Annotated in this window: 54 protein-coding genes and 3 pseudogenes (1 of these 57 running past the window's edge); 30 read left to right on the top strand and 27 right to left on the bottom strand. The window is 42.5% G+C overall.

Annotated features, from left to right (window positions below):
- On the top strand, positions 1 to 554 hold the end of the coding sequence (locus KUA49_RS17505; protein WP_218413113.1) for an ATP-binding protein. It extends 616 nt beyond the left edge of the window; the window shows 554 of its 1,170 coding nt (coding positions 617-1,170); its start codon lies off the left edge, out of view; the stop codon is at positions 552 to 554.
- 526 nt (positions 555 to 1,080) lie between these two features.
- On the opposite strand, the gene KUA49_RS17500 is transcribed toward KUA49_RS17505, so the two are convergent.
- Both KUA49_RS17500 and KUA49_RS17495 read right to left on the bottom strand, forming a co-directional pair.
- Positions 1,081 to 1,332: a hypothetical protein gene (locus KUA49_RS17500; RefSeq protein ID WP_256624883.1), complete on the bottom strand. Its 252-nt coding sequence runs from the start codon at positions 1,330 to 1,332 to the stop codon at positions 1,081 to 1,083.
- The gene (locus KUA49_RS17495; protein ID WP_256624882.1) at positions 1,310 to 1,888 is read right to left on the bottom strand and encodes an ATP-binding protein; all 579 of its coding nucleotides are present in this window, start codon (positions 1,886 to 1,888) and stop codon (positions 1,310 to 1,312) included. The genes KUA49_RS17500 and KUA49_RS17495 overlap by 23 nt, the downstream gene beginning before the upstream one ends.
- Positions 1,889 to 2,159: 271 nt before the next feature.
- Here KUA49_RS17495 and KUA49_RS17490 point away from each other — a divergent pair, with 271 nt between their 5' ends.
- Complete coding sequence (locus KUA49_RS17490) at positions 2,160 to 3,536, top strand: ATP-binding protein (RefSeq protein WP_218413112.1); 1,377 nt, start codon at positions 2,160 to 2,162, stop codon at positions 3,534 to 3,536.
- 444 nt (positions 3,537 to 3,980) lie between these two features.
- Here KUA49_RS17490 and KUA49_RS17485 read toward each other — a convergent pair whose 3' ends face one another.
- The gene (locus KUA49_RS17485) at positions 3,981 to 5,411 is read right to left on the bottom strand and encodes an undecaprenyl-phosphate glucose phosphotransferase (protein WP_218413125.1); all 1,431 of its coding nucleotides are present in this window, start codon (positions 5,409 to 5,411) and stop codon (positions 3,981 to 3,983) included.
- Positions 5,412 to 6,794: 1,383 nt separating this feature from the next.
- On the opposite strand from KUA49_RS17485, the gene KUA49_RS17480 reads away from it, so the two are divergent.
- Together KUA49_RS17480 and KUA49_RS17475 are read left to right on the top strand one after the other, a co-directional pair.
- A complete protein-coding gene (locus KUA49_RS17480; RefSeq protein ID WP_218413111.1) occupies positions 6,795 to 7,013 on the top strand; it encodes a hypothetical protein in 219 nt (72 codons plus the stop codon).
- Positions 7,010 to 8,764, top strand: a complete 1,755-nt coding sequence (locus KUA49_RS17475) for a fimbrillin family protein (protein WP_218413110.1) — start codon at positions 7,010 to 7,012, stop codon at positions 8,762 to 8,764. Before KUA49_RS17480 ends, KUA49_RS17475 begins: the two co-directional genes overlap by 4 nt.
- A 211-nt stretch (positions 8,765 to 8,975) precedes the next feature.
- On the opposite strand, the gene KUA49_RS17470 is transcribed toward KUA49_RS17475, so the two are convergent.
- The 3 genes from KUA49_RS17470 to KUA49_RS17460 all read right to left on the bottom strand — a co-directional run bounded on the left by KUA49_RS17470 (position 8,976) and on the right by KUA49_RS17460 (position 12,285).
- Positions 8,976 to 10,664 (bottom strand): IS1182 family transposase, encoded by a 1,689-nt coding sequence (locus KUA49_RS17470; RefSeq protein ID WP_318331612.1) that lies wholly within the window; start codon positions 10,662 to 10,664, stop codon positions 8,976 to 8,978.
- 207 nt (positions 10,665 to 10,871) lie between these two features.
- Positions 10,872 to 11,585 carry a DUF3307 domain-containing protein gene (locus KUA49_RS17465; protein ID WP_218413488.1) on the bottom strand — a complete coding sequence of 238 codons (714 nt, stop codon included), beginning with the start codon at positions 11,583 to 11,585 and terminating at the stop codon, positions 10,872 to 10,874.
- Position 11,586: 1 nt separating this feature from the next.
- The gene (locus KUA49_RS17460) at positions 11,587 to 12,285 is read right to left on the bottom strand and encodes a hypothetical protein (RefSeq protein WP_218413487.1); all 699 of its coding nucleotides are present in this window, start codon (positions 12,283 to 12,285) and stop codon (positions 11,587 to 11,589) included.
- A gap of 393 nt (positions 12,286 to 12,678) precedes the next feature.
- Between KUA49_RS17460 and KUA49_RS17455 the strand changes: the two genes are divergently transcribed.
- Positions 12,679 to 12,987: a helix-turn-helix domain-containing protein gene (locus tag KUA49_RS17455; RefSeq protein ID WP_218413486.1), complete on the top strand. Its 309-nt coding sequence runs from the start codon at positions 12,679 to 12,681 to the stop codon at positions 12,985 to 12,987.
- 80 nt (positions 12,988 to 13,067) lie between these two features.
- On the opposite strand, the gene KUA49_RS17450 is transcribed toward KUA49_RS17455, so the two are convergent.
- Positions 13,068 to 13,253: a hypothetical protein gene (locus KUA49_RS17450; protein WP_256624933.1), complete on the bottom strand. Its 186-nt coding sequence runs from the start codon at positions 13,251 to 13,253 to the stop codon at positions 13,068 to 13,070.
- Positions 13,210 to 14,364 carry an AAA family ATPase gene (locus KUA49_RS17445; protein WP_256624932.1) on the bottom strand — a complete coding sequence of 385 codons (1,155 nt, stop codon included), beginning with the start codon at positions 14,362 to 14,364 and terminating at the stop codon, positions 13,210 to 13,212. The genes KUA49_RS17450 and KUA49_RS17445 overlap by 44 nt, the downstream gene beginning before the upstream one ends.
- Positions 14,365 to 14,731: 367 nt before the next feature.
- Here KUA49_RS17445 and KUA49_RS17440 point away from each other — a divergent pair, with 367 nt between their 5' ends.
- The 3 genes and pseudogenes from KUA49_RS17440 to KUA49_RS17430 all read left to right on the top strand — a co-directional run bounded on the left by KUA49_RS17440 (position 14,732) and on the right by KUA49_RS17430 (position 18,871).
- The gene (locus tag KUA49_RS17440) at positions 14,732 to 16,462 is read left to right on the top strand and encodes a fimbrillin family protein (protein WP_218413485.1); all 1,731 of its coding nucleotides are present in this window, start codon (positions 14,732 to 14,734) and stop codon (positions 16,460 to 16,462) included.
- A gap of 46 nt (positions 16,463 to 16,508) precedes the next feature.
- Positions 16,509 to 17,411: a fimbrillin family protein gene (locus KUA49_RS17435; protein WP_218413484.1), complete on the top strand. Its 903-nt coding sequence runs from the start codon at positions 16,509 to 16,511 to the stop codon at positions 17,409 to 17,411.
- A 174-nt stretch (positions 17,412 to 17,585) separates the two neighbouring features.
- A pseudogene (locus tag KUA49_RS17430) lies at positions 17,586 to 18,871 on the top strand (IS1380-like element ISBaov1 family transposase).
- Between the two features lie 153 nt (positions 18,872 to 19,024).
- On the opposite strand, the gene KUA49_RS17425 reads toward KUA49_RS17430, so the two are convergent.
- The gene (locus KUA49_RS17425; RefSeq protein ID WP_007837439.1) at positions 19,025 to 19,225 is read right to left on the bottom strand and encodes a hypothetical protein; all 201 of its coding nucleotides are present in this window, start codon (positions 19,223 to 19,225) and stop codon (positions 19,025 to 19,027) included.
- A gap of 665 nt (positions 19,226 to 19,890) precedes the next feature.
- Between KUA49_RS17425 and KUA49_RS17420 the strand changes: the two genes are divergently transcribed.
- Together KUA49_RS17420 and KUA49_RS17415 are read left to right on the top strand one after the other, a co-directional pair.
- Positions 19,891 to 20,193, top strand: a complete 303-nt coding sequence (locus KUA49_RS17420; RefSeq protein WP_007664625.1) for a hypothetical protein — start codon at positions 19,891 to 19,893, stop codon at positions 20,191 to 20,193.
- Positions 20,194 to 20,233: 40 nt separating this feature from the next.
- Complete coding sequence (locus KUA49_RS17415) at positions 20,234 to 20,686, top strand: hypothetical protein (protein ID WP_007664626.1); 453 nt, start codon at positions 20,234 to 20,236, stop codon at positions 20,684 to 20,686.
- A 159-nt stretch (positions 20,687 to 20,845) separates the two neighbouring features.
- On the opposite strand, the pseudogene KUA49_RS17410 reads toward KUA49_RS17415, so the two are convergent.
- From KUA49_RS17410 to erm(G), 3 genes and pseudogenes are all read right to left on the bottom strand, one after another.
- Positions 20,846 to 21,339: pseudogene (locus KUA49_RS17410) on the bottom strand (HD domain-containing protein).
- Positions 21,340 to 21,376: 37 nt separating this feature from the next.
- The gene (locus KUA49_RS17405) at positions 21,377 to 22,117 is read right to left on the bottom strand and encodes a class I SAM-dependent methyltransferase (RefSeq protein ID WP_007664628.1); all 741 of its coding nucleotides are present in this window, start codon (positions 22,115 to 22,117) and stop codon (positions 21,377 to 21,379) included.
- Between the two features lie 473 nt (positions 22,118 to 22,590).
- Positions 22,591 to 23,324 (bottom strand): annotated as a pseudogene (gene erm(G) / locus KUA49_RS17400) (23S rRNA (adenine(2058)-N(6))-methyltransferase Erm(G)).
- 140 nt (positions 23,325 to 23,464) lie between these two features.
- On the opposite strand from erm(G), the gene KUA49_RS17395 reads away from it, so the two are divergent.
- From KUA49_RS17395 to KUA49_RS17385, 3 genes are all read left to right on the top strand, one after another.
- Positions 23,465 to 24,751: an IS1380-like element IS942 family transposase gene (locus KUA49_RS17395; protein WP_055235773.1), complete on the top strand. Its 1,287-nt coding sequence runs from the start codon at positions 23,465 to 23,467 to the stop codon at positions 24,749 to 24,751.
- Positions 24,752 to 24,943: 192 nt separating this feature from the next.
- On the top strand, positions 24,944 to 25,969 hold the full coding sequence (locus tag KUA49_RS17390) for a fimbrillin family protein (protein WP_218413476.1): 1,026 nt from the start codon (positions 24,944 to 24,946) through the stop codon (positions 25,967 to 25,969).
- A gap of 27 nt (positions 25,970 to 25,996) precedes the next feature.
- Entirely contained in the window at positions 25,997 to 27,769 is a 1,773-nt protein-coding gene (locus KUA49_RS17385; protein ID WP_218413475.1) for a fimbrillin family protein, read from the top strand.
- Positions 27,770 to 28,419: 650 nt separating this feature from the next.
- Here the strand turns inward: KUA49_RS17385 and KUA49_RS17380 are convergent.
- The gene (locus KUA49_RS17380; protein ID WP_256624931.1) at positions 28,420 to 29,634 is read right to left on the bottom strand and encodes an ABC transporter substrate-binding protein; all 1,215 of its coding nucleotides are present in this window, start codon (positions 29,632 to 29,634) and stop codon (positions 28,420 to 28,422) included.
- 393 nt (positions 29,635 to 30,027) lie between these two features.
- Here KUA49_RS17380 and KUA49_RS17375 point away from each other — a divergent pair, with 393 nt between their 5' ends.
- The 15 genes from KUA49_RS17375 (at position 30,028) to KUA49_RS17305 (ending at position 43,852) form a co-directional block, all read left to right on the top strand.
- The gene (locus tag KUA49_RS17375) at positions 30,028 to 30,786 is read left to right on the top strand and encodes an outer membrane beta-barrel protein (protein WP_218413474.1); all 759 of its coding nucleotides are present in this window, start codon (positions 30,028 to 30,030) and stop codon (positions 30,784 to 30,786) included.
- Positions 30,787 to 30,806: 20 nt separating this feature from the next.
- The gene (locus tag KUA49_RS17370) at positions 30,807 to 31,721 is read left to right on the top strand and encodes a FimB/Mfa2 family fimbrial subunit (RefSeq protein ID WP_218413473.1); all 915 of its coding nucleotides are present in this window, start codon (positions 30,807 to 30,809) and stop codon (positions 31,719 to 31,721) included.
- 481 nt (positions 31,722 to 32,202) lie between these two features.
- Complete coding sequence (locus tag KUA49_RS17365) at positions 32,203 to 33,375, top strand: site-specific integrase (protein ID WP_318331701.1); 1,173 nt, start codon at positions 32,203 to 32,205, stop codon at positions 33,373 to 33,375.
- Between the two features lie 328 nt (positions 33,376 to 33,703).
- Entirely contained in the window at positions 33,704 to 33,913 is a 210-nt protein-coding gene (locus KUA49_RS17360; protein WP_218413472.1) for a helix-turn-helix domain-containing protein, read from the top strand.
- A gap of 30 nt (positions 33,914 to 33,943) precedes the next feature.
- Positions 33,944 to 34,888 carry a hypothetical protein gene (locus KUA49_RS17355; protein WP_218413471.1) on the top strand — a complete coding sequence of 315 codons (945 nt, stop codon included), beginning with the start codon at positions 33,944 to 33,946 and terminating at the stop codon, positions 34,886 to 34,888.
- A 268-nt stretch (positions 34,889 to 35,156) separates the two neighbouring features.
- Complete coding sequence (locus KUA49_RS17350) at positions 35,157 to 36,080, top strand: IS982 family transposase (RefSeq protein WP_218413470.1); 924 nt, start codon at positions 35,157 to 35,159, stop codon at positions 36,078 to 36,080.
- A 417-nt stretch (positions 36,081 to 36,497) separates the two neighbouring features.
- Positions 36,498 to 36,938, top strand: a complete 441-nt coding sequence (locus KUA49_RS17345; protein ID WP_218413469.1) for a hypothetical protein — start codon at positions 36,498 to 36,500, stop codon at positions 36,936 to 36,938.
- Positions 36,939 to 37,176: 238 nt separating this feature from the next.
- Complete coding sequence (locus tag KUA49_RS17340) at positions 37,177 to 37,833, top strand: hypothetical protein (protein WP_218413468.1); 657 nt, start codon at positions 37,177 to 37,179, stop codon at positions 37,831 to 37,833.
- A gap of 10 nt (positions 37,834 to 37,843) precedes the next feature.
- A complete protein-coding gene (locus tag KUA49_RS17335) occupies positions 37,844 to 38,308 on the top strand; it encodes a hypothetical protein (RefSeq protein WP_218413467.1) in 465 nt (154 codons plus the stop codon).
- A 229-nt stretch (positions 38,309 to 38,537) separates the two neighbouring features.
- A complete protein-coding gene (locus KUA49_RS17330) occupies positions 38,538 to 39,647 on the top strand; it encodes a transposase (protein ID WP_237474194.1) in 1,110 nt (369 codons plus the stop codon).
- A gap of 300 nt (positions 39,648 to 39,947) precedes the next feature.
- Entirely contained in the window at positions 39,948 to 40,454 is a 507-nt protein-coding gene (locus tag KUA49_RS17325) for a hypothetical protein (RefSeq protein ID WP_318331700.1), read from the top strand.
- Positions 40,455 to 40,772: 318 nt separating this feature from the next.
- Entirely contained in the window at positions 40,773 to 41,183 is a 411-nt protein-coding gene (locus KUA49_RS17320; protein ID WP_218413591.1) for a hypothetical protein, read from the top strand.
- A gap of 180 nt (positions 41,184 to 41,363) precedes the next feature.
- Complete coding sequence (locus KUA49_RS17315) at positions 41,364 to 42,206, top strand: energy transducer TonB (protein WP_218413590.1); 843 nt, start codon at positions 41,364 to 41,366, stop codon at positions 42,204 to 42,206.
- 19 nt (positions 42,207 to 42,225) lie between these two features.
- The gene (locus tag KUA49_RS17310) at positions 42,226 to 43,230 is read left to right on the top strand and encodes an energy transducer TonB (RefSeq protein WP_218413589.1); all 1,005 of its coding nucleotides are present in this window, start codon (positions 42,226 to 42,228) and stop codon (positions 43,228 to 43,230) included.
- Between the two features lies 1 nt (position 43,231).
- Positions 43,232 to 43,852, top strand: coding sequence for a radical SAM protein (locus KUA49_RS17305; RefSeq protein ID WP_218413588.1), 621 nt, complete (start codon positions 43,232 to 43,234; stop codon positions 43,850 to 43,852).
- A 73-nt stretch (positions 43,853 to 43,925) separates the two neighbouring features.
- Here the strand turns inward: KUA49_RS17305 and KUA49_RS17300 are convergent, their stop codons facing one another.
- From KUA49_RS17300 to KUA49_RS17285, 4 genes are all read right to left on the bottom strand, one after another.
- The gene (locus tag KUA49_RS17300; protein WP_264908586.1) at positions 43,926 to 44,681 is read right to left on the bottom strand and encodes a hypothetical protein; all 756 of its coding nucleotides are present in this window, start codon (positions 44,679 to 44,681) and stop codon (positions 43,926 to 43,928) included.
- A gap of 35 nt (positions 44,682 to 44,716) precedes the next feature.
- Positions 44,717 to 45,667: a relaxase/mobilization nuclease domain-containing protein gene (locus tag KUA49_RS17295; RefSeq protein WP_264908588.1), complete on the bottom strand. Its 951-nt coding sequence runs from the start codon at positions 45,665 to 45,667 to the stop codon at positions 44,717 to 44,719.
- Positions 45,664 to 46,077 (bottom strand): plasmid mobilization protein, encoded by a 414-nt coding sequence (locus KUA49_RS17290; protein ID WP_218413659.1) that lies wholly within the window; start codon positions 46,075 to 46,077, stop codon positions 45,664 to 45,666. The genes KUA49_RS17295 and KUA49_RS17290 overlap by 4 nt, the downstream gene beginning before the upstream one ends.
- 184 nt (positions 46,078 to 46,261) lie before the next feature.
- Complete coding sequence (locus tag KUA49_RS17285; RefSeq protein ID WP_318331699.1) at positions 46,262 to 46,744, bottom strand: DUF3408 domain-containing protein; 483 nt, start codon at positions 46,742 to 46,744, stop codon at positions 46,262 to 46,264.
- Between the two features lie 397 nt (positions 46,745 to 47,141).
- Here KUA49_RS17285 and KUA49_RS17280 point away from each other — a divergent pair, with 397 nt between their 5' ends.
- Both KUA49_RS17280 and KUA49_RS17275 read left to right on the top strand, forming a co-directional pair.
- Positions 47,142 to 47,453 carry a helix-turn-helix domain-containing protein gene (locus tag KUA49_RS17280; RefSeq protein ID WP_008628599.1) on the top strand — a complete coding sequence of 104 codons (312 nt, stop codon included), beginning with the start codon at positions 47,142 to 47,144 and terminating at the stop codon, positions 47,451 to 47,453.
- Positions 47,454 to 47,535: 82 nt separating this feature from the next.
- A complete protein-coding gene (locus KUA49_RS17275; protein ID WP_270242952.1) occupies positions 47,536 to 47,844 on the top strand; it encodes a helix-turn-helix domain-containing protein in 309 nt (102 codons plus the stop codon).
- Positions 47,845 to 48,082: 238 nt separating this feature from the next.
- On the opposite strand, the gene KUA49_RS17270 is transcribed toward KUA49_RS17275, so the two are convergent.
- The 10 genes from KUA49_RS17270 to KUA49_RS17225 all read right to left on the bottom strand — a co-directional run bounded on the left by KUA49_RS17270 (position 48,083) and on the right by KUA49_RS17225 (position 57,671).
- The gene (locus KUA49_RS17270; protein WP_005942354.1) at positions 48,083 to 48,445 is read right to left on the bottom strand and encodes a hypothetical protein; all 363 of its coding nucleotides are present in this window, start codon (positions 48,443 to 48,445) and stop codon (positions 48,083 to 48,085) included.
- Positions 48,442 to 49,653, bottom strand: a complete 1,212-nt coding sequence (locus tag KUA49_RS17265; protein WP_309466607.1) for a site-specific integrase — start codon at positions 49,651 to 49,653, stop codon at positions 48,442 to 48,444. Before KUA49_RS17265 ends, KUA49_RS17270 begins: the two co-directional genes overlap by 4 nt.
- 63 nt (positions 49,654 to 49,716) lie before the next feature.
- Complete coding sequence (locus KUA49_RS17260) at positions 49,717 to 50,949, bottom strand: site-specific integrase (protein WP_318331698.1); 1,233 nt, start codon at positions 50,947 to 50,949, stop codon at positions 49,717 to 49,719.
- Between the two features lie 275 nt (positions 50,950 to 51,224).
- Positions 51,225 to 51,674, bottom strand: a complete 450-nt coding sequence (locus tag KUA49_RS17255; protein ID WP_218413533.1) for a hypothetical protein — start codon at positions 51,672 to 51,674, stop codon at positions 51,225 to 51,227.
- Between the two features lie 62 nt (positions 51,675 to 51,736).
- Positions 51,737 to 53,107 (bottom strand): C10 family peptidase, encoded by a 1,371-nt coding sequence (locus KUA49_RS17250; protein WP_118066923.1) that lies wholly within the window; start codon positions 53,105 to 53,107, stop codon positions 51,737 to 51,739.
- A gap of 51 nt (positions 53,108 to 53,158) precedes the next feature.
- Positions 53,159 to 53,518 (bottom strand): hypothetical protein, encoded by a 360-nt coding sequence (locus KUA49_RS17245; RefSeq protein WP_118066924.1) that lies wholly within the window; start codon positions 53,516 to 53,518, stop codon positions 53,159 to 53,161.
- 179 nt (positions 53,519 to 53,697) lie between these two features.
- Complete coding sequence (locus KUA49_RS17240) at positions 53,698 to 55,284, bottom strand: hypothetical protein (protein ID WP_218413531.1); 1,587 nt, start codon at positions 55,282 to 55,284, stop codon at positions 53,698 to 53,700.
- 308 nt (positions 55,285 to 55,592) lie between these two features.
- On the bottom strand, positions 55,593 to 55,808 hold the full coding sequence (locus KUA49_RS17235; RefSeq protein ID WP_256624940.1) for a hypothetical protein: 216 nt from the start codon (positions 55,806 to 55,808) through the stop codon (positions 55,593 to 55,595).
- 733 nt (positions 55,809 to 56,541) lie between these two features.
- Positions 56,542 to 56,817 carry a hypothetical protein gene (locus KUA49_RS17230; RefSeq protein WP_318331697.1) on the bottom strand — a complete coding sequence of 92 codons (276 nt, stop codon included), beginning with the start codon at positions 56,815 to 56,817 and terminating at the stop codon, positions 56,542 to 56,544.
- 47 nt (positions 56,818 to 56,864) lie between these two features.
- Positions 56,865 to 57,671 (bottom strand): ParA family protein, encoded by an 807-nt coding sequence (locus KUA49_RS17225; RefSeq protein WP_203041424.1) that lies wholly within the window; start codon positions 57,669 to 57,671, stop codon positions 56,865 to 56,867.

Here is a 57,671-nt window from a genome sequence, read left to right as displayed (position 1 = left end):
AGAGAATGCTGCAGGTGATAGACCAGACGGTAGAAGTTGACATTCCGCAATATGCCGATATGAAAGCCTCAACAGCACGCAAGCTAAAGCGTATGCTCGTTATTCTTTCCGGGTTGGCTCCCTACAAGCCAAGCGTAGAGAACCTTGCCACGGAAATCGGGGTGAGCAAGAACAACGTGCCTGATTATCTCGTCTATCTGGAACGTGCCGGAATGATAGGTCTGCTCAGAGATGATACTTCGGGAATGCGCAATCTTGGAAAGGTAGAAAAAGTATATGTTGATAATCCAAGCCTGATGTCTGTGCTCACCCCTAATCCCAATATTGGAAACATAAGGGAAACATTCTTCTACAATCAGATGAGAGAAAAGCAGGATGTTACTTCCTCCAGGGTTTCCGACTTTACCATTGGTGACTATACCTTTGAGATTGGCGGAAGGAAGAAAGGTAAAAAGCAGATTGAGGATGTAAAAAACGGACGTATCGTAAAAGACGATATCGAGATGGGGCATGGAATCATCATCCCTCTCTGGTACTTCGGAATGAATTATTAACTGAGTACACTTCAAAAAAGTACTGATTTTATTCATTTTGTTCATCGTATTGAATAAAATCAGCACTTTTTTATTCAATACGAATGATATATTGAATATTTTCCTGCTTTCCCGTCCTTACCTTACACGTCATACCCAATATGATGTGGATGAACTGTTGGCAAGCACGCAAATCAAGTTGATAACGGGTCCTAGAAGAACAGGCAAATCGACAGAGGTTTTGCCTATATATAAGTTTTAATGAGCTGCAACACGGCTTACGCACGGATTTTAAACGGATTTGGCCTTACGGCCATTGGGCTAGCGCCGTATAGGCTGGCTTGCGATTGTACAGTAATGGCAGACTTTTTCCAGCTTTAGGGGGTATCGCCACGACCGTCAGGTCGAGTTTCCGTATAAAATCCGTGCGTAATCCGATGAATAATGACACACCCTCACCACCACACAGAGTTTTTCTTTTACAGATCTTCAGTCTTTAAAAGAGTCTTCTTTTCGTTTCTTTATCGTTATAGGAGTAAGCAATACACTAAAGATTACTCATTGCATAAAGTGGAATTACATCTACATGACGAATGGCATCCTGGGATTCTTTATCAACATACTCAAACTCTCCGAAATTCTCTAGGGAAGTGCGAACAGCATGATGAAGAGCTTTCTTTCTCATGAATAGCCATAAACTCTGCATGCTGCCTCGGGTAGTGGCTTTCACTTCTATCGGTAAAACCATACCATCTTTGGCTTCCAGATAATCAATCTCAGCATTGGTTCCTCTTGACAAATTCTGCCAATAATACATTTCTGCCTTCTGGAAGCGGAGATGAGGGCGAAGCCTGCTGCTTGTAACTTACCGTGGTATCCAGTCCCTGTGCCATGAGAAATTCATCAAAGGAAAATGGATACATGTAGAGTGAGCGTATTCTCCCAACCCCAAAGGAAGGCAGTTCCTCTAAGGTAAATTCCAACAAAGAGCCAGCAGCGATGACATGCAGTTCCGGATAATCCTCTTTGAAATAACGGAGCGACATGATTGCTTCCTGGCTAACTTGTATTTCGTCTATGAAGAGCAGTGTCTCACCAGGTATTACAGGAATGCCGGTAGTGGCACTTATACCTTCGCACGTTCTATGCACATCAATATCCTTTGAAAAGAGTCCTCTTATGGATGGCTGACTCTCCAGATTGATTTCTACAAAGTACTTAAATTCTTTACCCAAGTGGCGCACAGCAGAAGATTTTCCTACTTGTCTGGCTCCACGTATCAGCAGCGGCTTTCTTCTTTGAGAAGCCTTCCACTCCATGAGTTTTTTATCTATATTTCGCTTGTAATATGTCATTTTATGTAATTTATTGATTTTCAGTGCAAAGATACAACTTTTATCCAAAAGTCAAGGCAAACACCGCTGCAATGGGATAGATTTTGTTACATACGGAGATGGCGTATTACTAATTTGCTGCTCATATTACCAGAGGATAATGCAGATTATTTCTCGGATTTGAGTACTTTAGCGCAGATTATTTCTCGGATTTGAGTATTTTAACGCAATTTATTTCTCGGATTTGAGTATTTTCGCTATTTTTGCACCTGTTATTCAAACAGTTACAATTATGGCAGAATACATACAAAGAAACATAGATTCAGAACTCACCGCATGGAAAGAAGATTCCATGCGGAAACCTCTGTTGCTTCGTGGGGCCAGACAGGTTGGAAAATCTTCTGCAGTGAAAAATTTCGGAAGACAATTCAAGTATTTCGCTGAAGTGAACTTCGAACGCAACAAGGCAATAAAAACATTCTTTCAGGGGGATATAGACGTGCGATTGATTGCTGAAAAAATCAGCAGTTATATCAATGTCCCTATAGAAGCAGGCAAGACGCTCCTCTTCCTCGACGAAATCCAGGAATGCCCGGAAGCTATCATGGCACTACGATTTTTCAAGGAAGATTATCCGGAACTACATGTCATTGCAGCAGGATCTCTTCTGGAATTTACGCTTCAGGAACTCCCTACTTTTGGAGTAGGAAGAATTCATTCTCTCTTCATGTATCCAATGACTTTCGATGAATTCCTGCATGCTAACCACGAAGAAGGTCTCATCCGTATCCGAAATGAAGCATACAGGAATCTTTCTATAGAACAACCCTTCCATGACAAACTCGTGGAATACTTCCGCACCTACCTGCTTGTTGGAGGCATGCCGGAATCTGTACTTGCATGGACCAAGACGCACGATTTCAACCGATGCAGAAACATCCAGGAAGATATCATACTAACATACGAAGACGATTTCAGCAAGTATAAAAAGAGAGTCAACCCAGACTTGCTGCGCACGACGATGCGTGGCATCTGCCACCAGGCTGGAGAGAAGCTGACATACAGGCAAATATCAGCAGACTATCAGAGTTCACAAATCAGAGAAGCTCTGCGCCTACTGACACTTGCAGGAATCGTAACTCCTGTTGTAGCAACCTCGGGCAATGGCATTCCGCTGGATGCGGAAGCCGACGAGAAAAGCATGAAGGTTCTCTTCCTGGACCCAGGATTACTGTTAGCCGTGCTTCAACTGGAAGGTGACTTGTCTCAGCAACTCATAGAGCTTATTTTAGCCGGCACCCCACAGGAACTTGTCAATAAGGGCGGTCTTACAGAAATGGTTGCAGGACTCGAGATGATGCGCTACAAACCATGCATCCAACGCCAGAAGATGTTCTATTGGGAAAAGAAGGGGAAGAGCGTAGCAGAGATAGACTATCTGGAAATCCACAACATGAAGATTACCCCTATCGAAATCAAATCGGGAACACAAGGCGGCATGAAGAGTCTCTGGCTATTCATGAGAGAGAAAAAGCTCACCGAAGCCTTCCGCTGTTCTCTTGAGAATTTCGGCGCATTCGATTACATTGACAATCAAGCCGATGGCGCTGTAAGGCACGTTACCATACTGCCACTCTACGCATTATCCCTATTAAGAAGCCGTTCTTGAAAAATAGATGTAATTTTAGGTTCTATTAATGAAGAGGGAAGTCTGCTGGCAGTGATGCCGGCAGACTTCTGCGCTTTAAACCCTATTTACCATAATTGCCCTTACATAATGAAGGTACTGAAGTTTCGCAAGTAGCATTCTACCGTCCCCGAAGGGGGCGAATGTGAATAACCGCGGGTGGAATGACCGAAGGGAATGGAACCTGCGGATAGTTACAGATACTCTCTTATCGTCCCCGAAGGGGGCGAACAGGAGCAAGGCTGGATGTGGTTCGCCCCCTTTGGGGACGCTTTCTCCCTACTATTGGTTGTCCGCAGGTTCCATGACCTTTGGTCATTCCACCAGCGGTTATTGAAAGTTGGCCCCCTTCGGGGACCGGAGGTTACTTGCGAAACTTGAATTAAGGTATAGTATGACTTGTTTCTATTGGGTATGCATTCTTAACTAGTATGCATTCTTATCCGGGAAGATGATGCTCTTGGCCGTGAGGAAGATAATCTTGATGTCGAGCCAGAACGACCAGTTCTCTATATACCAGATGTCTCGGCGGATACGCTCTTCCATCTGCCACAGCTCCTTGGTCTCGCCGCGGAATCCCGTAACCTGAGCCCAACCCGTGATACCAGGCTTGGAGAAATGGCGAACCATGTATTTGTCTATCAGGCTGCCGTATACCTCGGTGTGATGCAGCATGTGAGGACGAGGACCCACGATGCTCATGTCGCCCTTCAGCACGTTGATAAACTGAGGGAACTCATCGATGTTCGTCTTTCGCATGAAGTTGCCGAAGGCAAACTTTCTTGGGTCGTCCTTGGTAGCCTGCGCCTTGTCGGCATCCTTGTTCACATGCATGGAACGGAACTTCAGACAGTAGAAAGTATCACCGTTCCGACCCGTTCTTGCCTGCTTGAAGAAGATAGGACCCGGACTCTGAATCTTGATGATGAGCGCGATGATCGGGATGAACGGCAATACGCAAAGACAGATAATTCCGCTCACCACGATGTCGAAAGCTCGCTTCACGATGCGGTTGGAAATGCTTGCCAGCGGCTCCTTATGGTTGGAATACACCGTCCTGCCCATGAAGTTCTGGGCATCGAGATGCAGCTTATATTCGCCGAAAACGCGAGGCAAGAAATAGAAGTGAACCACGTTCTTGTTGCAGAACTGCATAATCTTCACAATCTGATCGGATTCTGTATGCGACAGGCAGCAGAACACCTCGTCGATGGCGTTATGAGTACCATCGATGGTATTGTTGATGGTGGAAGACATGTTATTGTTGAGATCCTGCATGGTTCCTATCCTTTTCAGTCCCTCTGGAGCCTTGGCCATATCGGCATCAGCATAATATCCCTTCACGATATAACCAGCCGAAGGATCCTCCGTCATCGTCCGATACATCTCTCCCACTGCCGGGTCATTGCCCACAAAGACAACCGTGCGGCTGTTGCGTCCCTTGGAACGGTAGTATTTGAGGAGTGAGAGTTCGCAGAGTCGGGATATAACCAGTAAAAAATAAAATGATATGCCGAAGATGAATGCAAAAGAGAACATCTGACCTCCATGGCTGAGCAGTCTTACGAAGACAAAGAACCAGAAGGTGGTGGATGCAGCCAGGTATAGCGTACGCTTCAATACCTGCAGGAAACCGATCTTTCTTACATGGATGATGGTGGAGTAATAATACTCACTCAGGAGTAAGGCAGCATTGGCAACGAAAGCCGTAATCTTCGTTGCTTCATCAAAATAATCGAGAACCAATTCTGCACCATACTTGGTATAGGCAAACAGCAAAACGTTTAAGATAACGATATCCATGCATGTTACCAGTCGTCTTACCAGCACATTCCCTCTGTAGTAGTTATTATTCATCATATAAACAATTTATAATAGTCCTTACAATAATAGTTTTTAACGGAATCTTCGTTGAAAGATAACATTTCTACTAAATCCCTGCAAAGATAAATAAAAATGTTGAATGAGCAAAATATAAAGGAGAAAAAAATGCAGTTTGGACTAAAATGAACCAAATTGAACCGATAATGTAACAAAAAAACATGTATTCTGTGGTGGAATCCTGCCTTCTATGCGATATGCAGGCGTTTGTTTGTGAGAGCCGTGCTGATTGATAACTTCCTTTCTGCGGGGCAGTCTGGTGACAGAAAACGCAAATAAAAGTATACAGATTTTCAAGTAAAATGTACCATAATTCCCGTATTTTCCGCCGGGAAATATTTTATCTGAAATACCGAAAATATGAAGGATTTTCGTTTCTCGCTGCAAATCAATGGGTTAGGAGAATGTAAAGAATTCGAAAACCATTCATTTTTCTACGAGTGTACGGTTGAATACCCTACAAGTGTACGGTCGTAGCGCTACGAGTGTACGAGCATACACTATATAACTGTACGGTCGCAGGTTTACGACCGTACACTCGTAGCCCATTCAACCTCGAAATCGCTGCCCAAGCCCTCAGGAAGGGGCAGATTTCCAGCCTCATCGCCATCTGGATGGCAAGTTTTGAAATGCTCCTTTTTTTAAGACTATACTTGACAATCCCCTATTCTTTGTCCCACAGATTATTCTTTGTCCCACAGAATTCACAGATTCACACAGATTCTTGGTTTGGATTTTAAGTCACGCAGATTCCGCAGATGACGCAGATGATTGGTGATGAAATCCCCGATTAATAGTTAAATAACAATAGCAAGCAACTAATTGTAGCTCAAATATTTAGAATTATCGTTCAGAAAGATTATCTTTGTGAACGATAATAATAAAGCATAGCATTATGGAATATACTTGAATTATATTACAGAAGTTTCGCAAGTAGCATTCTACCGTCCCCGAAGGGGGCGAATGTGAATAACCGCGGGTGGAATGACCGAAGGGAATGGAACCTGCGGATAGCAGACATACTCTCTCTATCGTCCCCAAAGGGGGCGAACAGGAGCAAGACTGGATGTGGTTCGCCCCCTTCGGGGACCGGAAGTCATTTGCGAAGCTTATTTTTTTGTAGCATTATCTTTACATACCATAAAATACGCCCTGGGATGAGGCTCCTTGAATATATGCGCTAAAATACGTATTTATATGTATCTTTATGTTAATTGGGGTGTCGCATTGGTACCAATGCGACACCTTGAACATAGGAAGTAGACACCTTTTTCGAAAATCACGACACCGTTTTTCGGAAAAAAATGCTATATTTGTACCATGGAAATAAAAAGCCTAAAATTTAAATAATTAAAGAATATGAGAACAAAACTTTACATGATTGCTCTCGCAGCAATGACCATGATTCTGGCGCTGTCTTCCTGCTCCGAGTCAGAAGACCTCCTCTCAGCGTTCCACAGCGACCCTAACGCTGTGCGCATCACTGCGCAAGTAGGTAAAGCATCTGCCAATGGCTTCACCCGCAGCTTTCCGCTGGGGGATGCCGAAGCGCAGAAGAAATTTAAGATGGTGATATGATCAGCGTCCAGGCTGATGGCCAGGATGCCGTAACCTATCAGTTAAACAACAATGAATGGCAGCCACAGGGCAGCAAGTTCCTGAAATGGGAAAGCGAGACGATGAATTTCACCGCCTACTATCCTTCTTTGTTCAATGGTACCATCACCCAGCCTACGGAATACACCAGCGTAGAATCGCTTGCTGCCGCCGACTTCATGTCGTTTAGCGGTCCGCAAACCAACACCAACAATAGCAATAACCTCACACTCACCATGGAGCGAAAAATGGCGAGAGTGGTAGTAATGATTGATGGCTTCAAGGACCAGTATGCCGGAGCCAATATTGATAACGTCAATAGCCTCAGCATCTGTGGTGTGAAAGCGTTTAAGCACAGCGATAAGAAGTTCTATGCCCTTATCAAGCCATGCGAAGCCCAAAACTCCGCAACCTTCCTCTCTCTTGATGTAGCAGAAGGAGAAAGCAAAACAACAACAGAAACGCTCGCCGGCATCCCTGCTCTCACAGCCGGCAATAGCTATACCTATCAGCTCACCGTGGGTAAGGACAAGGTATCTGTTTCCGGTATCTACGTGGCAGATTGGACTACGGGGGATATTACTGGAGGTAAAACAGAAGAATGCCCTACCCCATACATCACCTTTAAGGCAAATGGGGAGCAAAAGTTTATGATGACAATCACAGATGATTACACCATCTCTGGGCTTCAGTATTCTGTGAATAATGGCAAATGGGAAAATGTTGTGGCAAATGAAGAAGTCACCTTCGGTGGAGCAAATGGCGACCTTCGCTTGCGTGGCACGAACATTAATGGAACTGCGTCTGAATGGTCTACATATTCAACCATCACATTTACTGATAATAATGTGAATGTAGCTTGCACAGGCGACATCCGCACGCTGCTGGACTGGAGAAACTATAATATAGTAGAGACCAACAATGCCAGATTCTGTTATTTGTTCAAAGATTGCGCTGTATTAACCTCTGCCCCAGAATTGCCTGCTACAACGTTAGCAGACTTCTGCTATTATAGTATGTTCGCAGGTTGTACAAGTCTCACGGCTGCCCCAGATTTGCCTGCTGAAACATTAGAAAATAGCTGCTATCGAGAAATGTTCTGGAGTTGTACAAATCTCGCTTCTGCACCTGAATTGCCTGCTACAACATTAGCAAATTACTGCTATGATAGCATGTTCAGACTTTGTACAAAGCTCACCTCTGCACCTAAATTGCCTGCTACAACATTAGCAGATGACTGCTATTCTGGTATGTTCGGAGGTTGTACAAGTCTCACCTCTGCACCAGAATTGCCTGCTAAAAAATTAGCTGGTTACTGCTATTATGAAATGTTCTATGGTTGTACAAGTCTCACCTCTGCACCAGAATTGCCTGCTAAAAAATTAGCTGGTTACTGCTATTATGAAATGTTCTATGGTTGTACAAGTCTCACCTCTGCACCAGAATTAACTGCTACAGAATTAGCGACAGCCTGCTACTGTAATATGTTCAATGGTTGTGAGAATTTGTCATCTGTCACAATGTTGGCACCAAGCGACAAAATTAAAAATACATCTTCTTCCTTTAATTATTGGTTGGACGGTGCTGGAACAAAGGATGGAATTACACGCACACTCATAGTAAAAGATGAGGCTGCCTATAATGCGTTAGAAACAAATAGTGATTATCTTCCTGCCAACTGGAAGAAAGATGCAACAAATACCACTGTGAAGTATTATACCCCAAAACAATAACATCCCCCCAGCCCGTCCGAGAACGGCCGTTTTGGGGTGTATCATAGAGGGCAGAACCGCTATCACGACTCCACCTAAGCCCCTCTAAGGGCATATCTTTTTTCATCTTAAAATTTTAGTTTATGTTAAACAATTCGTCATAAGGGCTTAAAATGGCCGATATGAACACTAATAGAGCGTGTTTTTCGATGGTATTGATCCCTACAGGTCATTATCCAAGAGAAGCAATCAAAGCAGGTACACCTTTGAGAGATATGGCACGACGAAGGTTATAAGATAGGCAAAAGAGACCCATCTCAGCAGTTACTTTCAGTTTGCCTTTCAGTAAAAAGTAGTATTGCCCAAGTGCTCGCTTCATGGTTCCAAAAGGATGCTCGGAGAGGCATTTGCGATTGTCCATCTTGTTCTGATCTAGATGTAAAACGTAACGGACACCCTTCTTCACGATCTTCATTCTTGGAGGTTTTGGCTTGTCCTTATTCTCTTCTTTGAGTTGCTTGCGTTTTGCTTCGGTTGCCTTTATCAAGGTGTCTTTGTTGAAGTCTGCCTCCTTGAACTTCTGGATGGTACACTTGCACTTGCATTTTTTACATGCAAGCTTGTTGCAGTAGCGGATCATACCGTTTCTTTTGATAGACTTTTGCCTCAGGATTTCTCCTTGCGGACAATAGACAAGATTGCGTTCGGCATCCCTCACGAAGTATCCTTCAAGAGCCTTGGCACGCATCTGCCCGGGAGTCATCTTCAGTACAGCAGACTCTGCTACATCAGAAGTGTACTCCTTGACCTCTACAATCTGTGCATCGGTTAAAAAATCCTTGTAGGCTTCCGGTATGACTGCAGCTTCAAGACATGCCTTCAAATCTTCTGGATTAGTACTTGACTTTTGTTCGTCAGTTATGGTAGCTTCGTTATAGTCAAACTGAACCTGCTCCGTGCAGCTGCCATCACGTTGGATGACATTTGGTACGATACCATTAGCCAATGCATCTGCATGAACCTCGGGACACTCGTACCCCTTGTCTGCAGTTGATTCAAGAACGTCAACACCATAATCGGCTTTCACCTCAGATGCTACGCTTGTAAGCTGACCATGGTCTGTTGGACTGTTGGTTACCAGGAAGCCTGCTATCATATGGCTCTCCGCATCAACTGCAGTTTGCACATTATAACCGACACAAAAGCCTTCGTTGGCTTTCATTAGTCGGGAATCAGGATCGGTTAAGGAAATCTGGCTTTCACCACTTTTCTCAAGTGTATCACGGTATCCCTCATAGCGTTCCTTGCGCTCCTTGCAAACATCAAGCTTACGTTGCAACTCATCTTTAGAGAGCCTGCGTCCTTCCTCATGATCGTATGCTTCAAGTTCTTCCATATAGATTGAAATATGTTCATCAAGACGCTTGATTCGGTCATCGAGTTTGCTTAGAGTAAGGTTGTTGTCTTTAGCATTTACAGCCTTAAACTTGCTTCCATCAATAGAGATGTACGACTTGGAAAAGAGCTTCAGTCCCATACAAAACTTGTTGAACTCTTTAAAAACTTTAGTAATAGCCTTCTTGTTGTCCTTGCGGAAATCGGAGATTGTACGAAAGTCAGGAGTCAGCTTGTTGAGCAGCCACATTACCTCTACGTTACACTTGCACTCACGAGCAAGTTTGCGAGAGGAACGTACCTGATAGAAGTAACCATAAATATAGAGTTTGAGGAGATCGCGAGGATCATATCCAGGAGTACCTGTCTCTGCAGGAGTACTGCGGACGAATCCCAGTTCATCCATTTTGAGATTATCGACAAAAGCATCAAACAAGCGAACAGGGGCGTCAGCCTCTACATACTCGTCAATGCAATCAGGGAAAAGAACCCTCTGTCGTCTATCTTGTCCTTTTTTATATGCCATATCTTTCTTGTTTTTTACTACAAAGATACATAAAATAATTGAGAATCAAGAAGATACGAGGTTAATTAACTATAAAGAGCAAAAGAAAAATGCCCAATTCAGTTGTTTGCTTCCCTAATTAAGTTTTCGGACGGCCTCCCCCAAAAAGGGTCTATATGCCACTCTTCATCGTGGCGTATAGACCCGTTTTTGTAGTATCAGGGATGCTTAGAATAAACTTCTTATTACTATTCCTGTAAGAATTGCTATAGTGAAGCTAGAAAAAGTGCCAATCAAAACATATTCTGTTGTACGAATTTCCTTGGCTTTGTTTAATTCACCAAAACGGAAGACAGACTTTGCTGCCAGCAAGAAGCCGACCCCTTCAAAACTGCCAACAAGGACGAATGTCAAAATCATGATCCTTTCAATATAACCTATCCATTGTCCGGCATTAGGCAAACTCTGTGTGTTAGAAGATGCAGGCGTCCATTTGCTGAGAAACAACCCCAATAAGATAGAAGATGGTCTTAACATTAATATATATGCCACGACGGTCAACCAAACATTTGCAGAACAATGGTTCTCAATATATGAAAGAACAGTGCCATCTCCGTATAAAACGAACCATAATACTCCAATTATTATAATGTGTAAAAGCTGATCTGCAAGAAATGTTGAAAGAGAATCCTTGCAGCACCTACATTTAATCAAGTCTATTATAAAATGGCTGGCAAAGATAATCAAAGGTACAAGCCAGCATGACCAATCTGCCACCAAGATATATGCCACACATGCATGTATGGCACTATGAAGCAACAGATAACCAATCCCCTTGATACCAGGTTTGCGCTTCCCATTATTGATGCTATCAGTCTGAAATATAAAATCAGAACATAGATGGGCGCAGAGTAACTTTATAAATATGATGATTGATTCCATGTTACTGCTTATTGTATTTTAAAATTAACGATTTGAAATATTCCACATAGTCAAGGATTAGCTGACCCTTAGCTGAACTCCAGTGATAATTAAAGTTTTGTCTTGTCATGCCCAAATCCTCAGCCAGGTCTTTCTGAAGTTTAGGAAAAAGTATTGCCTGATAGACTACTTTTGCCTGTTTAGCAGTCCATGACGTAATTATGTCATCAGCAAAACGAGTGACCAAATCCATGTCTTTATTAAAATCAGGCCATGTGGTCGATATGCTCAGCCTTTTTTTCCCGATGTTGTCAAACGAACGGCCAGATAATCTGAAAGCAACTCCATCACTAGTTACAATATTGTCGCTTTCAAAAGAAATGTCACCAATACCAATGGACAATCTTGCATCCCAAAGCTGCTGTTTGCCTGGAGTCATTGCTTTAAGTTTTGCTCTTAGCGCAATGGCTACAGCCAAGGCATAGTCTGGTTTATCAACAACTATTTGGAAACTATCACCTCGATACATTTCCAGATTGCAGAGAGTTAGAGGCAGAAAATCTGCAACGCATATATTCAATGCATCCAATACTGTTTGTCTCCATTCTGCAGCAATATTAGTGGAGTTTACTAGATCTCCTGTAATCACGCCTTTTATCATAAACTTGGATAATTTGATTAATTCTGATGCAAAGATAATATTTTTCTTTTGAAAAATCAAAGATATTACCTTGATTTTGTGTAATCAAGCTATTTTATTTGATTTCCGACCCATCGGATATGCTGTCACCATCCGTGGGAGTTATTCTTTGTCCCACAGATTTCACAGATTCACACAGATTCTTGGCTTGGATTTAAAGTCACGCAGATGCCGCAGATTCCGCAGATGATTGGTGATGTAATCCCCAAAACACCACAAAAATAGCGCCTTAATCGAAAAATATGGCACAAAGATGCTTCTTAATCGAAAAATATGGCCATCTTTGCAGAAAAATAAACGTTTAATTGAAAAATATGGCACAAAATAATACAATCCATAATATTCTGGAAGTAGTGGTAGGTACTGCCGACATCCGCAGTAGCTCCTCATGCTGTTAATAGAAAGGAGGTTATTATGAGAACTGCTAATGAAATAGTTTCCAAACTAAAGGAGCATCAGTCTTCTTCACCATCAAAATGGCGTAAGAATGCAGAATGGCGCATGGCTAATAAGTCATGGCTTCGCTATTCTCAGCATATTGCTATGATCATGCTCGATAAGATGGATGAATTAGGAATGACACAGAAGCATTTGTCTGAACTCATGGGGTGCAGTCAGCAATATGTGTCCAAGATTCTCAAAGGACAAGAGAATCTGTCGCTCGAAACACTGGCTAAGATTGAGCGTTGTCTACAAATACCAATTTTGGAGCACTTAGCCTAATGATACAATCCGGCGAAACAATAGAAAAAAGGGTCTATATGCCACGATGAACGGGTGGCATATAGACCTTTTTTGTTATCTTATACTTCCTTCCAGCCAACCAATCCCTTTCCCTTATCATCCAGCTCTATGGCAAGGGCGATAACTTTCCGCCTATCCGCCTTGAAAGGCTCGGCATACTGCCTGGCTTTCATCTGCTCCTCGGCAGCATCCACGCCACCGTTATTGCTCAGCTTCTGAAGTAAGTGCTGGCAATATCGTTTCATAAAGTGATTTTTTTACCTCTGAATTAGGGAACCCTAGCAAATAGATTCTATCCATATATCCCTTTATCGTAAGATACCCCGACTGATAGAGGAACAGTTCTGCTCCGCCATCAGTCACATCAGAACTCTCCAGAGTATCGCTAATTATCGGACAATACTCAAAATCTTTCAATCTCTTTTTAATATCATCTTCAAACTTAGAGAGTAGTGGCGATGTCCCGGATGAAAGCCAGTAGTTCTTCAAATCTGAATCTGCCAAGGCATTGATGAGGCAGAACGGATTGAATACATCCACCATATTACGGCGACTGAAGTGATAGCCACCATAATAAGAAGACAGTTGTATTGTAGCTTCATCGGATGTCCATCCTTTACATGCTGCCAATTTGTTGATTTCTGGTTTGAAATAACGGATAGCTTCTTCTTTTGTGATGCCACATAAGGCAGCATATTCTGAATCAAAACCAATGAAACTCAAATTGTTGAGACCTGAGGTTAGGGAGAATTGCGAAAATTTGGTGCAGGCTGTTATAAAGATAAAGTTTTCGAATTTGTCCATAGATTTGAGAATGACAAATACGTCTCTGTATATTGCCGTACATTTTTCGTATAACGGAGTCTTCCAGGAACGTTGCAATGGAGAGTCGTATTCATCAATGAGAATGACAACCTGCTCTCCGGTTTGCTCATAAGCAATCCTTACTATTTCAGACAGACGAGTAGCTAAGGAAGAGTCATTACTGACTTTAATCTCATATAAAGATTCATATTCCTGAAAGGTATAGTTCAGATAATCTTTCAGACTTTCCGGCTCTGCTCCTGCCTGACTCATATCGAGTCTGATGACAGGTCGCTTCACCCATTCCGTCTCCAGCTGCATGATCTTCAAGCCCTCGAAGAGTTCCTTCTTGCCCAGAAAGTAGGCTTCGAGCGTATCGACAAGGATGGATTTACCGAAGCGGCGTGGGCGGCTCAGGTAATTATACTTTTTCCCCCTGTTGGCAAGTTGCCAGATAATATCTGTCTTGTCAACATACAGGTATCCTTCCTTTCTGATTTCCTCAAAAGACTGGATGCCTACTGGCAATATTCTATCGTTTGTCTCTACCATAATTCCTAATCTGTCTTTAAATGAACTTTTCCGCAAAGTTACGGTTTTATTTTCAAACCCGCAAGAGATTTCGGGGAAAAGTTACAGAAAAAGACATGGTACTTCTGATACTTACCACTAACAGACAATCACACTTTCTTTACATACCATAAAATACACCCTGTGATGAGACTCCTTGAATATATGCGCTAAAATACGTATTTATATGTATCTTTATGTTAATTGTGGTGTCGCATTGGTACCAATGCGACACCTTGAACATAGGAAGTAGACACCTTTTTCGAAAATCACGACACCGTTTTTCGGGAAAAAATGCTATATTTGTACCTATGAAATAAAAAGTCTAAAATTTAAATAATTAAAGAATATGAGAACAAAACTTTACATGATTGCTCTTGTAGCAATGACCATGATTCTGGCGCTGTCGGCATGCTCCGAATCAGAAGACCTCCTCTCTGCATTCCATAGCGACCCTAACGCTGTGCGCATCACTGCGCAAGTAGGTAAAGCATCTGCCGATGGCTTCACCCGCAGCTTTCCGCTGGGGGATGCCGAAGCGCAGAAGAAGTTTAAAGATGGTGATATGATCAGCGTCCAGGCTGATGGCCAGGATGCCGTAACCTATCAGTTAAACAACAATGAATGGCAGCCGCAAGGCGACAAGTTCCTGAAATGGGAAAGCGAGACGATGAATTTCACCGCCTACTACCCTTCTTCGTTCAATGGTACCATTACCCAGCCTACGGAATACACCAGCGTAGAATCGCTTGCTGCCGCAGACTTCATGTCGTTTAGCGGTCCGCAAACCAATACCAACAATAGCAATAACCTCACACTCACCATGGAGCGAAAAATGGCGAGAGTGGTAGTAATGATTGATGGCTTCAAGGACCAGTATGCCGGAGCCAATATTGATAACGTCAATAGCCTCAGCATCTGTGGTGTGAAAGCGTATAAGCACAGCGATAACAAGTTCTATGCGCTCATCAAGCCATGCGCTGCCCAAAACTCCGCAACCTTCCTCTCTCTTGATGTATCAGAAGGAGCAAGCAAAACAACAACTGAAACGCTCGCCGGCATCCCTGCACTCGAAGCCGGCAAGAGCTACACCTATCAGCTCACCGTGGGTAAGGACAAGGTATCCGTTTCCGGTATTACCGTGAAAGATTGGACTACAGGTGAAATTACTGGTGGTAAAGCGGAATATAATCCAGACTTCACCTTTACGGCAGATACTAAGCAGACGTTTAAAATGATAACCAAAGGAAAATACACCATCTCAGGACTTCAGTATTCTGTAAATAATGGCGAATGGAAGAATGTTGTGGAAAATGAAGAAGTTACCTTCGGTGGAACAAATGGCACCCTTCGTTTACGTGGCACGAACATTTATGGAACAGCATCTAACTGGAGTAATTATTCAACCATCACATTTACTGATAAAAATGTGAAAGTAACTTGCACAGGCGACATCCGCACGCTGCTGGACTGGGAATACTATAAAACAGTAGATACCCAAAATGCCAGATTCTGTTTTTTGTTCTATAGCTGCGCAGCATTGACCTCTGCCCCAGAATTGCCTGCTAAAACATTAGCAAATTACTGCTATTATCATATGTTCGAAGGTTGTACAAGTCTCACGTCTGCCCCAGAATTAAAGGCTACAACGTTAGAAAAATCCTGCTATTCTAGTATGTTCTATGGTTGTACAAGCCTCACTTCTGCCCCAAAATTAAAGGCTACAACGTTAGCAGCAAGCTGCTATTCTAGAATGTTCTATGGTTGTACAAGTCTCACGTCTGCCCCAGAATTAAAGGCTACAACGTTAGCAGCAAGCTGCTATTCTAGAATGTTCTATGGTTGTACAAAATTGTCAACCGTCACTATGTTGGCACCAAGCGACCAAATTTCGAAAAAATCTGATTGCTGCTATAATTGGCTTAATAATGCCGGAACCGACAAAACCGTAAGTTCCCGCACACTCAAAGTAATGGATGCGGATGCCTATACTGCGTTGGAAGGCAAAGGTTATCTTCCTGACAACTGGAAGAAAGATGCAACAAATACTACCGTGCTGTATGAAAATAACGGAAAATAGAATAGAACCCATTAGATAATATATAATTTATAAATAAAGAATAAACATGAAAACAAAGTATTACATGATTGCTCTTGCAGCAATGACCATGACTCTGGGCAGCTGCTCAGACAGCGAGAATACAATAGGCACCGAGGCGCCTAAGTCAATCACCGTTTCTACAAGCATCGGCAAGATGACCCGTATCACTACGGACGCCAAGGGAACACAGACTTTCTCTGAAGGAGATGAAATCAGCGTGTATGCCTGGACAGGAAGTGCAGAAAATGTTCCTGCTGCCGCTGGAAGAGTGGTGAACAACGCCATCAACAAGCTCACTGACAAGGTTTGGGTGGCCACTCCACAGATGCTGTGGAAGAACAATGTGGATAAGCATTACTTCATCGGCATCTACCCTACCAAGAACGTTGACAACCTTACTGCCGACACCTATACCTTCAATGCAGAAAACCAGGCGGCAAGCGACCTGCTGGTGGCAGTAAACACCAATGGTCTCTCCTATACCAAGGATGCCAAGGATCCCGTGCAGCTCGAATTCACCCACGTGATGGCAAAGATGGTGGTGAACCTTTCCTACAAGAACCAGTGGGGCGGCACTCCTACCGTAAAGAACGTGGTGGTTTCGGATGCCATAAATGAGGCTACCATCAACTACCTCACCAAGGCAGTGACCACAACGACTACAGCCAAGGCTGATTTCGAGGTTCCTGCTACGGCAGCCAACACCCAGTATGTTTCCGTGCTCATTCCTCAGAATGGCATTCAGAAGATTGCCATCACCATCGGTGATAAGACTTTCATCTACGACAACAAAACTCCGTTCACGTTTGAGAGCGGCAAGATTACCACCATCAACCTGGAGGTAGGTCGTGACCAGGTGATTCTCGACGAAGTGAAGATTTCTGATTGGGAGAATGGCAACACCTTCCATGGCGAGGCATTCGATTAAAATCGGAGAAATATCAATAAGATAAGATTATAACATAACCTTAATTCCGCAACACTATTATAAATATAACTTTTTAAGTACCTGAGCAACAAAAAGTTGCTCAGGATTTTGTCATGTCAGATTTTTCACCTATCTTAGTGTTGCAAATCAAAATATGTATCAAACCCGACAGACATGGCAAAGAAAGCAATAAAATCTGAGAAACCACTCCTTTTGGAGGAATATTTGCAATGATGGAGCAATTTGACTCCACATTGTCATATGTAATTGACACAACCCTCGGTCTAAGATGCAGGCTGTATGGTTATCAATACAGCGAAATCATCCGTTCTCTCATGAGCATCTACTTCTGTGGCGGCTCATGTATTGAGGATGTCACAACTCATTTGATGCCCCATCTCTCGCTTCATCCGACACTTCGTACCTGCAGCTCTGACACTATCCTCAGAGCGATAAAGGAACTGACGCAGGAGAACATTTCATACACGTCAGATACGGGTAAGAACTACGATTTCAATACGGCTGACACCCTCAATACCTTACTGCTCAATTGTATGTGTGCAGCTGGTCAGCTGAAAGAGGGTGAGATGTATGATGTTGATTTCGACCACCAGTTCATAGAAACAGAGAAATATGATGCAAAGCATACATACAAGAAGTTCCTTGGTTATCGACCAGGTGTGGCGGTTATTGGAGATTTGATTGTCGGCATTGAGAACAGCGACGGCAACACAAACGTCCGTTTCCATCAGAAGGACACGCTGAAGAGATTCTTCGAAAGGTTTGAACAGAACAATCTTGTTATCAATCGTTTCAGAGCTGATTGCGGCTCGTGCTCTGAAGAGATCGTGGAAGAGGTTGCCACCCACTGCAAGACCTTCTATATCCGTGCCAACCGCTGTAGTTCGCTCTACAATGACCTCTTCGCTCTCAGAGGCTGGAAGAGGGGAGAAATCAACGGCATTGAGTTTGAGCTGAATTCCATTCTTGTAGAGAAGTGGAAAGGCAAGACATACCGGCTTGTGATTCAAAGGCGGAAACGGATGGACGGTGAGCTTGACCTCTGGGAAGGAGAATACACATACCGCTGCATCCTGACCAACGACTACGAGCCTTCCGTAAGAGAGATTGTCGAGTTCTATAACCTCCGCGGAGGAAAGGAGCGCATCTTCGATGACATGAACAATGGTTTCGGATGGTCCAGATTGCCCAAATCCTTCATGGCAGAGAACACAGTGTTCCTTCTTCTTACAGCACTTATCCGTAACTTCTACAAGGTCATTATCCAAAGACTTGACGTAAAGAGGTTCGGACCCAATAAAACAAGTCGCATAAAAGCGTTTGTCTTCAGATTTGTCTCTGTACCAGCCAAATGGATCAGAACATCAAGGTGGTATGTGCTGAATATCTATACCTGTAATAATGCTTACGCAGATGTATTCCAGACTGATTTTGGATGACGACTACAACTTATGGGTATGATACTGCGTATTGTCTCAAGTCGCATTGTGGGGTAAGGGGGTATTGTAGGCAGAAGTGGGTATTTCAGCCTCAATTTATCTAATAATTCAGTAATGAGAGAACGTGTACACGTAAATAGGACGATGAAGGACTTAGTTGCGGATTTGAGGCTTATGAAAAGCGTATTGCTTTCTCAATACATGCCGTTCCTCTTCGCTCAGCGACAGGAAATAGGCTTTCCATCCCGGACAGAAATTGATGTGCCATCGCCAAAAACGACCCAACAATGACTTGGGTGAACGGTCGTATCGCCGCCTCAGTGGGCACTGCTGACAGTTATGTTTCTTTTCCAATACTTTATCTATTTATCTTTCGTAAAACTCTCGTGGCAAAAATAAGGATTATTTTCAGTGATCAAGCACACAGTTCATTAAAAAAGAGAGGATTTGCTAAGATTCAGAATAACGACGAGCCATCGACCCCAACGGGAGTCGAACTTCAAGTAACCGCACATGATACAATGTGCGGGTCGAAGTGCCTTCCCAATCCACGACCCCAACGGAGGTCGAACCTTTCTACAGATTATATGGTTCGACCCCGTTGGGGTCGGATGTATAGGAGTCATCTGGCCATCCGCAAGTCTTTGACATTGCGGTTAACGGGGGTGAGACCCTTTTCAGGGTCTGTTTGTTTGCACACCTTCATTCTACATAAACGGCTAAATTCAAATATTAAAAGCGTTTACATATTGCAACGTATTTATCTGTTATGCTCCTATTAAATTGTTCTATATCCTTATACTTTTCAACTAAATCCTTTATCACAGGCGCATTTAAATCGACGTTTAGGGTATATTGAACAAAAGCACGTAGCATCTCATAATTATAATTTACTCAAGTTTCGGATTTAGGTTGAGAGGATAGATTTGGGCATAAAAAAGGCTTTGAGGATTTCCGTATGTCACGGAAATTTAGTAATTTAGAGGTGCCCAAACAACTAATTACAATCACTCAAAGCCATGAGCAAAATTACAAAAATTCCATCGGAGATCCGCAACTTTTTCACGGGAAAACGAATCAATCCCGCATTTTCCAAGTTTATGACCCTCCTTGAGGGGATGAGGATTTCAGACAAAGATCTCGGAGGGAAAAAACGTGAGAACTGTCAGCTTACCAACCTTCAACTTTTCCAGATCATATTGATTCTGCCGTTTATGGCCGTCCCGGGTTTTTCTCATTATGCCGGATCGTCAATCTCGAAACTGTTCGGGGGTAAGAAGGACCTACTCTATTCGTTTATGGCCAAGGACAATATAGACTAGCAACATCATCTGGCACATCGCCTGTCATCTCATCAAGGCCGTGACCATAAGGAAAGACTATCAAAAGAGCCATCTTCCGGCAGTGCTTATTGTGGATGATTCCGACCTGCCGAAGACCGGATTGAGGATGGAGTGTATTGGCAAGATATTCTCGCACGTGTTTCAGCGGTGCATTCTCGGCTACAAGCTGCTGGCCCTGTGCTGGAGCGACGGCCGCTCTCAATTTGTCGTGGACTTCTCGATTCACGGCGAGAGAGGGAAGGTCGATGGCAAGGAACAAGGTCTTACGGCCCGGCAGCGCGAGAGGCGCTACAACCGCAAGCGTGACAGAGACTGCCAGACCGAAAAACGCAAGGAAGAGTATTTCGTATCCAAGCTTGAGCGCCTGAAGAGCATGGTGAAGAGACCATTGGAGGATTGTTCGCCGATATATATGAAGGCGTACACGAGCTCACCGTCGTGGAAAAGATCTGGTCAATCATTATTGATGTAATAGCAATCGTGGCTGAGATTTTTACCATTGACGAGAACGAATTGATGGAGCAAATTATACGGGATAACCGCAGGTTCAAGGCCATGCAACTGATCGCTCAGACTGCATAAAACCTAAATCCGAAACTTGAGTAAAATACATAACTGTAATAATCTACTACTAATCTAAAATAAAGCGATTATAAGCTATCCTTTTTCCTGTGTTTGTTTTAAAGTTTTCATCTATACACTTTTTTATCTTTTCCTGTTCTTTTTCTTTATCCATAACCGTTAAATTTTCAAGCAAATCAGCTTCCCATTGTATTTGAAAATCAAGTCCATCAATTTTAGATGGAGTATGATGGTTGCCTATTATAAAGCATATTCTATCAATATTTTTGTTATAGCCTACCTTTTTTAATATTTCTTTCGCTACTTCTGGTCCTTCCTTTTCTTGATAGACACCATCAATAGAACCGTATTTTTTTGTGCTTCAACCGCACCAATATCATGTAGTATAGCAATAATACTGATGAATTCTTTTTCTTCCTCTCCGATATTTTCTCCTTTCATTATATCTTCTGCATTTTTCAAAACTTTGAAAGTATGCTCTATGCCAAAAGGAATTTCTTTGAATACTTCTTTCATCTCTATAATAATTTTTTCTTTAAACATAAATTACCTCCATTTATATCTTATAGGTGTTTTAGTTCTATCTATACACTTTTTTGTTCGCCGATACAATCAGCATCATGGGACGGCGCATTTCATCCTGCATCCCCGGAATATCCATCATGTTTTCCGGCGGCTGCGGCTCCACAATATGATTTATTATAAAACCATTTGAAAGCAGTGTATTTAGATATGTGGTCAGTGTTCTATGATATTTTGTAACCTTTTCTCCCAAAAACACAGCTGTCCGTTTGCCCTCATAATAATAATTATCCACCGGAAAATGCAGTATTTCTCCTTTTTCGTTATAATGCCAGTCTTGTGTTCCATAGGCAGTAAAAACAGGATGTTCAACCGTAAAAACTAGATTACCACCAGACTTCAGTATTCTATATATCTTTTTTACTAAAATCTCATAATCTGCTACATAGTGAAACGCAAGTGAACTTAATATTACATCAAAACTCTCCTCTGGGAATTCCACATCTTCTATAGCACAGCATTTATATTCAACCTGTGGAAAATGTGTTTTTTCTTTGGCTACCTCGAGCATTTTATGAGAAATATCAACACCTACAACAGAAGACGCTCCGTGTTCCATCGCATAAATACAGTGCCATCCATAGCCGCATCCTAAATCAAGCACACGCTTATCTTTAAAATCCGGCAGCAGCTTTCTCAATGTTTCCCATTCTCCTGCACCGGCTAGTCCCTGCTGTGAGCGACTCATTTGACTGTATTTTTGAAAAAATATATTATCATCATATTTGTTTTCTTTCATCTGAATTCCCCCTCGTTTAAAAAGTTATTTCTCTCCGTTCTTCTTCTCTTAGGTTATGGCAATGGTCTTATGTCAATATTTTTGTCTATCCAACCCCAAATCAACACTTCTGTCTATCCAACTATAAAAATTCATCTCTTTGCAGCCTCTAAAACGCGGAAAATCCGAGGACCTGGATTTACGTCCAAATCCTCGGATAAGCCTTATATTTCAAGCATTTTCACACTATCAATTATGTACTTTAGTCAACAGAACCACGCTCTCAACATGGCTCGAGAGGACAGAATGAATGTCATTTGAGCGTATCCGTTCTCGGAAACATATCCACTACGTTTTTGGCACTATCGGTAGGCGGGAACATATCCAATCTCTCTCTGGAATGTATACCATACTTTTAAAAGGCAGAATAGCATTTTAACTTATGCTACCCTACCTATAACTAAACATTTACAGTTGCATGTGGCCTATTGTTTTTAGCCGTTAAATATTTTATAACTATTAAATAGCGATACAAATTGTTCGAAACTAATATTGTTTATATCATATATTCTCGCATATTTTAAAGCTTTATTAAATTGATTTTTGTAAACAGTTTTTCATACTCTTTGTTAACCCATTTCATTACAAAAGTTTCATATTTTTTTCTCTCTTTAAATGCCATTTTTGCTGGCTTTCTTTTTAATACAATTAATGCGCTATCCACTTTAGGTTTTGGATGGAAATAATACCTGGGAATTTTTGCTAATATAGAAATATCTACCTCTGCCATTAACAGCAATGCTAGTGATCTGTTTGTATCTAATAACATTTTAGCAAAACCATATTCCACTATTAAATAACTTATTGTGGCTGAACTTTCAAAAACAATTTTTCGAATTATATTTGTGCTTATGTTGTAAGGTATGTTGCCAAATATTTTATATGGATTGTGGCTAGGAAATGTAAATTTTAGTATATCATCATTTACTATTTGATAGTTAGGATAATTTAAGAGCTTATTACGAGTTACCTCACATAATTTAGAATCAATTTCTATCGCCGTAACAAAATTACATCTCTTTACCAATTCAGCAGTAAAATGACCTTTCCCTGCACCTATTTCAAAGATGTTATCTTTTTCATCTAAACTTATGCAATTCATTATTTTTTCTATGTGATATTTTGAAGTAATAAAATTTTGACTATCTTTTATATTTACTTTGTTCATTATCCTTAATTCCGCAACACTATAGTTTAACATTATTTATAAGTGCCTGAGCAACAAAAAGTTGCCCAGGATTTTGCCATGTCAGAATTTTCACTTACCTTAGTGTTGCGAAAAGAAGACAAGCAAAACTCTAATATGACATGGCAAAGATACAAATAAAATCTGAGAAACTCACTCCTTTTGGAGGAATTTTTTCTATTATGGAGCAATTTGATGCTCTTTTAGCTCAAACCATAGATTCCACCTTGGGATTGAGATGCACTATGTTTGGTTATCAATATAGCGAAATTCTACGCTCTCTGATGTGCGTATATCTTTGTGGCGGCTCATGTATTGAGGATGTTACAACTCACTTGATGAAACATTTGTCTCTTCATCCAACTCTTCGCACTTGCAGCGCAGACACCATATTGCGTGCTATCGAAGAACTGACTTGTAAGAACATCACCTATAAATCTGCTTCTGGCAACTCCTATGATTTCAATACTGCAGACAAGATGAACTGCTTATTGATCAAAGCCCTGCTTGCTACTGGTCAATTGAAATCCGGTCAAGAGTATGATTTTGACTTTGACCATCAGTTCATTGAAACAGAGAAGCATGATGCAAAACCAACCTACAAGAAGTTCCTGGGCTATAGTCCAGGTGTGGCAGTCATTAACGACATGATTGTCGGTATTGAAAATAGAGACGGCAACACAAACGTGCGCTTCAACCAAAGAGAGACTTTGGAAAGAATCTTCAAGCGACTGGAGGCATCAGAAGTATATATATCCCGTGCCCGCATGGATTGCGGCTCATGCTCGGAGGAAATCGTAGATATGGTAGAGGCTCATTGCAGGCATTTTTATATTCGTGCCAACAGATGCTCTTCCTTCTACGATTCCATGTTTGCCTTGACTGGATGGAAAACTGTTGAAATCAACGGTATTGAATTTGAGCTGAATTCCATCCTTGTTGAGAAATGGAAAGGAAAACCGTATCGTCTTGTCATACAGAGACAAAGGCGAATAGATGGAGACCTTGACATTTGGGAAGGCGAATATACCTACAGATGTATACTGACTAACGATTACAAGTCGAGTGCAAGAGACATCGTGGAATTCTACAATCTTCGTGGTGGCAAGGAACGCATCTTCGATGACATGAACAATGGCTTTGGCTGGAATCGATTGCCAAAATCGTTCATGGCACAGAATACTGTATTCCTGCTTATGACAGCTCTCATCAGAAACTTCTACAAAGCTATTATGCAGAGATTGAAAACCCATGAATTTGGATTGCGTGCCACCAGCAGAATCAAGACCTTTGTTTTCAAGTTCATCTCTGTTCCTGCGAAATGGATTAAGACATCACGTAGGCATGTATTGAATATTTACTCAGACAACAATGCTTATGCCAACCTGTTCAAGACAGACTTTGGTTAAAGACCATGCTTTTCTGGTTAAACCAGCGTATTACCTCAAGTCGCTTTATGGGGTAAGGGGATTTTGTGTCTGCGACATTTCTGTTGTGCAAGAAATATGTACAATAAAATGAATTTTGTCGCTTTGCAAGCAAAATCCCACTAAACCCTATAGGTTGCGGATTTGAGGCATAACATTAAAAATAGAACGATTATGAAAGCTATCAAGTTTTTCGCAATATCAGCCATGGCTGCAGCCATGATTACCAGTTGCTCTAGCGAGGACGAACTGTCACAGAGCAATTATCCTAGTGATAACATCATCCGCGTTACTGCAGGAGTGAACAATGCCAAGACTCGTGCTGAGGGAGCAGGCACTCCACTGGAGAAGCCTTTATCTCTGACCGTGGTGAATAAGAACGAGAACGCCACTTTGGCTAAAAAATATACCTATGTTAATAAGGTGTTCACAAAGGATGATAATGGAGCTTGGAACTGCTCAGAGACACTGCTTTGGCAGAAAGACACGCAACCCGTAGATATCGTGGCTTTTGCTCCGGCTCCAAATGGCAAATTCAATGGTGTTTATGCTGAGGGAAGTACCCAGCCTATCCAGTCTATAACTTATAGCGTGGCTGACGACCAGTCTACATCGTCTGACAATAACGACTTGTTGTACTATTATGCAAAAGACTTCAAGCCTGGCACAAGTCTCGTGGATAAGAAGCTGAGTATCCAGTTCAACCATGCTTTCTGTATGATTGATATCGTTGTGACTTTGGGAACCGAGTTCAACAAGCCTGAGGTTCTTAAAGAATCCCCTATCGTAAAGGTGACCTTAGGAGGAACCAAAATTGAGGCAAGTGTAAATGTTACAAACGCTGCTAGTGTCGTAACAGCCAGCGAAGAAGCTGCTGCTACCGACATTACCACCACCAAAGGTTCCTTCACACCGGCTGAAAATGCAGATAAGAAAGCAGATCCAGAAAAGAACGCCATCTCACGTTTCTCTTGCATTGCCATCCCACAGACCGTTGGAGCCAACACCTTCAAGGTGTCTTTGATGACAGCCGGCAAGCTCTATGAATGGACTTCTGCAGAACCAGTCGAGCTGAAGAGCGGCTACAGATATACCCTCAATCTTAGCATGGGTAATGATGTGGTATTGTTGAAGGGTGGCAGCATCTCCGCTACTCCATGGACAGAAATCACTAGTGACAAGCCTCTTGAGACAGATTAAAGAATATGAACTTAAAATAGAACAACTATGAAATATCAGAAGATATTGGGTCTTGTAGCAACAGCCGGCTTATTGCTGGCTGGTTGCGCTACAGATTCCGACAACAGTAATACATGGCTCAGCGACCCGAATGCCGTTCATGTATCGGCTTCGGTGGGCAGCATCTTCACCCGAAGCAATCCGGCTGCAGCAGATGAAGCCGGACAGAAGAGTTTTAATACTGGTGATGTGATGGGCGTCAGCAATAACGGCACATCGATCACCTATACCTACAATAAGGGCACCAACGACTGGCAGCCAGGTAGTGAAAATTATCTGGTATGGGATAATAGCAACCTCACTTTCCAGTGCTGGTATCCTGCTGATGGCAAGAATTCCTTCAGCAAAGGCTATATCCAGGAAGACCAGAGCAGTGCAGAGGCGATTGCGAAATCAGATTATATGACGGCAGCGGTAACCGACCTTACTGAAATTCCTGGTAACCGCCAGCTTGATGTGACATTGGTGCGCAAGACTGCCCGTCTGATTCTCAACATCCAGAGTTTCAACGACCAGTTCACCGACGACACCAAGGTCAACCATATCCGTATCGCAAGCAAGGCATCTACTGAAGCCAGCGAAACATCTACCGTCAATATCAAGCCTTTGCAGAAGGGTGAGGGTGGAATCGGCACAACCTATACTGCCCTGGTTATTCCTGGAAAAGTAGAGGGAAAGCTCTATTTCACTGACAATGAATCCACCGAGACTCCGCTTGTTGTAAAGACAGGAGCCTTGGAAGCCGGCAAGAGCTATACCTACAATCTTATAGTGGGTAAGAATAAGGTGACTATAGGTAATGTTACTGTGGCTGATTGGGGAACTGATAAGATTGATGGCGGTAAAGCAGAATGTTACCCATACGTCACCTTTACGGCAAAGGATCCTCAAACATTTAAGATGACAACCTATAATGACTATATCATCTCTGAACTTGACTATTCTGTTGGTGGAAACGAATGGGCAGCTGTCAAGAAAGACACAGAAATTTCATTTGGTGGCGCAAATGGCGACCTTCGTTTGCGTGGAAAAAATACCGCAGGAACGGCAACAGGCACCGTTCAATATGCTACATATGCTACCATCACATTTACGAAAAGTAATGTGCCAGTGGCTTGCACAGGTGATATCCGCACATTGCTTGACTGGAATAACTATGCTACAGTCAATACAGAGAATGCGAGGTTCATTAAATTGTTCGAAAATTGCAGTGTATTAACTTCTGCCCCGGAATTGCCTGCTACAACATTAGCAAGAAACTGCTATGCCTGTATGTTCTCAGGCTGTACAAATCTCAAAACTGCCCCAGAATTAAAGGCTACAGCGTTAGCAGACTGCTGCTATGCCAGTATGTTCTCGGGGTGTACAAATCTCAAAACTGCCCCAAAATTGCCTGCAAAAATCTCACGAGTGGAATGCTATGCCAATATGTTCTCGGGGTGTACAAATCTCAAATCTGCTGAATTGTCTATAGAATTTCTTTATCGAAGCTGCTGTGACGCTATGTTCAATAATTGTACAAACCTGTCATCTGTTACAATGTTAGCACCAAGCAAAGAAATTACATTAAGCGGATCATCTTGTTTGTATTACTGGCTCAATAATGCCGGAACAGACCAAAGCGTACAAAACCGCACACTCAAAGTACAAGATAAGGCGGCTTACGAAGCACTGAAAGCAAATGCCAATTGTCTCCCTGCCAAATGGCAGATTGGCAAATGCACCGTTCTTGATAAAGACGGCAATGCAATAACAGAATAATAATCAAGAGCGCAACCCCGCCAGGCGTCCCGGCGGATTTGAAATCCGCCGTAAAAAAAGGTTCGACCTATTAAAACCGGGGGATTTGTAATCCCCCCAACACAACAAAAGGGAAATGCATTCTCCTTTGCTGCGGATTGCAAATCCGCAGAGCCTAAATAGGTTAGGACATTTTTTAACGCCGGATTCCAAATCCGGCGGAACGCCTAACGGAAAGGTAAAGGACAGAAGCAAGATTTGCCCCACACACCCTGAACCAACGGTCACCGGCCGAAGGGAAAGGTAAAGGGCAGAAGCTCCTAGCCCAGGGCGTGTGGGGCAAACAAGGCGAAAGTTCAGGAAAGATCTGCGTCATCTGCGCAAAAAGCTCTGCGTGAAGAAGAATAAATCTGCGTCATCTGCGAAATCTGCGTGACAAAACAACAAAGAATAAATCTGCGTGACAAAGAACAAAACATGTTTGCATGCAAACATGCAAACATGCAAACTTACAGGCATCGTAAACCCTGTCTACGATTGTCTGATGTCTCCAAGGCACACCAAGCAAGATTTCTGGCATTGGGATTGTCGCATTATCCACCTTTTGTAATTTTGTACCAGCCTGGTACAAATTCGCTTTGTTCCATTCTGAGCCATGATAGCCATTCCCCCTACAAAGGCTGATAGAACCGGAGTGTTCCCAGCTTCCCCAACTCCCCGTTCCGGGCATACCGAGCATCCGTGGCAGGATGAGAAAGGAGGATGAACTCACGGAGCAGCAGCTCGGGATGGAAACTCGTCATCTCAAAATAGGGAACACGGGAAGTATCTACTTCATAGATGTTGCCACGCTGAAAGGCTGACAATGCCTTGTAGCCTTCATACTCCTGAAGCAGTTGGGCTTTGCCCAAGGGAGCACCTCCGAAATACTTGAATGCCCAGACATCTATCTCCCTACCCTTCGCCAGAATCTGCTCCGGACTCATCGCCAGACTTCCGCTGTGATCATCCTCTGCAAAAACATAGCGGGCATGGGCATCCTTCAGAAGAAGGGCCATCGTGCTCCTGCCGCCCGGCACATACCATACCCCACCCGTCTTGCGCTCGGTCAACACCGAAAGACCTTCGGGCAGTTTCCCTGCCACCGACTTCAGCGACTGATATTCCTTTTCTATACCGGCAAAGAGCGAATCTGCCTGACGGCTGCCAAAGAGCATGCCATAGAATTTCATCCACTCTGCCCTGCCCAATGGCGATGTCTCCATATAGTCGGCTGCTTCTATCAGGGGGATGCGAAGCTTGTCGAGCTTACCATATCCGCCACTGTTCTCGAAAGGAGATACGAGGATTGCCTCGGGCTTCAGGGCGATGATGCGCTCAAGATCGGGTGCCATACCGGAACCGCAATCCACAACAGAGGATGATGATACGCGCTTCCTGATATCGGGAATATTGATATAATCCAGATCGCATACGCCACGGATGGCATTCCCCACACCCAACTCATACATCAGCTGGCAATGCGGAGCCATGAATACGGCACTGCTTTCTACGGGTGTGCGCACGGTATCCGTGACGCATCTTACGCCCGACACCCTGCGTCTGGCAAGCTGCGCCACGGTCTCATCCCCCTCCTTGCCCTTCGGGACGAGGATATAGCGATGCAGCAGGGTGCCAGCCTTCCAGGGGTTGGCTATCATCACTTCATCATAAGTCCCTTCATCATAAGTCCCCTCACCATGCCTTACGATGGTCAGCAACCGGGCATACTTCATCTTCAACGTATCACCTACTTCCCCATCACCAGATGCCGTCTTTCTGCCCTGGCAGGCAAACAAAGCTAGCGCCACAAGCGCCATGAATATACAGTTATATCTTTTCATCATATATTATATCTTTTCATCACGCAGCAAAAGTACGATAATTTTTCGAGACCCGCAAGAAAACATCGCAAAAACTATCCACTATCGTAAGGATAAGTCGCCCTGCTTCACTCTTACCGATTAAAAAAGTTATTACATAACAAAGAAATCCCAGGAAAACGGGCAGCACTGGAAGTGGATTTCTGATGCACACTAAAATACGTATTTATATGTATTTTTATGTTAACAGGAGTGTCGCATTGGTACCAATGCGACACCTTGAACATAGGAAGTAGACACTTTTTTTGAGGAAAGAGACACCTTATATCGGAAAAAAATGCTATATTTGCAGCATATTTAGAAGTAATGCCCATAGAAGCATTCTTCATACTGACAAGTTTAACTAAACGAACTTATATGAAAAAATCTTTAAGAACTAAAATTGGGCTACCGATTGCAACGCTTGCTGCCATCCTTCCGCTTTCTGTAACAAGGGCGGAAGTAAACGACGGTGTGCAGAAAGATGAGCAAGGATGGTATGTCGGCATAGATGGAGGTATGCCTTTCGGCTTCTCTACTTTCTCGAGTTTCGGACACGACAAGACCCGACTCGGTTGGGACGCCGGATTTTACGGCGGCTATCGTTTCAACAACATCTGGTCGGCTGAGCTATCGGCAAAATACGGAGAGATGAATCTGGCGGCGCAAGACTGCTGTGCAGAACGCAACTACTGGCTGGGAAGCGACGGCACGATATACAAGGCCAGCGTCCTGGGAATGGACTGCTGGGAGTATACCCAGCTGAAGAGCCAGGTAAAGATGGCACAGTTGGGGGCAAGAGTAAACATCAACCTGCTGGCTCTGTTTCCTCAAACTGCCAACAGCCGCTGGGAGGTGGCTGCATCGCCTCATCTATATGCCGTGACCACCAAGGCAGATATCCAGAACCTGACGGACGGAACAACCGTGAAGAAAGGTGCCACCCACTGGCATCTGGGATATGGTGCCAACCTGCAGGTGGGCTATCGGCTGAATGACCGCCTGAAACTGGGCATCTTTTCGGGATTGACCCGACTCACGGGCAAACGCCTGGACGGCATGCCGGAATATCTGCACAAGAACAACTATGTCTGGGAAAGCGGCATCAGACTGGGTATCAGTCTCACCAAACAGTAACCCATAAAACAATACAGACAATGAAAACAAGAAACAAACTGAATATCTGGCTATGGGTGCTGGCATGCATCCCATGCCTATTGGCTAGTTGCGACCACGACGTGCATGATGGCGAAGGAGACGGAGGCCTGTCGATATCTCTCGACTGGGCTGACGAGACCGACGAGGGCACGGAAGTGAAGGACGTGAAGACGTGGATCATGAATGCAGAAAATGGCACGCTGGTGGAGCAAAGCCAGCATGGCAGTGCGCAGGAAATGGCAAGCGAGCGATATGACATGCCCAAAGGTCACTATCGCATTCTCACCACCACCAACCTGGTGGCTCCGTTCACCATCAGTGAGCAGACTAGAGGCGTTGACAACATGAACAATCTGGTAATCAGTCTGTCGGGTACGGACGCAGCACCCGAACATGCCTATTATGGTGTAACAGACATCATCATAGACCATGAAAATGTGCACCATATCGTCAAAAGCGAAATGCGACGTGTGCTTGCCGAGCTCACCATCAACATAAAAGGGGCTCCTCTGCATACGGCTATCACGGGAAAGGTATTGAATGTTGCCACCGGACTGTTTGCCTTGCAGCAAAATGAAGATGGAACTTTCGGCACGCCAACAAGGACTAAGAAAGAATGCGATATTCCTTCCGGAATAACGATGTTGGATAACATGTTTGTAACAAAAACAATGTACCTGATGCCGACGTGCGATGGTGTTCAAAACACCAATCTGTTTATCGTGCTCAAAACTCCTGATGGTAACAGTACACGCTACGACCTGAAAGCTCCCGTGATGAAGCCGAGCGGCAAGTATATTGTCAACCTGGAATACAGCGAGATGAAGCCGGAAATGAACCTTACGAGTGTCAAGATAGACGACTGGACTGAGGGTTGGGTATATTATGGTGAAATCTTCGATCCGGAGAACTAGCAATAAAAAAGTCTGCCAGCATCACTGCTAGCAGACTTCTCTTTTCATTAACCGAACCTAAAATTACATCTATTTTTCAAGATATGCAATAAAATGCAAATGATAAACCTAAATATAAACTTTTCAGACATGAAAGTGCATATAAAAAGTGTTTGAGAGAAGAATGAGGAAAGTTTACTGGTAATCAGTTACTTTCCTCATTTTGGTTAAAAGTGGCGAGGACAGACGAAGACGGGAATACGACAAGATGAGACAGAGGAACGTTACCTATCCGTAACCTATACCCCAAATGGGGAATGTTGAGGTTCGGAAGAATGAGGAAGGTTACGAATTGAATTTGAACGCTCTGATTTATAGTGAGTTACTGATGAGTAACGTAAGATTTTTGGTTACGAACCAAATTTGCCGTATTCTGCCGTGAAATGCGTAGCAAGAAAAGACTCTTCATGTATTAATTTTGAACGCAAAAAAGAATGACGTTATGAAGAGTACATTTTCAATTATCTTCTACCTCAAAAGACAGGTAGTAAAGAAAGATGGTACTGTTCCAGTTATGGGACGTATCACAGTGGACGGAACACAGTCTCAGTTCAGTTGCAAGACAACTGCCAATCCAGATTTGTGGGACACCAAGGGCGGACGCATGATAGGTAAGAGTATGCAGGCTTTGGAAGTGAACCGCAAATTGGACAAGATGCGTGTGAGTATCAGTAAGCATTATCAGGAGATTATGGACAGGGACAACTTCGTCACTGCCGACAAGGTGAAGAACGCCTTTCTTGGCTTGGAGTATCGTTGCCATACACTGATGAAAGTCTATTCTCAAAGCCGTGATGAAATGGAAAAGCAATATAAGGCTGGCATGAAATCTTTGAGTACATACACGAAGTATAGAATCGGGTGTGCCTATGTGGGCGAGTTCTTGCAGATGCATTACCATGTGAAGGATATTGCTCTGAAAGAGTTATCGCTGCCTTTTATCACAGACTACGAGACTTTTCTCAGAACCGACAAGCACTTGAAGATAAACTCTGCGATGGTGTTTGTCCGCAATCTCCGTGCAATGGTATTCCGTGCCATAGATAATGAATGGCTCGTAAAAGACCCATTCAGACGATATGAGTACAAGGAAGAAGAGACCACAAGAGAGTTTCTGAGCAAAGAAGAGATTCACCTGTTGATGGAGACACCTATCACAAGAAAGAAGATGAGTATGGTGCGTGACTTGTTCCTGTTCTGTTGTTTTACAGGTCTCGCTTTCATTGACCTGTACAACTTGAAGGAAGAGAACATCAAGGAATTTTTCGATGAAGGTGAATGGATTGTTATCCATCGACAGAAGACAGGAACGGAAGCCAACATCAAGTTGCTTGATTATCCCAAGCAAATTATGGAAAAATACCGTGGATTGTGTGAAGACGGCAGGGTGTTTCCAGTACCCAACTACCAAAGTTGTATGGATTCGCTCAAAAGACTGGGCAAAAAATGTGGTATCACCAAGCCGCTGTCCTGGCACATGAGGAGTCACAGTAAATTCTTTTATTTATTGAATATCAGCGAGTTGAGTATTTTAAAGAATGTAACTGCTAACGATTTAGAAACGAGCTATATTCTTTTTCTTTCACAACTTTGCAATATACAAAGAACGCTTTGATTTCGAGTGCAAAGTTAAATCTAATTTCTGAAAAACAACATTTTATGCTGTGATTTTACAAAATATTAAGATTAGTCTTTGCAAAGGTAAAAGAGTAGTTACCAACAGTAATTTTCATGTAACGTCATTTTAAGAGTATGGCAAAAAGAACATATTCATAAACGCATATATGTATCTTGCCATAATGGGAAATCAATTGCTTAGTTCCATTTTTGCAGATTATATTTCTATTTTGTCTAAATTACGACGGAATACAGCAGATATTCAATGGATTCGGATGGATTATCACGATAAAATGTTATTTTTGTAGTGTAAAAACAATAAAAATATGAAGTTAAATCGCATAAGAGCAGTTTTAGAGGACAAAGGGATAAGCCAAACATGGCTTGCAAAGAAGTTGGAAAGGAGTTTCAGTACGGTCAATGCATACGTATGCAACCGCACTCAACCCAATCTTACCACACTTCTTGAAATCGCGCAGCTATTGTCTGTGGATATGAAAGAGCTTATCACGGACGAAAAGGAGCGTAATGATTAGAGCGATTATGGGAGGTAAAACAACTATGGTATGAGAATAAACAAATGGATTCCTATAGTCTTAGCGATAAACATTGGGGTATTATGCTTTGCTCTATATGTTGCCACGACATATCAGCAGCAAAACTATATTGTTTCATGTGAACAGCCGATTACAAATTACTCCATCCTGGAGGTAAATTGTAGAGGGCACAGAATGCACTCAACGGTTAAAATCGCATACGCTGGTAAGGACTATTATGTAGGTGTAAGCAGAGAACTTTGCAAAAATATTGGGCAAGCCGAGTTCTTCTATGATATGCAGCATGACACGGTTTTTGAGAAAGATTATCTATGTATGAGGCATATCGTGTTCTTTTTTGTGCTGTTTGCTTTCTCTTTACTGTTATGGAAATGCCCAGAGGTTCGGAAATACCAAGCGACAAGGAAAGATATTCTAAAAGTAAGGAAAGATATTTTTCTCAAAGATGCCCATCCCATCCTAAAAGAAAAAGGGTTTGTTGAGAAACCTTTCAAGACATCAAACTTTGGATGGAATGGCTTTGGTTATATTTATGATATGTGCCGTCTTAGACAGGGCAAGTTCTTGGATTTTGTGTCGGTAAGGATAACACAAGGCGACAGATACATAAAGATATTTATAAATGCCTTTGAGGTCACCCCTCAACTTGGCTCTCTTTCTTCACTTAAAGAGACGGAAGGTCTGAAATACGTCATACTTCCAAACAGTGAAAAGGAAATGAGGCTTGACTCTGATTTTATAAAGGGAATGCCTGCTCTATCTAAGGAGTTTTGGTCTGGAGGGTTGAAGGTAGGGCGTTACTTCACGGAAATTGGTTACAACAATCAAGTTGAGAAATTAAAAGAGAAAGTGATGTCAAGAGTTTGCGATATTGATGCTTACTTCGAGAAATGGCATGGATGCCATCGTCCGAACCTTGTAAAATGGGATGGGGAATTGATTGAAAGAAGATAAAGTTGTACTTCCTGCGGATTGCAAGTCCGCAGAGACTAAAAAGAACATCAAATGAGAAACATTGATTTTAGCTCAGTAAAGGAAACAATAGGGAAGATTTACTTTGGTATTTGTATTTGTGTTTTTGCTTATGCCGTTATTGGTGTACCTATACTATTAACCTGAGTTCGGGATAAGAAAGTCATTGTAAAAGTTGGTAATCCCAATAATTTTTAGTACCTTTATGGTTGTGAATCAATTAATTATAAAATTAAAGGATACTATAGTTATGGAGATTACCAAGGACAAAATTACAGAAATTTTCTGTATTATCGATGAGTTTTGTCAAGAATATGATAAAGAAATTGCACGCATGTCCATTTGTGAGCCGGACGGGCGTAAGCACCGCAATCGTAAATGGACTATGAGTCGCTCGGAAATTATGACAATACTCATCTGTTTTCATTTCAACACTTTCCGCAACTTCAAGCATTATTACCTCTTCTATGTCAAGATGCACTTGTGCGACTTGTTCCCCAAGCAGCTCTCATATAACCGCTTTGTTGAACTCGAGTCCAGAGTCGCGGTTGAGATGATGCTGTTCCTCCAACTGTTTTGCTTTGGCAGATGCACGGGTATAAGTTTCATTGACAGCACATGCATTCCCGTATGCCACAACAAGCGCATAACAAGGAACAAGGTATTCCGTGGTTATGCAGAAAGAGGTAAGAGTACCATGGGATGGTATTTCGGTTTCAAGTTGCACCTGATATGTAATGAGAGAGGTGAACTGCTTAACTTTATGCTTACGAAAGCGAATGTTGACGACAGAAATATAGATGTGTTTAACAGATTGAGTGATAACGTGTTCGGAAAATTATTCGCAGACAAAGGATATATTTCACAGGGCTTGTTTGAGAGATTGTTTAACGACGGTATTGAAATTGTCACTGGCTTGAAATGCAATATGAAAAACAGGCTCATGCCATTGTATGACAAGATTCTGTTACGCAAAAGGTCTGTCATAGAAACCATCAATGACGAACTTAAGAATGTTGCACAACTTGTACATTCAAGACATCGTAGCGTGTTCAACTTTGTAATGAATCTCCTTTCTGTTTTGGCTGCGTATAGCTTCTTTGAAAAGAAACCGTCCATCAACATTGACTATTGCATAGAGAATGTTAACGGACAGCTCGCTGTTATAAAGTAAACTTTATTTGGATTTTACAATTCTGCATTTTGCCATCCATATTGTTTGGAGGGTAAATGTAATATGCACCTATCGGAAATCTGGCATAGCAAGAAAAATGACTGTTGCTTATCCCGAACTCAGGTTATTAGGTCTGCTGAAAAAGCATGGTGTGAAAACAGAAGCCGTCATTACACCTAATACTTCGTCTTGGCTCCATCGCTATACTACGAACTGTTATCTGTATGAGTTTCAAGTCGGAGATAAAACTTATGATGGAAATTCGCTTGTGGAGGAAGGTGATTATCGCAAGATTGGCACCAGGGTACAAGTGCTATACTTGGATTGGTATCCTTCTTTCAACAGACCTACGTATTATTGGGATGATTAATCGCTTTCTGCGGATTGCAAGTCCGCAAGGCTCAAATAAACACAATTATGGAAGAAAAGATAAAGCTAAGAGATAAACTTGCAGATATTGCCTTGCAATGGCAAGCAAGTTTTGGGGTTGCACCGTCTATTACAAGTTCCATTTCAGAATATGATGCAGCAATGTTGATAGGTATGTCTGAGAAAGAATACTCCGATTACATGAGAGATAAAACTGCTGTTGCCAAAGGGACGGATTTCGTTTATAGAAATATAAGATATCAAGTAAAAGCCAATCGTCCAAGCGGTAAAAAAGGAAGTAAAGTAACGATGGTTCCCAAAGCCTCGAACTACGAATGGGACAGGTTAATTTGGATATTATATGACAAGGACTATGTAATGCAAGAAGCATGGGAATGGTATATGAAAGACTATAAAATGGCGTTTGAAAACAAAAAAAGATTATCTCCCGAAGACTACAGAAAAGGGCACTGCCTGTATCATAGATAACAGAAAATCGTGGATTCAAAAAACCACAAAAACGAATAGCTTTATGATAGAAAAAATAATGTCTAAACTTGGAATGGTCGTTTTATGGTGCATTGTCATCATATATGGCATAGGTGTCATCACTCATATCTGCTCAGATATTATCGGTGTTGTCGTGCTTGTCATTTTGGCTGTTATATCGATTATTTTTGTACTCTATGCCAAAAGATACAAAATATGGTTCAAGAGGCAAGTCAAGATGCTTAGTACGATTTGCGAGAAGTCGCCCAATGATTCTCACATCATGCACGAAGAACAGTTAACCGAATCTTTTGATTCTGCCAACTTCTTCGTACAATACAAGCCAGAGACTAAGGAGTTCTTTTTCCGCAGCTATTATTACTTCATTTTTCCTGATTACGTTAAGACTTGGAGCAAGGCGGTTAAGGAGATCCAAGCACTTGTTTCTAAGGAAGCGCCTAAAACAAAAGTCGAAGTAAATTCTGTAGGTCAGATTGGCAAGGACTTCACGCTGATAATGTCTCCAAAAGATGCCAAGAAAAGTTTTTTGTTGTCTTTGGCTCATTTGTGCATCCGTCTGAGAAGCCAACTTCCATGCAATAACAAGATATTGATATACAAGTTCTATTTCAAGATAAAGGTGTTCGACACGATTTGCTATGGCGAGTTTGATGGCGTGAGAGTATCAAAGGCTATCACAATTTCTGCAGATGGCAACTATTGCGTAGCTAATGTCGAAATAGATGGTTGCTTTCCAGAAGATTTCATCAAACTCAATCCCCCAATGTCCATCATCCTGCAATATGACTTGTATTCGATAGAAACCAATATGTTGGTTAGCAAAGAGGAATTCGATGCGCATTGGGAGAAATGCAAAGATTTATGTGAATCATAATCAATAGAGTATGGATTACAAATTCGACAGCACTATGAATTTTACAACTATAATGTTAGGACATAAGAAAAAACAAGTTAGGCTTCAGTCAGAAGAAATCTATGACCCTTTTCACGTTTTTCCTAATTTACAAAATGTAATTAAGAACAATGTTTTCTACATTGATGAGGGAAATGTGTTTTATGATTTTATTGGTGATCAAGGACCATTAAGATTTGTTTCTGATAAATTTAAAAAATTATTAGAAAGTAATGGAGTCAAAGGATTATCCTTTATACCAATAAGGATTAGAGGATCAAAGTTACAGTATTTTGCATTCGTAGAAGCACAGGTGGATTCTATATGCGAGTACGATTCTGACGGAGACCGTATTTATGGAACTTTTCAAATAGATTTTACATCATGGAATGGTGAAGAAATCTTCTACCTAAAAGATAGTGGTGCAACAGTTTGTTCATTAACAATACTCTGTTAATTCTTATGTAATCGATTGAAAATGAGAGAGTTAATTAACGTAATATAACTAATAAAATTTGGTTAAGTGGCTGATTATCAGTAACTTTATAGTTCTCTAAGCTCAAAGTTATATGACATCAGAACCACTCAACCAATATACGGAAATATGCAGAGATGCTATCAAAAGTTCATCTGCAAAGTTAAGCAAAACTTTCGAGAGTCTACTCTTGGAAATACTTTTATTGTACATGACGATACAAAGAAAGATAAATTTCACTCAAATGGAGCGTTACGGCACCCATTGTGAGCAGACCTACAGAACGAACTTCAACCGTGGTCGTGCTAAATGCATAGACTGGGTGAAGTTCAACCTTGCCCTATGCCGACGTTACTTGAATATGGATGGTCTATTGGCTATAGCCATCGATCCGAGCTACATCAGCAAGTCGGGTAAGAAGACTCCGCATATCGGTACTTTCTGGTCCGGTTGTGCAAGTTCCATGAAGCATGGGCTTGAAATCATGGGGCTTGCACTTGTCGATGTCCATGCCAACAGTTGCATGATGCTGCGCGCCCATCAGACTCCATCTACTGGAGAATTGAAAATGCGTAACATGACTCTCGTGCAACATTACATAGCGGTCATCAAGCGTTATAAGAAGGATTTGTTGAAGGTCACCGATATTGTTGTCGCTGACGCTTTCTTCTCTATCCGTCCGTTTGTGGACGGAATCAAAGAGTGCGGTTTCCATCTTGTCAGCCGCTTCAGGGATACTGCGAGCCTATATTATGTGTATACGGGACCTCGTTCCAATAAGCCTGGACGTCCCAAGACACTTGACGGAAAAATCAACTACAAGAAACTTGACCTCACACGTATGGCAGAGTTGCATATTGAAGGACTTGAAGGCACAGCCTACACACTCATAGCCTATTCAAAGGCATTGAAGCAGAAAGTGCGCCTTGTCATTTGGGTTATGCCGAACGGAAAACACAAGCTTTTCTTCTCAACAAAGACATCCATGTCGGGTGAGGAAGTGTTGCGCACATACCGCTCAAGATTCCAAATAGAGTTTTGTTTTCGCGATGCAAAGCAATATACTGGTCTTACGCATTGCCAAGCAAGACACAAGAACCAGTTGGACTTTTCCTATAATGCATCATTCGCATCACAGAATGTTGCGAAAGTGATGATGAAGGAAAATGAATTGCCGTATTCCATGGCTTCTTTCAAGGAGATTATGGCAAGCACATACATCGCTAAATTAATTTTCAACAAGTGTCGGAGAATACCGAACCGAAAGTTAATTAGTCATACTATCAAAGAACTCTTTGGCTGGCAACGTAAAGCTGCTTAGCCATTATCTCAAATTTTAACGAACTATTGCATTAAGAGTTAAAGAACTAATTGAAAAAAATGGTATCACAAATATAACTTTTGAAGATTTAGATAAATATTAAAGATTAACTATGATGCATTAATAAAGTAACGAATTATGTACTATCAAATAACATTTACGTTAGATAAAAGAATCAGAGGCAGATACGAAATGCCACATACTGTTAAGATAAAATCAAAGGACTTTCTGGACTATATGTCTGAGAAAAATAGGAATATTTCGATGTATTTTGAGAATAAGCACGACATATATATTAATATGCCCAATGAAATAGAGGGACAAATTATCAAAAGGAAAGACTATGTTGATTTCATGGATTTTTCGCCTGCATGCCTAAGTTTGAAAGCAGTTGTTAGCGCAAAAGTTAAAAATGTACTTGAGCAAATACACGTTCGTAAATCAGAATACATTCTGAAGCGAATAAAAATTGACGGCATCGCATCTGACTTTTATCTTTTGTTTGTGCCGATTATTAAAGATACAGAATTTGTTTATCCTAAGTGCGAGTTTATTGATATATACAATGAAAAATGTAAAGTATTTCAAAACAGAAAGGAGTTTTACAACGACAATGATATTTACTTCCCAAAGCGAATCACACTAACACCGAAATATAGAAACCAAGATTTGCTATATCCACAAGGTTCTGATGTCTTTTTCTCAAAAAGAGTTCTTGACGCTTTTGCAGATGAAAAAATTGTTGGTTATGACATTATTAAGGGCGGATGTTTCTATTGTACGGTAGAAACAACTGACGAGATATAAAAATTAAGCCCTCATGAGCACATCTGTTGTCATTTGCCACAACTCTGTGCAATTATCCGGTTTTGTCATTTCAAGAGTATGGCAAAAGAACAAATATTCATTGCAAACATATATCTTGCTGTGTTAGAAAACCATTTATTTAAGTTCCACATTTACAGATTCTATTTTCATATTGTCTAAATTACGATAGAATATCGTAGATTTTCAAGGGATTATAACCGATTATCACTACAAAATGTTATTTTTGTAGCAGGAAATGAGTATAAAACAGCATTTCATTGTAATGTACAATACAAAGTAAAATATAATGAACGTAATATGAAACTAAGAGATAAAGATACAAAGAAATATTTGCTCACAGTATTTGTGGCCACATTTGTTGCCTATATTATTCCTGCAGTGGTCTTGTACTTGGGATATTTTATGGGCATTATGCTTACGATTTGTATTTCCTTGTTTAACTTGAGTATGGCTTTGCTTGCTTGGCTTTGGGCAAAATCTGTTAGAAAGGAATTTTTGCTGAAAAGACAAATAATATTGAATAGTCTTGTGACGTTGTTTTTGATAGGCATTATTTCCTTAGTTGTAACCAATGGGGCAGCCTTATCTTTGAGCCTCATAGTGTTTGTTTGGTTGGGGATAGTCAATCTCCTGCCAATTTGTATCCAGTATGCCATTTATTCTTTTATTTCAAAAAGAACCAATTCAAAGAAAGAGAGGCCTATATGAAGTATATAGAATTGTTTTGGAATAGGCTATATTATTGCATTTTTAACTGCGATAAGAAAACGCAAACTCTCTGAAATGAACCTCGAAAAGCTCAATGTTATCACTTTGACAGAAAGTGGAGGACTCACAGGGGAAATTGTTGTTATCAAAAAGAGACATAATCATAAAAGAAAATAAACTATGGCAAGAGGAAGAGACATTTGCAACACTCTCAAAGCCATTCGCAAACAAATAGCAGATGCTAATGGGATTGCCTATTCACCAGAAGAATGTCACTTCACTGGTGAGTGCAAGGGAACTTGCCCCAAATGCGAGCAAGATGTGAGAGATTTGGAGTATGAATTGCGACGTAGGCAGATTGCAGGAAAGGCCATCAAGGTCGTTGGCATTGCAGCAGGACTTGTTGCTTTAACGGCTTGTTCTGATGGAAAACCACAGCGAAATGCTTCAGACATGGTTACAGGTGATACAATCATTGTTAAAAAAGAAGAACCGAACCCAAGAAACAGACAATTAGAAGGAGCCATTTCTCTTGGCAACAAGGAGAAACTTCTGGAAGAAGAAAACAGAAAGGACGGGGAGGCTTCATACAATCCATCCTTAGAAACAAAAGAGATAAAAAAGAATATCAAAGGCAATTCCTCAAAAAATCAAGGCAGGAATGCTGTCACCAGGTCTGCCATTGGTATAGATTCCATTGAAAGCAGCAAAATATTTGATAATGCTGATGAGGAAGCGTCATTTCCTGGTGGCATAGCGGCGTGTATGAAATATATTGCAGACAATTTTCGCTATCCAAACATACAGGGCGATTGCAGCATACAAGGAAAAATTGTCGTTAGTTTCATTGTCAATGAAGATGGAAATCTAAATGACATCAAAGTGAAGAAAAGCGTCTATTCTGACCTTGACAAAGAAGCCGTCCGGGTGGTGAAAAGTATGCCAAAGTGGATTCCTGCCAAGCAAAACGGCAAGGCGGTGAAATCAAAATACACGCTTCCTGTCTACATCCACGTGCAGTAACTATAAAAAAGGAAAAATCATGGCAACAAGAGGACGCAACATTTGCAACACGCTCAAGGCCATCCGCAAGCAGATCGCGGATGCCAACGGAATCAGTTATTCACCCGAAGAATGCCACTTTAAGGGCGAATGCAAGGGCACTTGCCCGAAATGCGAGCAAGACGTGAGGGACTTAGAACACGAACTGCACCTCCGACAGATGGCAGGGAAAGCCATCAAGGTCGCAGGAGTGGCTTTGGGCATCACCGCCCTCACCGCATCCGCCACATCGTGCGCCACGCAGAAGGGATATTACAAATCGACACCGCCTAAGTCTGAAAAGGTTATCCCTATCCAGTTCCGAAAATACACCACCAACGACATCGCCCTACTCCAAGCGAAAGATTCTCTCAGCAAGAAAGGAATGCTCTTCGTTCAAGGGCATCTCATTAGCGACGAGGACAATGAGCCGCTTATTGGAGCCTCCGTCATCGCTAAACTTTCGGGAAAGTATGCAATAACTGATGTCATTGGAAACTTCACTCTCGAAGTGGAGCAAGGCGACACGATAACCGTGCAATACATCGGCTTCATAGACCGAAGCATCAAACTATCTGAAATGAGCCGAGACAAGCTCAATATCATCACTCTAATATTCAACGAAAGTGCCTTAGGGGAAGTCGTGGCTGGAATCGTTCCCGAAGTCAGAATTAGAGGAACGGCTCCCGTCATCAAAAGAGAAGATACTTTCGAAGAGGCTTCATTCCCAGGCGGTTCGACTGCATTGACGCAATACATCAAGACCAACCTTCAATATCCAAAAGAATGTCGGGAAGGCGCGCCAATAGGCAGAGTCATCCTTGGTTTCACCGTCAACAAGGACGGAAGTTTGAGCAACATCAAGGTGGAGAAAAGTCTTGTCCCTATCCTCGACGAGGAAGCCATCCGAGTACTGAAAAGCATGCCGAAATGGACTCCTGCCAAGAAAAACGGAAAGGTGGTGAAATCACATGCCACCGTTCCTTTCACATTTAAAGTAGAATAACATGAAGACCGCCCCACTCATTTGCATCGACCGCCACCGCCTCACGATAGACGGCGAGGGCGTCACCACGCTTGTGGCATTCCACGGTTGTCCGCTTCGTTGCAAATACTGTCTCAATCCCCAATGCCTTGATGCTGACGGCGTATGGCAGGAGGTGGATACAGAACTGCTGATGGCGAACGTGGAGATGGACAACCTCTACTTCTTAGCTACAGGAGGCGGCATCTGTTTTGGTGGAGGTGAACCGCTTCTGTGGAGTTCATTCATAAAGGAGTTTTGTGAACTATGCCCAGAGGGATGGCACTTTACGATGGAGACGAGTCTAAACGTACCTCGCCATCACTTGGAGAAAGTCACCCCATACATTGACTCCTTTATCATCGACATCAAGGACATGAATCCTGCCATTTATCAAGCCTACACAGGTAAGCCCAACCGGCAAGTTATCGACAACCTTGTCTGGCTCAACACTCATGCCAAACATAAAGACAAGATCATCCTTCGTCTCCCCATAATCCCCAAGTTCAACACCAAAGATGACAGGAAACACAGTCGCCAAGTCTTAATAGAATTAGGATATGAGAATTTTGATGAATTTGAATATGTTATTAGAAACAAATAAACAGTTTTAATTATATGTCCCAATGAAATGGATTTGAATGTAAATTCCATCTCATTGGGGTATTGGATAAAAATTATTGGTAATTTTTAATAGTACGTTTTATGCTATTAGACTCTCTGCGAAGTTCATTGGCTACACTGTCTTTGTATGCAGCCATCCGTACCATTTCATTGTATTTGAGAACAGAATCTTCGTAAGCTGCAACACGATTTTTTACATCATCTATAACTTTCTCATCTCGGCAAACAGAAAAATGCTTTTCGATGTAGTGAATATTCGGGTCGTCAGATGGAAGCACCATCTTCAATGCCCTATACTTAAAGTCCGCCTCTTCCCAATCTTGGTACTCTTGCCATTGGGTGAGGTTGCCCCAAATTGAGATAACCAAAGACAGAGCCAAGCCTCCAATGAAAAGAAGAACATACTTTGAAGTAGGCTCGAAGCGATGGGTTACGACTTTCTTTTGAGGTGTGTTGTCCATTGCGTTAAGTTTGTCCTGTACAAATTTTGATGTGACATTCTGCTCTTGTTTCACCTGATTAATGGTATCAAACAAGAGTTTGCTTCGCTGTTCATCTTTGCTTGCTTCTTTCTTGGTAAGGTCGATATAGACGCATATCGCCTCTCTTAATTTTGCTAATTTGCCAATAGTTTCCTCTTCTCTTGCGGATACAGAAAGGATGGCTTTTTCAAGTTTGCTTGTATCAACACTTGCAGGGCTGAGAACTGTTTCCGCTCCTGCGTTCTTAGGTGAGGCAGAAAGTTCATCGACTTTCTGCTCCAATCTCTCAACTGTGCCGTAGATGGCTTCCAATAGTTCTTCTTTCATCTTTCTTTTGTTGTTTGAATGGTTTGTAACTTGCATCAAAGGCTAAAGCCTCTTCTGCGTTTCTTCTTTTTCTTCTTGACTGATTCATCCTCTGGGAATGTCTCAAAGGTCTGAGCATTGGCTGGAGCAAAAAGTCCAATGGAAGAAATACCGCCCCAAGGGTCCTGGCTGCTCTCCGATATGGATGGCACCTGCTCATTCTTATGACAGCCCTGCTCATATTGCTGAGCAGATTTGGCTCTTGCTGATAAAAGGTTCTCCGTTCCCTCAAATCTCGCATTCAGTTTGCCAAAGCTGTATTCTCGGCTAATCTGCGTACCCTTGAAACTATATCCATCCTTGCAGAAACGGATGCCTTGTACCTTGGTTTGCTCCTTATCCAGATAGACAAACTCCAAGTGAACACCTCGCTTTGCAAGTTCATTCTTGAACTTCTGCCAACTATCAGCGCCTTTCAAGGCATCCTTGACGGCATTGTGAATCTCGTATTTGGCACGCTCAGCATTGCGTAACTTGCGAGTATTAGTATTGCTCTTGTCCGTTCCGTAGGTCAGTCCATACTTGGATTTTAGAGCCTTGGTCACCTGCTCATTACGCCTGTAATCATTCCTGTCTGATAAGAGTTTGCTCTCATTGTTGATGCGGTTATACACGATATGACAATGTGGATTGTCCGTGTTGTGATGCCTTACGATGATGAATTGAGTATCGGTGATGCACATCATCTGCATATATTCAAGGGCAATCTTAGTCATAAACTCATCCGTCAAACGTGGCTTGTCCTCGGGTTTGAAGCTCAATGCAATGTGTCCCACAGGCTTCTTAATCCTTGGATTTAGCTGCCTCTGTAACTCGAAACTTTGCGTTATCTCGGCATTCGTGCCGAGTAACACACCATCCGAGGCGATGATTTTCGCCTCGTCCTTGCCTGTAACATAGCGGATGCAACCACCAAATGAGCTGCCCTTCTTTAGCTTGCCTATCATGTGGTATCCTCCTTTCTGCCCATACTGCTTGGCTTCGGTTTATAACTTGCTTGGCGATACTCTCCAAGGATTGCTTTCAATCTTCTCAACAAGTCCACCACATATACATGGGTTTCATGGAAACCTCTCTGATGCGACAGCTTGGTAAGTTGGTTGAGGTTGTTCGCCATACCGATGAGGTTCTTGGCGATGGCTACCGTCTCTGCATTGTGTCCGCTCACCACCTCGCCGTTCAAGGCGGACTCACGGATGTACTCCGCCAACTTGCGGTTGGCTTTTCTCACCCTCAGTCTCAATGCCTCGTAGCTTGGCTTCGAGAACTTCACCGTGACAGACTTCGACAATTTGCGAACCCTGCCTGCGGGCGGTCTTCCGCCCTTTCTCCTGTCCTGTTCCTGTATGCTTGTCATTCGATATACTGTTTACAGTTGGTACACTCACTTTCTGCGACCGTCGGGAGCAAAATTCCTCCGCCCTCATGGTGGAGCGAGGCGTTTTGGGGTTCCCAAAACATAACCTCGCTCCCTCTCAGAACACGTTAGTTGGAACTACTGCCTTTCAGCTATCCACGTCCAAGGTCGCAGACCTTAATTCTCACAATTTGCGCCAAGCCTCGAAGTCCTCTTCATAAAGGCTTAGGTGGTGGCGCACGATGTTCTCGATGATGCCCGATACGCTCATGCGTCTCCCTCCGAGGATGCGGACGACACGATCAAGACGGTCTCGTACATCGGAACTGACGAAGACTGGCTTGCGGTCGTCAATCCTTGGAACCTGGAGGAAGGTCTGCTGATACTCCTCCAATGTCGCCTTGCGCTGCTTGCCACTGATGCACTTCTGCGGATTCGGTGGCGATTGAGCCTCGTTCGTTGATGTTTCCTCTCTATAGGGAGTTGTTGCAGCAACTTTCTCTACAATTGCTCTCAACTCTGGGTTCTCTACATCATCATAGAGAGAATTACAACTACTTGGATTGGCTTTGTTGCCATACGTAGATGGTTTAACAAAATCCAAATACTCTTTTTCCATCAGCTCCTTTTGCTCAGGAGCCAAGACTACATCTTTTGTTCTTGCCATAGCTTATGCTGTTTTATTTGTTAGTATAGTGGTCACGGTTTGCACCATTGACCGATTGTCGGCTGCAAAGTAAGTATACTGAGTGCAGCCATGCAACTGATTGGGTGTAACGTGGCAATTTAGTTGTGGCTTGCTTATTTGCATACCGAGATAGTTGTGAGAACTTCAACGTATTTCTCAACTCATCATTGTTCATGTATTCGTTGCAGTCGTGCAAGTTTTTCTTGTTGTTTTTGGCGTTGATGTCGGCAAACCCCGGCAACATACTGCCACAGAAATTGAAAACGCTTGTTTTTAGATTGCCGTGCCTTATCTTTGCACTCACAAACGTGGAGCACTGCATATGCGTGGAGCTTTGCGACATATAACATAGTATTAACTTAGAAAAAAGAAAAGTATGGGATTCATCGTATTCGAGGAAGAGGCATTCAACTATCTTGATGCCCAGTTGGAGAACTTCGTGAAGCGCATGGACAGAATCCGTGAGCGCAGTGAGGACAAGACCATGAACAAGTGGCTCGACACGCAGGACGTGTGTCAGACGCTCAACATCTGCCCACGGACAGTGCAGACGCTTCGGGACAACGGAACTTTGGCTTATACGCAAATCAGCCACAAGACTTACTACAAGCCGGAGGACGTGATGGCTATCGTAGCAGTAGTGGAGGACAGGAAAAAGGACATGCGCTTTCGCAAGCGCACAGGTTAGGCTGTCAATATACAACAGCCACTTTATCCAATGCAGCAAGTAAACCGAGTAACGTAAGTATCAACAATAAAACGAGACAACTATGAGCAATGAAATAATGACAAGAAACAGCGAGTGGATGAACCACATCGTGAACCACCTCAACCAAATGGTTGACAATTTTGAACGTGCCGTGATGAACTACCGCCCCATGCTTGACGGTGAGCGCTTCATGACGGACAAGGAGCTTTGTGCCAGGCTGCAACTGAGCCGAAGAACCCTGCAGGACTACCGAAACAACGGTGTCATCCCGTATATCCAGCTTGGCGGAAAGATACTCTACCGCGAGTCCGACATTCAGAAGATTCTGATGGCTAACTATCGTGAGGCGTACAGAATGAAGGGCTTGTAGGAGAAATACATGTCCTTGATGAGTGGGGTGAAATGAACAAGGCGACAACGTATAACTTACCGAGTGTGGCAGTTATAGGTTGTCGCCTCGTTTTATTGGCTATACCGAGTTGGTCGTGTTTGCCGGGTATCATTTGTGTTACCTGTATAAATCTAATACCATGCTAAAACACACTGCGGTGGCTCGCCCAAGTGGCTGGAGGCGCAAAGCCTCCAAGGAACGTTGCTTTATGGCAGGTCTATGCCATTGCATTCTCTGTAAAGATACAGACCAGTTTAGTGCGGCTTGTCTGTCTGCCGATGACGGACTGCATGATGAACTCCCGAAAGGCTCGGCTCTCAATGCTGTCAATACGGAAGGCTACCGCAATGACGAGTTCAAGGCTATACACATCATAGCTGATGCGGTCGTTCTTCCTGACATGACGACGCACACCCTGCTCTTTCAGAATGCCGTCCTTGAATATAGCCTTGACAGCCTTGCGCACATAGCAGCCGAATACATTATACATGTCGGCAATCTCCTGCATGGTCATCCATACAGTATCGGTCGGCATGGATACCGTTCCGCTCTCGCTGATAGTTATAACTCCTCTGTTCATTTTCCAATAGTTTTTTCGTTCGATAATCTGTTCCTTTCTCGCTTGGCAATAAGCTTATCCATGTCATTTGAAATCTTCTGCTCCGTCACCTGCGCATAGACCTGTGTGCTTGTGATGTCTGCATGTCCCATCATCTTGGCTATGCTGCCGATGGGAATGTCCTCGTTGAGCATCAAGACTCCGAATGTATGGCGGCTGGCGTGGAATCCCAACTTATTACTTATGCCAAGCACCATTCCAAGGGTATGCACATCAAGATAGATGTCTTTCTTCTCACCCAGTGGAAAAACAGGCTTGCTGTCGTCCGTGGTATTGTAGAGCGAAAGAATCTTCTCGGCTATCGGATGGAGCGGCACGAAGAACTCCACGCCTGTCTTCTCTCTTTCCTTGCGGATGAACTTCCTACCCTCGGAGTTCTCACTGATATGGTGAGGGTACAGTTTCTTTACATCTATATAGGATAAGGAGGTGAGCGAGGCAAAAATGAAACATCTGCGTGCAAGCTCCGTTCGCTCGTCAGCCATCGGGGTAGAGAGCATCTTGATAAAGTCTGCCTTGCTGATATGGGTCATCTTCGGGGCTGCCTTCTTCTCATACCCTATCCTGGCTATGGGATTGAAGCGGATAATGCTCCTGTCCACTGCCTTGTACATCAACATGTTCAGCCAGAGAAGGCAATGGTTCACGTAGCTGTCGATGCGTCCCTGGTCTCGTTTCAGGAATAGCTTGTATTCCTCCCCGAAATTCTCGTCTATGTCCTCAAAGGCGATGTCGTCCTTATCCAACGAATGGACAAAGGCTCTCAGGTTCTTCTGCCATGTCCGCTTGTGCAGAAAGGTTTGTCTGGCTTTTGAGGTTCGATACCATTCCACGATGGTATCACCAAAGTTCAGCAAGAACCTTCCTGTCGTGTCCTTGTCCTTCAACACAGCCTTCAGCATTTCCACGGTGATGATGCCATTGGTGGTAAGAAGTGAGTTGTATTTATCCTTGACCTCAGCAAGGAAACTTGCCAATCGTCCGTTGTCCCTTGCGTTCCGTACCTCTCCCTTCTTGGCGTTCCACTCCTGTGGTGTACAGGATATGCCTGTGGAAATGGCTGCACTTTTGCCGTCAACGGTGATGCGGCAAAGTATATTGGCTGTTCCGTCTGCCTTCACCTTCTGTCTGTTGATGTAAGGCAAAATTGAAAATGTACTTCTGCTCATAGTTGTTGTCCTTATAATATAATAATGTAGTTGAACTGTAAAAAGAAAAGTTGAAAGCCTTGGTCATAATGCGAGAAAGAAGTCCTTCTCGGTTGCAGCGATGAACTTGTCCATGTCCTCAAACAGCTTCTTTTGGGTCACTCTCGCATACCGCTGCGTCATCTTCACATCCTTGTGACCGAGCATCTTGCAGATGGTCTCCATCGGCACACCAGCCTCCAGCGTAATGAGGCTGGCGAACGAGTGTCGTCCCGAATGGTAGGAATAGGTCTTGCTCGTTTCCGCCAACTTGCAGATGGTGATGAGATCGATACGAACACGATTCGGGCTCAGCAATGGGAAAAGGGTATCTCTTGCCTCGTCCTCGTATTTCGCCATCAGCTCCAACGCCTCGGGCAGGAGTTTCACCCTGGCAAGTGTTCCGGTCTTCTTGCGGTTATAGACGAGCCATTTGTCACCATCCTCCAACACCTTGACATTGGCTTTCGTGATGGAAACGGTGTCTATGAAGGCTGTTCCTGCATGGCAGGCGAAAAGAAACATGTCACGGCTAACGGATAGTCTCGGCTTATCTTCGGGCAGTTCCACATCACGGATTTTTATGAAATCAGACATGCTGAGAGCCTTGGGTGTCGTAACCCTTGGAGTGCCAACCCGATAATGGGCAAACAGCAGGTTCTTGCACAAGCCTCGCTCAAAGGCAATGCGGCACATCTTCTTGAAGAGCGACACATAGATGGTGATGGTTCCTGATGAAAAGCCTTTCTCGTCAAGCAGGTAATGGTGAAAGTCACTGATGAAAGGCTCGGTCAGCTGTCCGAAAGCCAAATCAGTCAACCTATACTTCTCCCCGATGAACTCAGCGAGATTCTTGCGAATCTTTCTGTAAGTCCAGACACTGCTCTTCGACATATCGATGCCCTCATGTGTGCTGAGTTCACTGATATGCTCGTCCACGAAGGAGAGAAGGGTGGTCTGTGTCTTGACGCTGCCCTGCAAGGCCTCCTTGACATCCTTAGCCTCGAAGTCCGTTCTCTTTTCCACAAGCACATCGAAAGCCTTTTGGATGGAAAGCAACAACTGCTCGATGTCCTTGTTGGTCTCCACGGCTTCCTTGCTCTTGCCCTCCAATCGGCTGGCACGAGGATTCCAAAGCGATGGAGTGCAAGACAGCTTGCAGGAGAACTGCGCCATAGTCCTGTTCACCGTGATGCGTCCCATGATGGGAGCTTTTCCATACTTGTCCAATCCGCTCTTTTTTAGGTAGAGCAACACCTTGAATTTTTCGATTTTCATAACGCTTACATTTTGAGTGTGCAAATATAATCATTTTGTAAGCGTTCCTTGATACGCAAAACATTGAGAATCAGCGCAATAAAATCCGTTGATGCACAAAGTTGCCTTTCCGCATTGTTACCTGCTTTGCATAGGTAACTGTGGCTCACGATTTAGTAACTGAACTACTTCAATATTCCTCACTCGCTTGCTTTATGCCGATTTGGCAACTTTGTGCAAATCTACTCATTCCCAACTGTTTACGTTCCAACCTCTCTTATTCTCCTTTGACTGCTTTAGAGCTTTATGTTAACAAAACTAAAAGCGTAACATATGCTATCCTCACTTGCAACCAATACGAATAAGCTATTTGACCTTATATTGAGGTGGTTTCCTTCCTCCTCTTCAAAGTTCAACGTAAGAAATGGGAGAATCACATTTACCTCAATGCTACATGACTCGTTCGTGATTCTATCTCGTACGAAGATGTGAGTAGTACCTATTTCCTTGCCGATAAGAGTGATTTTCTGTTTGTCATTCTGAGCTGTAGAAATGTCCACTTTGTCGTTACCTTCAACAACAAAGTTTCCGCTTCCGCCAGTTATTATGAGGTTTGTCGTATCACCCAAGGATACCTCTGCATAATTTTCTATAGTCAGAGGCTGATACTCATTTTCTTTATTGCTCTTACATGCAAAGAAGCATAACGCAACTAAGATAACACCTAATATACTATATATTTTCATAATTTTATAATATATGATAAAGAGGGAGCGTCTTGTATAACGCACCCTCTTAGCTGGTTGTTTTATTTCTTTCTTACATTAGGATAGAGTTTCAAATCCTGGTTGTAATGTCCGTTGAACGAAGTTTCAAAATCCAGATTGGTGGTGTTTCTATCCACCATATAGTACCCATCCTCGCTGCCGCTCCATCCAAAATTCGCATGGATGTATGTGTCGTTTTGCTTTACAATGATACGGGTGGTCGTTGTTCTTCTGCGGATTTGATAACCGTCAAGAATCCAGCAATGTCTTCCTCCGACACTAGAACTTCTTGTGCCCGCTTCATATGCTCCTGTAATAATTACGGGATACAATTTGTCAAGCGATTCTATAATTCGTCCCGCATCCATAGAATATCCAGCCCACTTTCTTCCGGAATCAAAAGTGATGCCAAGTCCGCTAAGGTAGCTTGAGGCATTGCTTATTTTTGCACCACCCACTCCATTATTCCATGTTGTTTGAATTCCGTGAGCAACATGGTAAAATAAATTTGAAATCTGTGTTTTTAAAGATTCATTTCCATAATTACTAATTTGCGAGGATGCCTTCAGTGCACTCCAATTAAGCGAAACACCATTGACAGTAGATAAACATTCGTAAAATGCAACTATCTGAGCAATAGCAACAGCGGTACATCCTACAGCGTTTTTCCCATAATATGGCCAATTTTGCATTTCGGATGCTGTTGTCTCGTCCATAAGATTGTTGTATGGCGCACACTGATTCCACTTTGTGGTGATAAGTGGTGTCACTTGCTTTAACAATGTGCCCTGAGGATCGGACGTAGCAACCGATCGAGTAATACCCTTTTGAACTTCGATACGGTCTTTTACCCCCTCAAAAGTAAAACTACTGGTTCCAATCTTTGCAGATATTTTAGCTTTAGCACTTGCTCGCAAAGAATCTATAACAACGTCTACAGCCTTCACTTTACTTATCAGCGAACGCTGAGCTTCTTTGAGCATCATAGCTGCACCTTTGTTGGTGAGGGTGTCATTGAGAGAGCCATGCTCAACATATGCTATGACTCCAGGGACTCTTTCGTCTCCAGAAACGATAGCATAACCAGCATCGTCACCTTCGTTTAGACTTACCTCATAGAGAGGAATCTGTTTTCCGTTACTATAAGAGGAGAGGGAAAACTTCTTCACAATTGTCGGATTGGCAGCGATAGCTCTAGTGGAATTGCCTGTTGTAGAGAATTTGCTTACCATATCAACAATCTCATCTTGCGTCATCTCTAGTTGAGAATCTGGTACAATACTTGCATACTCTTGTTGTGTGAGGAGAATGGAACTTTTGGCATCGTTGGCGATGTTGTCGTCAATATCAGAGCAAGAACTCATCATTCCAGCCACACAAAGAGCAACGATAAAAATTTTTTTCATTGTCATTGTTGTTTTAAAATTAATATTCAAAATAGTATATAGCTATATAACTCCTTATCAATGCGTAATATGGAATTTACCTTTATAAACCAAATTGCCCAAAACAATCATGATAGTATAATTGCCTGTGGGCAAATCTTCTGTTTCAAGAATACTATATGTGCGTCCTTCTACAATACCATTTGTATTTGATAAAGGAACTCCATACTCATCAGAGATGTAAATTGCGTACTCTCCAGAATAACGACTTATTTCTACAGTAACATATGCAGACTCTTGGTCAACCATTACTGAAGGAATAGCACTGCGTGCACCACCATGTTGCCGCATCCCATCCATATGGGTCTTTATACCCTTTGCTGTAGAGGGCAATGTTGTTAGTAACAACAATAATGTAAAAATGATAATTTTCTTCATACTGATTTCGTTTGTTGTTAATTTCGGTGCAAAGTTACGTCAATTCCAAACACTCAGCAAAGAAGTTGGGTCTAATTCTTTAATTTTGCAACATTTTTATTATGTACTGATAATCAATGTATTACATACCACCCCCCCCAGAAAAATGGAGGTCTAAATTTGAAGTTTTGCTACTGATTTTAGTAGTTTTCCATGAATTCTCGTAGAGATTTTTGTTCTTTTTCTATGCCTACTTTTGCCTTGTAGAGAAATAGTTTCTGCTTAATTGCTTTCTCGCTGATACCATAGATTAGTGCAAGTGCCTTCTGTGGCATTTTAAGACGGAGCAGCATCATCAGTCGTAGGTCTTTCTTCGTCAATCCCGAGAACTGCGCTCTTAATCTTGACACAAAGAGATTCTCGACACTATCTAAAAACACTTCTATTTCATTCCAATCATCTTCTGATATGAGTATATGTTTCTCTGTCTCGTTTCTCATGGACTCGATCTTTTCCATTATATCAATTTTCTTTAGAAGAAAATTCCTCATAGTGCAAATTTGAATATCTCGGTGAGAGAGTTCTTGCGCATGGAGCTGTTCTGCCATTGTAGCCTTTTGTTTTGCTTGCTTCTTATTGGTATTATATATGTAGAGTACAAAAATGATAACAATTAGTGCCAGTACAACCGTCAATACTGTTGCCGCTTTTTGCGATGTAATCTCACCTTGCAATCTTGCTTCTTCCTTTTCTTTTTGCAGAACAGAGACATAATAGTCATTTTTGACTTGCATGGTTGTACAGTACATTTTGTCTAAATAGTAGTTTGACGAGTCAAGGCAAACAATAGCCGGTTGTATTTGTCCTTCTCTTATTGCCGCCTTACATCTGATATAATAAATAAGGTGTCGGCTAGCATGAGAATCTTTACTGACCTTTGCAAGAATATCTTTTGCCTGTAGCGTTGAATCAACATCACAATATGCATCTGCTAGGGCAAGGGCGTTCGAAGTATCAAACATCGATTTCCTATATAAATAGGCTTCCTTTGCACAAGTAAGTGCCTTTCGGTACATTCCTACATCATGAAATAACCGCGACATATCTTGATAGACATCAGCTAAAACCAGGGAGTCTCCCAATTCTTTAGCCAAATTCAAAGCTATTTTACATTCTTTCAGGGCTATAGCAGAGCTATCAGCAAACTCAAGTGCCTCACATAAGTTCAACCTGAAGTAAATCTTATTGGCAAGTGATGCCGTCGTATCTCTTTCATATTTGTCAATAGCCATTCTTGCATGAAGCAAAGCTTGTTTGGCATCCGTCATCTTCTCTACTTTAGAAAGTTTTTCCAAAGCAAGGCATTCCGTAAGGATGTCGTCTATCTTTTCTGACGCTTTATATGAGCGATCTAGACAACGGATGGCAAACTCCGTGCTATCATTTAGCATATAGTATTTGCCCATATAGTATTGGCATTTTGCATAAAGGGAATCTTCTGGATGCTTTTCATACCAGTTGTATCCAATGCGAATTAGCGAATCTTCGTCCACATCCAACCCCGACTTATCTTGTGCCATTGTGTACACAACAGCGTACTTTGCCTGTTCAGACTTGCCCAGTTTACTGAACTGTATGTTGTTCAGGAGTGCGAGGGCACTATCCGGGTGTTCTCCTGCCAGTAGCAATGCTTGTGCTATCGTGGTATTAGGCTTGTGTTGGCAAGACGACATAAACACCAAAACCACAATAATCAATGAACTGATGTGAATATAAAAATTTTTCATGACTTAATTCTTTTATGTTTTTTGCCTGCAAAAATACAAATTTTCCGAGAAATACGACCAGAAATAAGGTCTAAATTGCTAATCTATAATCATAGCGATTATCTTGTTGATACACAGCAGATTATTTGTATTTAACTGCTTTTTACAAGTCTAAATTTTAGTTTCGGTAAACACAAAAGTGACTTTTATGCCTGCGATTAGTGAAAAATATGCGGTTAAGGTCGCCTCTTACCAACAAAAGATATTTTTGTCATCTCAAAAGAAATTTTCAGTGCAAAAAACTACCTTAGTACTGAGTGCTCCGGTTTTCAGATTGATGAACAGCATTCGCCCATGAGCAGGTTGATGTGACTGATGTTGCGTTTCAGCGAAAGCAGCGATTGCTTGTCCCAGTTTACATACCGTGCAGCTCTGATTCCCATGCGCGGATCGTTCCACTCTCTGAGATATTTCTCGGTAAGCAGGCTACCATTTCCTGTAAAGTGGGTCTTTCTGGCCGATGCCTCGGCATAGGCGTTGTGCATATTCTTCTCGTGAAAGAAGCGGCGAAAGGATGAGAATATGCAAAGCAAACAGAACATTCAAAAAACAGGAACCCTTGCCACATATATTTGAATGGATTGAAATGGAAATAGCAAAGAATAGAGAAGAGTATGGTTAATAAAAACAGATTTATCCAAGCAAAAAATCGAGGATAAAAAATCTTAAAACATTCTTTATCCCCGATTAAATATCGTACCTTTGCAACCGAAAGAGTTCTTTGGATGGTTATGCAAATCACAGCAGGATGCTACATTCTGTTTATTTCTAATTCGTAACCTCTTCTTTTTATGAGATAAAAACTTGTCTCATTCTCAATCACTTATAAAAAATACGTACTTTCACCTGATGAAAACTATTTTTTATTCTTACCTATTTCTATATATACGCACTGCAAAATGCGTTGTCATTATGTTGAGAAACGAATTTATCTGATTCAAACGCACTATCCATTTATGCAACTTGCGTGCCAGAAACAGACAAACCAAGTTATCCTACTGATTTACTGCCACTTATCATTTCCATACCCGTCAAACAGAAGTGGGGAAACTGGGGAACAAGTGGGGAATAATTCCCCAGAAATTGGGGAAATGCAAGGTGGAAGCACAAATCATGAATGAAAAAGTTATACTTAACAACCTACCAAGATGAAGAGATAACGAAAAGATGTTTGCTTTCAAACATGTTTGCATGCAAACATGTTTGAAAGCAAACAGACTATAGATTATTCATATACTGCACCAATGCTTCCCGAAGGATATCCTCGTATTTTTTCTTGGTTCTAACCTTCGCCAGCATAAGCTGTTCATACTCCTCGTCCGACAGGTATGTCTGAACTCCATGCATCGATTTCCTCTTCTCTGCCTGAGTTACCTTCTTTATGTCTTTCTCCCCTACTGGCTGTGCCACGCCAGGCTGTGCCACGCCAGGCTGAGTTATACCTGGCTGCCCAACTGCAGATTGCCCAACACCTGGGCGAACAGCTTTATTCATATTACTGAAAGCTGCGTGAAAATCCTTTCCCATTTTTCCTAATTTATCTAGATATTAAACAATTCATTGATAACCAATTCATAGTCTATGGCTGCCGAGCAATAAGGCGCATAATGAAAGAGATCCGTCATTTCAGTCTGCGACTCGTTCACCTTGACGCAACGGCGGATTCCATGCGACAATACCTTCTCGCCATAATTCTCTCGAAGATATTCCATTGCCGAACGCACGATGCGTGGACGCTCGTCGAGCATAACAGGCAACAGGCCCAGAAGTTCCAGTTCCTTGTTCAGGGCAAACCTGCCGTTCTTCACCTCCTCCATGGCTGCCAGCACAGCCGCCAAACCATTTACAGAAAGTCCTTCCATCTGTACAGGAACCAGCAGATGGCTTGCTACCACCATGGCATTATAGGTAGATTGTGACAGGGCTGGCGGACAGTCGATGAAGATGTAGTCGAAATAGTCGATAGGATTGCCGATGCCTTCGCCCGTGAAATCCATGCAGTCACTGTTGAGACAAGCTCCCAATACCTGGCGTGGTGCACCCGTGTTCTGCAGGAAAGGATCCACATCCTGCATCTTGGCAGAACCTGGAACGTAATACACCCCTACCCCATTTTTATAGATGGGCAACCCCTTGCAGGCTATCATCGAATCAAAAACAGTGGCACAATCTTCTGGCGCATGATTCAGAAGAGTTAAGTTACACTGAGGATCCAAGTCTATCTCGAGGATTCTTAGATTCTTATCCTTCCGTAACATGCCAGTGGCAAGATTCTGCACTGTTGTTGTTTTGCCTACGCCACCTTTATTGTTGACGATAGCCAAGATCATTTTCAGCTTATTTTCCAT

The sequence above is a fragment of the Segatella copri genome (genome assembly GCF_019249655.2).
GTDB lineage: Bacteria > Bacteroidota > Bacteroidia > Bacteroidales > Bacteroidaceae > Prevotella.
This window is presented reverse-complemented; position numbering and strand designations above follow the sequence as displayed.

What these genes read in the sequence shown, in the direction of transcription:
- KUA49_RS17495 (WP_256624882.1), bottom strand. Translation starts at nt 1,888, where the DNA reads ATGACATATTACAAGCGAAATATAGATAAAAAACTCATGGAGTGGAAG.
- KUA49_RS17490 (WP_218413112.1), top strand. Translation starts at nt 2,160, where the DNA reads ATGGCAGAATACATACAAAGAAACATAGATTCAGAACTCACCGCATGG.
- KUA49_RS17485 (WP_218413125.1), bottom strand. Translation starts at nt 5,411, where the DNA reads ATGAATAATAACTACTACAGAGGGAATGTGCTGGTAAGACGACTGGTA.
- KUA49_RS17480 (WP_218413111.1), top strand. Translation starts at nt 6,795, where the DNA reads ATGAGAACAAAACTTTACATGATTGCTCTCGCAGCAATGACCATGATT.
- KUA49_RS17475 (WP_218413110.1), top strand. Translation starts at nt 7,010, where the DNA reads ATGATCAGCGTCCAGGCTGATGGCCAGGATGCCGTAACCTATCAGTTA.
- KUA49_RS17470 (WP_318331612.1), bottom strand. Translation starts at nt 10,664, where the DNA reads ATGGCATATAAAAAAGGACAAGATAGACGACAGAGGGTTCTTTTCCCT.
- KUA49_RS17465 (WP_218413488.1), bottom strand. Translation starts at nt 11,585, where the DNA reads ATGGAATCAATCATCATATTTATAAAGTTACTCTGCGCCCATCTATGT.
- KUA49_RS17455 (WP_218413486.1), top strand. Translation starts at nt 12,679, where the DNA reads ATGAGAACTGCTAATGAAATAGTTTCCAAACTAAAGGAGCATCAGTCT.
- KUA49_RS17450 (WP_256624933.1), bottom strand. Translation starts at nt 13,253, where the DNA reads ATGAAACGATATTGCCAGCACTTACTTCAGAAGCTGAGCAATAACGGT.
- KUA49_RS17445 (WP_256624932.1), bottom strand. Translation starts at nt 14,364, where the DNA reads ATGGTAGAGACAAACGATAGAATATTGCCAGTAGGCATCCAGTCTTTT.
- KUA49_RS17440 (WP_218413485.1), top strand. Translation starts at nt 14,732, where the DNA reads ATGAGAACAAAACTTTACATGATTGCTCTTGTAGCAATGACCATGATT.
- KUA49_RS17435 (WP_218413484.1), top strand. Translation starts at nt 16,509, where the DNA reads ATGAAAACAAAGTATTACATGATTGCTCTTGCAGCAATGACCATGACT.
- KUA49_RS17420 (WP_007664625.1), top strand. Translation starts at nt 19,891, where the DNA reads ATGAGCAAAATTACAAAAATTCCATCGGAGATCCGCAACTTTTTCACG.
- KUA49_RS17405 (WP_007664628.1), bottom strand. Translation starts at nt 22,117, where the DNA reads ATGAAAGAAAACAAATATGATGATAATATATTTTTTCAAAAATACAGT.
- KUA49_RS17395 (WP_055235773.1), top strand. Translation starts at nt 23,465, where the DNA reads ATGGCAAAGATACAAATAAAATCTGAGAAACTCACTCCTTTTGGAGGA.
- KUA49_RS17390 (WP_218413476.1), top strand. Translation starts at nt 24,944, where the DNA reads ATGAAAGCTATCAAGTTTTTCGCAATATCAGCCATGGCTGCAGCCATG.
- KUA49_RS17385 (WP_218413475.1), top strand. Translation starts at nt 25,997, where the DNA reads ATGAAATATCAGAAGATATTGGGTCTTGTAGCAACAGCCGGCTTATTG.
- KUA49_RS17380 (WP_256624931.1), bottom strand. Translation starts at nt 29,634, where the DNA reads ATGATGAAAAGATATAACTGTATATTCATGGCGCTTGTGGCGCTAGCT.
- KUA49_RS17375 (WP_218413474.1), top strand. Translation starts at nt 30,028, where the DNA reads ATGAAAAAATCTTTAAGAACTAAAATTGGGCTACCGATTGCAACGCTT.
- KUA49_RS17370 (WP_218413473.1), top strand. Translation starts at nt 30,807, where the DNA reads ATGAAAACAAGAAACAAACTGAATATCTGGCTATGGGTGCTGGCATGC.
- KUA49_RS17365 (WP_318331701.1), top strand. Translation starts at nt 32,203, where the DNA reads ATGAAGAGTACATTTTCAATTATCTTCTACCTCAAAAGACAGGTAGTA.
- KUA49_RS17360 (WP_218413472.1), top strand. Translation starts at nt 33,704, where the DNA reads ATGAAGTTAAATCGCATAAGAGCAGTTTTAGAGGACAAAGGGATAAGC.
- KUA49_RS17355 (WP_218413471.1), top strand. Translation starts at nt 33,944, where the DNA reads ATGAGAATAAACAAATGGATTCCTATAGTCTTAGCGATAAACATTGGG.
- KUA49_RS17350 (WP_218413470.1), top strand. Translation starts at nt 35,157, where the DNA reads ATGGAGATTACCAAGGACAAAATTACAGAAATTTTCTGTATTATCGAT.
- KUA49_RS17345 (WP_218413469.1), top strand. Translation starts at nt 36,498, where the DNA reads ATGGAAGAAAAGATAAAGCTAAGAGATAAACTTGCAGATATTGCCTTG.
- KUA49_RS17340 (WP_218413468.1), top strand. Translation starts at nt 37,177, where the DNA reads ATGCTTAGTACGATTTGCGAGAAGTCGCCCAATGATTCTCACATCATG.
- KUA49_RS17335 (WP_218413467.1), top strand. Translation starts at nt 37,844, where the DNA reads ATGGATTACAAATTCGACAGCACTATGAATTTTACAACTATAATGTTA.
- KUA49_RS17330 (WP_237474194.1), top strand. Translation starts at nt 38,538, where the DNA reads ATGACGATACAAAGAAAGATAAATTTCACTCAAATGGAGCGTTACGGC.
- KUA49_RS17325 (WP_318331700.1), top strand. Translation starts at nt 39,948, where the DNA reads ATGCCCAATGAAATAGAGGGACAAATTATCAAAAGGAAAGACTATGTT.
- KUA49_RS17320 (WP_218413591.1), top strand. Translation starts at nt 40,773, where the DNA reads ATGAAACTAAGAGATAAAGATACAAAGAAATATTTGCTCACAGTATTT.
- KUA49_RS17315 (WP_218413590.1), top strand. Translation starts at nt 41,364, where the DNA reads ATGGCAAGAGGAAGAGACATTTGCAACACTCTCAAAGCCATTCGCAAA.
- KUA49_RS17310 (WP_218413589.1), top strand. Translation starts at nt 42,226, where the DNA reads ATGGCAACAAGAGGACGCAACATTTGCAACACGCTCAAGGCCATCCGC.
- KUA49_RS17305 (WP_218413588.1), top strand. Translation starts at nt 43,232, where the DNA reads ATGAAGACCGCCCCACTCATTTGCATCGACCGCCACCGCCTCACGATA.
- KUA49_RS17300 (WP_264908586.1), bottom strand. Translation starts at nt 44,681, where the DNA reads ATGAAAGAAGAACTATTGGAAGCCATCTACGGCACAGTTGAGAGATTG.
- KUA49_RS17295 (WP_264908588.1), bottom strand. Translation starts at nt 45,667, where the DNA reads ATGATAGGCAAGCTAAAGAAGGGCAGCTCATTTGGTGGTTGCATCCGC.
- KUA49_RS17290 (WP_218413659.1), bottom strand. Translation starts at nt 46,077, where the DNA reads ATGACAAGCATACAGGAACAGGACAGGAGAAAGGGCGGAAGACCGCCC.
- KUA49_RS17285 (WP_318331699.1), bottom strand. Translation starts at nt 46,744, where the DNA reads ATGGCAAGAACAAAAGATGTAGTCTTGGCTCCTGAGCAAAAGGAGCTG.
- KUA49_RS17280 (WP_008628599.1), top strand. Translation starts at nt 47,142, where the DNA reads ATGGGATTCATCGTATTCGAGGAAGAGGCATTCAACTATCTTGATGCC.
- KUA49_RS17275 (WP_270242952.1), top strand. Translation starts at nt 47,536, where the DNA reads ATGAGCAATGAAATAATGACAAGAAACAGCGAGTGGATGAACCACATC.
- KUA49_RS17270 (WP_005942354.1), bottom strand. Translation starts at nt 48,445, where the DNA reads ATGAACAGAGGAGTTATAACTATCAGCGAGAGCGGAACGGTATCCATG.
- KUA49_RS17265 (WP_309466607.1), bottom strand. Translation starts at nt 49,653, where the DNA reads ATGAGCAGAAGTACATTTTCAATTTTGCCTTACATCAACAGACAGAAG.
- KUA49_RS17260 (WP_318331698.1), bottom strand. Translation starts at nt 50,949, where the DNA reads ATGAAAATCGAAAAATTCAAGGTGTTGCTCTACCTAAAAAAGAGCGGA.
- KUA49_RS17255 (WP_218413533.1), bottom strand. Translation starts at nt 51,674, where the DNA reads ATGAAAATATATAGTATATTAGGTGTTATCTTAGTTGCGTTATGCTTC.
- KUA49_RS17250 (WP_118066923.1), bottom strand. Translation starts at nt 53,107, where the DNA reads ATGACAATGAAAAAAATTTTTATCGTTGCTCTTTGTGTGGCTGGAATG.
- KUA49_RS17245 (WP_118066924.1), bottom strand. Translation starts at nt 53,518, where the DNA reads ATGAAGAAAATTATCATTTTTACATTATTGTTGTTACTAACAACATTG.
- KUA49_RS17240 (WP_218413531.1), bottom strand. Translation starts at nt 55,284, where the DNA reads ATGAAAAATTTTTATATTCACATCAGTTCATTGATTATTGTGGTTTTG.
- KUA49_RS17235 (WP_256624940.1), bottom strand. Translation starts at nt 55,808, where the DNA reads ATGCACAACGCCTATGCCGAGGCATCGGCCAGAAAGACCCACTTTACA.
- KUA49_RS17230 (WP_318331697.1), bottom strand. Translation starts at nt 56,817, where the DNA reads ATGAATAAAGCTGTTCGCCCAGGTGTTGGGCAATCTGCAGTTGGGCAG.
- KUA49_RS17225 (WP_203041424.1), bottom strand. Translation starts at nt 57,671, where the DNA reads ATGGAAAATAAGCTGAAAATGATCTTGGCTATCGTCAACAATAAAGGT.